Genomic DNA, 57,671 nt, shown 5'->3' on the forward strand with positions numbered 1-57,671 from the left:
CATCAACAATGGCGCTTTGTACTGTCATTGCGTGACTGTAAGCCCCTTTCTTGTCTCGTCACCCGGAGATTCGAGTCGGCCATCTCTGATGCGGATCGTCCTCGAACAGAACCGCTTCACTTCCTCGACGTTGTGAGAGACGAAGATGACAGGGCACCCATAGGAGAGCAGCGTTTTTTTGAGTTCGTCGCCGATGGCATCCTTGAGCTCAGTATCCAGGGCGGAAAACGGTTCATCCAGCAGGATGGCCTCCGGTTGGAAAGCAAAGAGTCGAGCCAAGGCAACCCGCTGCTGCTGGCCTCCCGAGATCTGTCGGGGATATCGAGAAGCTAACTGCTCTATGTGGAGCATCTCCATGTACTTTCTGGAATATCGCTCGGCACGATGCTTCCACTCTCGGTATGATTCTCCCTTTTGCCGTCCAACACCGCTGGCCACATTCTTGATGACGCTCATGTGGGGAAAGAGGGCATAGGATTGGAACAGATAGCCTACCTTCCTTTCCCGGGAAGGAAGATCGATTTCTCGCCCGCTGTCGAACAAGGCCCGGCCGTTCAACCGGACATGTCCCTTGTCGGGGTGGATGATTCCCGCGATGCACCTGAGGCTCATGCTCTTGCCACTGCCTGAAGGGCCGAGCAACCCTAGTATCTCTCCTTGCGCCACGCAAAACGAGACATCAAGTTCGAAAGGCTTGTGGGAATCGGAAGGAGCCACCTTCAGATACAGGGATACGTCCAGGCTCATCCTTTTCTCCTGCTGTCGAAGTGTGTAGTCAGCGCGAGCGATACGCAGGAAATGGCCACGATGATTCCCACCCAGATCCATGCCGTCTGCATGTCGCCTCCCGCAGTCGCAAAGTAGATGGCCATTGGTATAGTCTGCGTCTTGCCCGGAATATTGCCGGCGATCATCAAGGTGGCTCCGAACTCCCCCAGACTACGGGAGAAGCTTAAGGCCAGCCCTGCGATGAGCCCGGGCCAAGCTTCCGGCACCATGACATGTACAAACAGCTTCCATTCGGACATACCCAATGTCCTTCCAGCCCAAAGAAGTTCTTGGTCGATCTGTCTGAAAGCCCCCAGCGCGGAGCGGTACATCAAGGGAAACGAGACCACCGTTGCTGCAATAATGCTGGCTTTCCAGGAAAAGAGGATCCCCCGTTGTCCTATCTTGGCCAGCAGAATGCCGAAAGGACCGTTCTTGCCGAACAGAACCAACAGGAAGAACCCGAGGACCGTCGGAGGAAGAACCAGCGGCAAGGTGAGGATCGTATCCACGATGGTCGCCTTCCTCCCCTGCATGGTATAGCAGAGTCTGGCCACGACCGTACCGAGGACGAAGACGATCGCGCTCGAAAGTGTGGCGGCTCTGAGAGAGATATACAGGGGAGAAAGGTCAAACATAGGCTAGATAACCGAAAACCCGTACTTGGCAAAGATTCTGGCAGCCTCGTCGCAGAACAGGAAGTCCTCGAACGCTTTTGCTTCCTTGGGATGAGCACTATCCTTTACGACGCCGACGGGATAGACGATCTTCTGGTGGCTGTTCTCGGGAGCAATGGCCGAAACGGTCACCTTGTCGCTGATCTGGGCATCAGTGGAATAGACGACGCCTGCATCGACATTGCCGGTTTCAACCCAGAACAGGACCTCCCGAACATCCTTTGCCAGCACCAGCTTGCCTGCAATGGCATCACTGAGCCCCAGGTTCCTGAACACTTGTACTGCATACTGGCCAGCGGGTACCGACTTGGGATCGCCAAGGCCGATCTTCGTCACAGAGGGATTGCGCAGATCGTCAAAGCTGGAGAGCTTGATCCCGTTCTTGGGGACGACGAGGACGACGTAGTTTTCCAGGATGTTCCTGACCGTCGAAGTATCCATCAGCCCCTTGTCGATGAGAGCTTGCATCTGCTTGAGCCCAGCGGAAAAAAACAGGTCTGCAGGAGCTCCCTGCTCGATCTGCTGCTGCAGAGCCCCGGAAGATCCGTAGTTGCAGCGGATTATGATCGACGGATTCTTTGCCATGTAGACGGCCTTCAACTCATTCATGCAATCCATCAGACTGGCCGCGGCGCTGATCAGCAACTCGGTTTTCTGCCTGGAAGAGCCCTGGGCGAATCCCGCGACAACGCTCAACAAGACAAACAGACATACGAAAAACCGTTTCTTCATAATTTCCCCTCTCTTTTCTATATATGTGAATCCACGGCACATTCGCCCTGGGTCCCTTGCAGAATAGCCAGGCCGTGGGGCAGTGATTCCAGAATAGCCTGGAGATTTTCCACCGCGGCCTTGGGACTGCCAGGAAGATTGACGATGAGCGTTTGTTTGCGCGTTGCACAGACCGCGCGGCTGAGTGAAGCCCGTGCCGTGACGGAGAGACTCCGCAACCTCATCAGTTCGGCGAGGCCTGGAACCATCCGCTCCGCGATGTCGATTGTCGCCTCCGGCGTAACATCCCTGAGCGAAAGGCCGGTGCCGCCGGTAGTCAGAAGCAGGTCAGCGGTATAGGAATCGCAGATGCGCGCCATCAGGGCGGAGAGCTGCTCCCGGTCATCGGGCAAGAGCGCGGTACCGACAACCTCATATCCCTCTTCTGTCACTAAATGGTGCAGTGCGGGAGTACTTTCATCCTTCCGCTCTCCCGCATATCCCTTGTCGGAAGCGCAGAGGATGAAAACGCGCTGTGCCGTATAGGCCTCGATCGGCATGCCAGGCCTTAGAATTCCCCCGTGGAGTACCCTGGCGAAGGCCCCTTCGGTGGGCATGATGCACTTTCCCATTCGTTTCTGGATATCGCACCCGCTGTGACAAACCTTGCCGATCTGGGTCATGCGCAGTACCACATCGCCACAGACAAGGGCTGTCCCCACCGGCAGACAGGGGAAATCGAGACCATACGCGAGGAGGTTCTCGCCAAAATCGCCATCGGCGACATTCGCCCCCTGCCGGTTGAAGGCATCGACCGTGTCGGCCGAGAGCAGGCTGATCTGTCGATGCCATGTACCGGCATGGGCATCGCCCTCGATGCCCCAGTTTGCCTTCAGAGTGGCCTCTTTCATCGGCCGTTTTGGCGTTCCCTTTTCACTGCTGGCACAGATCGCCTTAATCATTCCCCTTTGCACGTCCTTAACCTCCGACAGAAGAGAGCGGCCACTCGACCGGTCCCGTCTGAAACGCATGACGAAGCTGCTTCCTTAGCACGAATGCCTCGATGCGGCGGCAAATTTCCTCAGGTGGGCTGCCGCGCTCGAGTAACTGCCTGATATCCAGACGATCCGGGTGATAGAGACAGGTCTTCAGCTGTCCTTCATTGGTGAGACGGAGCCGCTGGCACTGCGAACAGAAGCAGCTGGTCAATGCTCCGATGAACCCGACGTCGACGCCGCCGAAGCGCCGATATTCCGCGGGACCGGATCCCCAGGGCTCCGAGCCCTTAGGCCCGCGGGGGGACGCCTCTTCCCCGTACTCCTCGCCAAGAAAGGCGACGAGAGTCGCCGTGGAAACCCCTTCCCATCGAGCTCCGTCTCCGAAGGGCATCAGCTCGATAAAGCGGAGGGGAATGCCGAGCTTCCGTGCAAAGGCCATCAACTGACGGACCTGATTCCTGTAGGTGTCGGCGAGGAGCACGCAATTGAGCTTGACCGCAAGGCCTTCGGACAGGGCCGCAGCGATACCCTCCAGCACGGGCCGGACCGGGAAGCCTCCCGTCAGGGAAGCATACAAGTCCGCATCGACGGCATCGAGACTGACGTTCACCGATTGGATGCCTGCCTCTTTTAAGGCACGGGCGTCCCGAACGAGGCTTGTGCCATTGGTGGTCAACGCAAGCCGTTCGAATCCAAGCGAAGAGAGTCGGGCAATCAGCGGGATGAGCCCAGGGCGAACAGTCGGTTCCCCACCGGTAATGCGCAGGGCTCGTATGCCCATGGATCGGAACAGGGAACAAAGGAAGACCAACTGGTCATCGGATAGACCCCGGTGAACGACTCCCGGCCCGCAGTAACGACAGCGATAGTTGCAAGCCTCCGTCACCGAGAGCCTGAGATAGGTGTGGATCCGACCGAAGGAGTCCCGGAGCCCGGCATCACCGTCGGTCATAGCACCCGCTCTTTCCTCCATCCTTGAACTGGAGATGGACATCCTCCACATGCATTGAACGGTCGATTGCCTTGCAGAAGTCATAGATGGTCAACAGAGAGATGGTCGCTCCCGTGAGAGCTTCCATCTCAACTCCCGTCTTCCCCGTAGAGGCAACTGTACAGACTGCCTCTATGGCACACTCCTCGGACAGAAGTCGAAAATCGAGCTGGGCGGAAGTCAACAGCAGGTTATGACAGAGGGGAATGAGGGACGATGTCTGCTTGGTAGCCATGATACCGGCAATGCGGGCTGCGGCGAGCACATCCCCCTTCGGGACGGTCCCACCGGCGATGGCATCGAAGGCCTGCCTGCTCATAAAGATCCTGCCGGACGCGATGGCCGTGCGTTTCGTATCCACCTTAGCAGAGACATCGACCATGATGGCCTTGCCGTCCTCATCGACATGGGTCATTGCACCATTCATCTAAATGCCTCCGTTGCCGAACCCACAGTTGGGAAAGGTGCAGGTACGACACTTCAGACAGAGCCCGCCATTGCCGAGGGAGGCGATATCGTGAGCTGTGACGGGAATCCGCGCCACGAAACGGGGCAGCAGAATGTCGAAAATCGTCCTGTCCTCATACATGACGCATCCCGGAAGGCCGAGGACCGGCACGTCGCCGATGTAGGAGACAAGGAACATCGCACCGGGTAGTACAGGAGCCCCGTAACTTACGATCCTCGCCCCGCTGTTCCTAATGGCCTTCGGGGTCCGGTCGTCGGGGTCGACGCTCATGCCTCCCGTGCAGAGCACCATCTCTTCCCCATCAGCGACGGCCTGCTTGATGCAGGAGCTAATATAGACCTCGTCGTCTCCGGTCAGAATCTTCCTGGAGACCGACACGCCTACTTCGGCGAGCTTTTTCTCGACGACTCGGGAGAAGGTATCCTCGATGATGCCCTTCTTGACCTCGTTGCCGGTTACCAGGACTGTACAGCGCCTGATCACATACGGCTTTATGGAGAGCACAGGGTTGGAAACACCAGCGATAGCCGCTACCTGATCCATCTTTGCCGCATCGATCACCAGGGGAATGACCCGCATGCCGGCCAGCTTGTCGCCCTTTTTCACCCGGGCATAATTGTGGCGCGTGGCGATTATGACATCCCCAAGGCTGTTGATGCGGAGCAACCGCTCCAGATCGATCTGCAGCACACCTTCGCACGTGGCTTTCAACTCGATCTTCCCCTCCTTGACCTCGCTCCTCTCCATGTGGTCGTTTTTTGTGGCATTGCAGAGGATCTCGGCAGCCTCGTTTTCGTGGAGCATGCCCTCCTGCTTCTCCCACACATAGAGGTTCTCCTTCCCCATAGAAAGAAGGACAGGAATATCCTCTTCCCTGACAACATGCCCCTTGCGAAAACGGGCATCCTTGGTCACCCCCACGATAATCTGCGTCATGTCATGACAGAGGATATGACCCACTGCGTCCTGCGTACGGATAAGTTTCACTGTTGTGCCTCGGGGAAATAGCGTTGAAAACAGGCCTCAACTGCCTTGTACGAATCGGCTACGAAGGCATCGTACCGCTCCATGAAGGAGCGGCCTTTTTCGGTAAGGGATGAGCCTCCGCCTGCCGCCCCGCCGATGCTCTTCACTGTCAGCGGATAGCCCAGTTTCTTTTCTGCAACGTGGATGATCTTCCACGCTTTGGAATAGGACATCCCCATCATATTTGCGGCTGCGGAGAGCGACTTGGCGGTATCGATATTATGGAGCAACTCATTGACACCGGGACCGAAAAACGATCCATCCGAAGTAAAAGGTATACGGATGTAAAAAGAAAAAGCCATGGGCAATCACCGTTATTTTTTCAAAAATATAAGGAACTACAGAAGGAGTATAAGGCTATGCCGTGATGCTTGTCAACAAATGCATAATGTCACGAACATTGTATATAAAACGCCTTAAGGAATGGCAAACACCGGGAAAAGAAAAAGCGGAGTATGTTCCTCAACTTAATTCAGAAAACCTTTGCTAAAAATGAGCATTAAGGACAGAGCAGCAATCTGGGCTGCTGACTGAACCATGAAAGCAAGCGATATTTTCCCCATGATTGGCCCTTTTGTCTCATGTGAATAGCCAATACGATGCATCCGGTTCAGAATAAAAACCACGCCGATACCGCCCAGCATTGCGCACCACGCTGAATACAGAGGAAGAATCCCGGAAAAGCCGAAAATCATAAGCAAGAGCAGCGCAGAACCCATTTCAACATAAATAAGCAAAGGAGCGAGAGCCTTCCCAAGGACGACGGCCAAGGTCCACCGTCCCGCGGCGGAATCGCCCTCTATATCGCAGGCATTATTCGCGGACAGAATCGCGGCAATTGCAAGAGTCTGGGGAAGCGATACAAGCAGAAACCGGCCGGAGATAGTGCCTGTAAGTACATAAAGACATATGCAGAAATAGACAGATCCCAGAAACCCACCTGCAAAAAGCTCACCAAAAGGAGTGCTTGATATCGGTTTTGGGCCTGCGCTGTAAAAGAAACCTACGAGCATCGAGCAGAGCCCCAGCACCATAAGCGGCAGTCCGACCATCCAGGTGAGCGCAAACCCGATAGCGCCCGCGAGCCCGAAACATATGAGGCTTATTCCTAAAGCCGAGCCGGGGGAAACTCCTTCGTGAATCAGGACCTTCGCCTCTTCCCTGTTGAACCGGGGATCGTCCACATTGCGGTACCAGTCAAAATACGTATTGAAACCAGTAGTCCCCATATCCACCAGTAAGCCCGCGACGCCCAGCAGTAGCGCTTTGAGCGGATCGACGGAGCCTTTCACGGCAAGCGCATACAAAAGGCCAATGCTGTAGGTCGACGCACTTACGATCTTGGTCCGGAGTTCCACTATACCGGAAAATTGTCTGAAGGTCACAGCCCTTTATACACTCTGAAAACAGGCAAAAGCAATATCGGCATCTTGTGCGCTTCGACTGTCAGCACGGGGCGCAGGCGGGCTGGCGGACGCAGACGGGCGCTCAATCCCTCTTCTGGTAGTTCGGCGCTTCCTTAGTGATCACGATGCTGTGCGGGTGACTCTCGGCGTAGGCGGCGGCGGTTATGCGCACCATGCGGGCTTTGCGGAGTTCAGTGAAAGTGCGGGCGCCGGCGTAGCCCATGCCCGAGCGGAGGCCGCCCAACATCTGTACCATGTAATCCGAAAGCTTGCCGCGGTAGGGAACCATGCCCTCCACGCCTTCGGGAACAAGCTTGCCATTGCTCTGGCCGGAGCCATAGCGGTCGCGGCCATAGCCCTGGAGGGCGCCAACCGAGCCCATTCCGCGATAGCTCTTGAACTGGCGGCCCTCGTACAGCACAAGCTCGCCCGGCGCTTCTTCGAGCCCGGCGAGGAGGCTGCCGAGCATCACAGTTTCGGCACCTGCAGCGATGGCTTTGACAATATCGCCAGAATAGCGGATACCGCCATCGGCGATGACAGGGATCCCATAGGCACGGGCGGCCTTGGCACACTCATAGATTGCGGACAGTTGGGGCATGCCGGCTCCCGAAATGATGCGCGTTGTGCAGATCGAGCCGGCACCGACACCAACCTTGACTGCCGATGCGCCAGCTTCGATGAGCGCGCGCGTACCCTCTGCGGTCACCACATTGCCCGCGATGACAGGAATATGCGGAGCAGCCGACCTGATGCGCCTGATAGCATCGATGACCTTTTTCGAGTGGCCATGGGCTGTATCTACTACGAGCACATCGACGCCGCGAGATGCAAGGAGGGCGACGCGTTCCTCGAGGTCGGCTCCTACACCGACTGCAGCACCCGCAAGAAGCCTTCCGCGGCTGTCTGTAGCGGCATCGGGATATTCATCTCTCTTGAAAATGTCTTTGATGGTGATGAGGCCTTTGAGGCGCCCCTCGCTGTCCACGAGGGGAAGTTTTTCGATTTTGTGCTGGCGAAGAATAGCTTTCGCTTCTTCAATCGAAGTGCCCGCAGGCGCGGTGACGAGATTCTGCTTTGTCATGAATTCGGAAATCGGCTTCTGCATGTCCTCCGGGCCGCAGAAACGTCTGTCGCGGTTGGTGATGATGCCGACGAGCCGCTCCGTTTGCGGATCGACCACAGGAATGCCAGAGATGCGATAGGTTTCCATGAGATGCTCAGCCTCGGCAAGCGTCGCGGTTTCGGGGAGCCAGACGGGATCGGAAATCATGCCTGACTCGGAGCGCTTGACTTTGTAGACCTCTGCAGCCTGTGCCTCGGGTGACATGTTACGGTGGATGATACCGATACCCCCAATGCGCGCAATCGCAATTGCAAGACGCGAATCGGTCACGGTATCCATAGCAGCGGAGAGTACAGGGGCCTTGAGCCGGATGCCTGGCACCAATTCTGCTGAAATATCGACTTCGGAAGGTAAAACTTCGCTGTAGCCGGGGACGATGAGGACATCGTCGAAGGTGAGCCCTTCTGCTCCGCCTGAAAATGATTCAAAACCCATATAGGTATCCTCCTTGTAGTGTTCCGAACCTTGTGTAAAACGCAGACCGGGCGGCCGCTTCTTCTTGCACTAGCCTCACAGCCTATTAGGCCGCCCGTTTGATGGCTCGCTCAATGCCTGAAGTGCCGCACTCCAGTATGCACCACTGCCAAGCCAAGCCTGTCGGCCGCGGCGAGCACCTCCACATCCCGCACCGACCCACCCGGATGCACCACCGCGGTCACCCCCGCCTCCGCCGCTGCCTCTATGCCGTCCGCAAACGGGAAGAACGCATCCGAAGCCATAACCGCACCCTTCGCCCGCGCCCCTGCCCGCTCACACGCCTGTCGCACTGCATCGACACGATTCGTCTGTCCGCCGCCTATGCCAACCGACGCATGCCCTTTGGCAAGCACTATCGCATTCGATTTAACGTGCTGTACAAGTTTCCATGCGAAGCGCAGACTTTCCATTTCTGCTTCTGTTGGCTGGCGTGCGCTTACGACGCGCCACGTTGTATCGATGGGGTCGCCGCGATCCGGCTCTTGTACCAAAAGTCCGCCTGCTGCCGACCTCAGTTCTTTACACAAGGTTGAGAACACTAAGGGATCGGCCTCAACCAGGCGCAAATTCTTCTTTGCCTTGAGCACATCCCTTGCATCCTCCTCGAAGCTGGGCGCAGCGACACATTCTAGAAAAAGCTCTCTCAAGGCTTCCGCAGTGCTGACATCGAGCGGGCGATTCAGCGCTACAATCCCGCCGAATGCTGAAACAGGGTCGCAGGCAAGCGCGGCCTCATAGGCATCCTTAAGGTTCTCCGCCTCTGCTGCGCCGCAGGGCGAAAGGTGCTTGACAATGACTGCGGCAGGCTGCTCGAAAGAGAGGACTGCGCGCCAGGCGGCATCGAGATCAAGCAAGTTATTGTATGATAATTCTTTACCACCGAGAACTTGCCCACCGAGCGGGCCGCGCACTTTAGGTTGAATGGAGTCAGAACGCCCACCGAGCGGGCCGCGCACTATAGGTTGAATGGACTCAGAACTCCCACCAATGGACCCGCGTACTTGCGGCTGCCCAGGGCTTGGGCCACCACTTTCCACGATTGGTGAAACAGCGCTGCCGCCCTCGCTTGCAAAAGAACCTTCTTTCCGCATGCTTACAAAACTGCCGCCCCAATCCCCCACAGGAATTACAAAAAAGGCCTTCTGGTGAGGGTTTTCCCCATAGCGAAGGGTCCTCTCCACTATGCCTCTGAATTCAAAGCTGGCAGGCAGGATGCCGCTTGCTAGCGCCGCGCCGGTCGCGGCTTCACGCTCTGCAGCGCCGCCGGCTTTCTGAGCAAACCACTCCGCTATCGCTCTGTCATAAGCCGCAGTGTGCGCAAAGGCTTTTGCAGCAAGCTCGCGCCGCGTTTCAGCACCTATCCCGCCGCTCTCCGCTTCCAAAGCAATGCGCTCGTAATCCTCAGGATCGCAGATAACGCACACACGCGCAAAATTCTTTGCAGCTGCGCGGATGAGCGCGACGCCGCCGATATCGATCTGTTCAATAATTTCAGCTTCGGAAGCATTCGCTTGAGCCGCAGTCTTCTCGAAGGGGTATAAATTCACAACTACTAGATCAATAGGCTTGTAGCCATGAGCTCGCAGCTCCTCGAGATCGGCAGGCTCAGGACGAGCAAGGATGCCTGCATGGATTGCAGGATGCAATGTCTTCACTCTGCCGGAGAGCAGCTCGGACGAACCGGTATACTCAGCAATATCGACAGGCTCTATGCCAGCGCCGCGCAGTGCCGCTGAGGTACCGCCGGAAGCGAGGAATGTCCAGCCGAGCAGGGCTAATCTTTGGGCGAATTGTTCAAGGCCCTTCTTGTCATAGACCGAAATCAGCGCGAGAGGCATTGGCTATCTCCTTTTCATAAAAATAATTGATGCTTTTGCTGCGCGCGAGATCCTCCACCATTGCGACGACTTCGCGGTGTTCCACGCTGTGTATGCGCGCGGTGAGAATCTCGAGGGTATCTTCTTTATAAATGGGCACTTCTGCAAATCTCAGAACGGGGCCAGCGTCTACGCCTTCGTCAGGCACTAGGTGCAGCATGACGCCGGTTTTTTCAATGCTTCCTGCGAGGAACGCTTCGAATGCCCGCTCGATGGCATGTGTTCCCGGAAATGTTCCCGGCAAGGCTGGATGAAGATTGATTACTCTCTCCGGAAAATGCTGCAAAAAAGCCTGGCTCAGAAGGCGCATCCAGCCGAGAAGTAGTACATAATCAGGCCTCCATGATCGCACAATGACAGCAAGCCGCTCATCGTAGGCGAGCCGCTCGGGGGAGCCCCGTTTTGCTCTCGCCGGCCCGGGTAGAATGAATGAAGGTATGCCATGCTGCACGGCTCGCTGCACGCAGCCAGCTCCGGGGACATCACAGACGAGCCCTTCGATGCGCGCGCCACGAATGCTGCCTGATTCTATAGCATCGAGCAAGGCTTGAAAATTCGATCCTTCGCCAGAGGCCAGAACCACAAGCCGCAACACGTTGCTCATACGAATAGCACCTTTCCGCTGCCTGGAACAAGTTTGCCAATCACAAAGGCTGGCTCAGGGAGCAACGCCCGCATTCGATCCGTTTCATTCGCCCCAACAATCACAACCATGCCAATCCCCAGATTGAAGACGCGGCGCATCTCTTCATCCGAAACCGAGCCCCAGGCTTGCAGAAGCATGAAAAGCGGCGGCCAGGTCCAGCTGTCTGCGCGGATGCGCGCATCAAGATGCGGCGGCAAAATTCGGGGTAGATTCTCTACCATACCACCGCCAGTGATGTGTGCAAGCGCCTTGACAGGGCTGGGCTGAGCTTCGAGCGCGCGCTCTAGCAAAGGAAGATATGATCGATGCGGGCGCAAAAGCGCATCAGCAAGGCTTTCGCCCAATTCTGGCTGGACTTCTTCGAGATCCATGCCTGCAATAACCGCGCGCGCCAGCGAGTACCCATTCGTATGAAGCCCGGAAGAAGCGAGCCCCAAAAGAATGTCGTCTTCAGAAAGATCCGCGCGAGGCAAAAGCTTTTCCGCTTCCGCTGCGCCCACAATCGTCCCCGCGATATCCATCTCTCCAGCTTGATAGGTGCCCGGCATTTCCGCAGTCTCCCCGCCCAGGAGCGCACATCCAGCCTCCCGGCATGCTTGAGCCATGCCGCTCACCACCTCCGCGACATGCTCAGGATCGAGCTTGCCCGCCGCAATGTAATCCATAAAGAAAAGTGGCCTGGCGCCCTGCACAAGAATATCGTTGATTGAATGATTGACAATATCCATGCCGAGCCCCTCAAGGCGGCCGAGCGCGAGTCCAAGACTCGTCTTTGTCCCGACGCCGTCGGTGGACGCAACCAGCACTGGCTTTACAAACCCCTTGAGCACCGAGGCATCGAACTGGCCGCCAAATGCCCCGATACCAGCCACAACCTCGGGCCCATAGGTCGAGCGTACCGCTTCTTTCATGAGCTCGACTGCCCGATTGCCCGCATCGATATTGACACCAGCTTTTGCATAGGCGCTTTCGGCGCCTTCCGAGTCGTGCGATTCAACCCGTCCGAGCGCAGCGCAAATAGCTTTGGCAACTCGGTCTGCTCGATTTCCGATGTCGCTTCGGTACTGCATTCCATCAAAATGAATCTGCGTTACAGTCTCATAGGCAACAGCGCGCGCCTCCTCAAGCGAAGCGCCCAAGCCGACAACCGAGAGCACTCTGCCCCCGGCGCTGACCAGTTCGTCGCCGGGCTTTTTCGTGCCAGGCTTCTTCGTGCCCGCGTGCAGGCAAAAAGCGCGCTCAGGGAGCACTCCGATACGAATTGGTTTTTCCGTCACAGGCCGTTCAGGATACCCTTTGGAAGCTAGAACGATGCATACCGCAGCACTAGACACTCTCAGATCCAGGGGTGTTACGCGAATTGCTCCGCGCGCACACGTTTCAAGAAGCACGAGCAAATCGGACCTGATGAGCGGCAGAATGGCCTGGGTCTCCGGATCCCCGAAGCGAGCATTATACTCGAGCACTTTTGGGCCTTCTTCGGTGAGCATGAGCCCTGCATAGAGAGCTCCCACAAAGGGAGTCCCCTCTTCCGCAAGCCCTCTCATCGCCGGTTCGATGACAATACGAGCCAGCTGTTCAGCTTCTTCAATGGTACAGGCTGGAGCGAATGCTCCCATGCCGCCTGTATTCGGCCCTTTATCGCCATCCTCGAGGCGCTTATGATCGCAGGCTGCCGGCAGGACTTTGTATGATGTTCCATCGCACAGGGCGATCAGCGAAAGTTCCTCGCCTTCGAGTTTTTCCTCGATCACAATGTCTCCGCCAAGCTCGAGCAGAGTATCGATGGCCGCCTCTGTCTCCTCGAGGGATGATGGAACAATGACCCCTTTCCCAGCAGCAAGCCCCGATGCCTTCACGACAACAGGCCTGACAAAGTTCCGAGCCCAGCGCTTGGCTTGCTCAGCATCAGAAAAACTTTTTCCTTCGGCTGTCGGTATGCCGTGCCGCCTCATAAATGCCTTTGCAAAGGCTTTCGAGCTTTCGATCCGCGCCGCAGCTGCCGAAGGGCCGAAACACAGAATTCCCTGCTCCCGCACCCGATCGGCCAATCCTGCTGCAAGCGGCGCCTCAGGCCCTATCACAACCAGGTCAGCCTGCATTGCCACAGCGAGCGAAACAAGCCCTTCAATATCGCCCAGCGCAACCGCAGCAAGTTCGCCAACATCCGCCATGCCAGGATTCCCCGGCGCAATAACGAGCTTTTCGCACAAAGGAGACGCGGCAATTGCCATGGCGAGGGCATGTTCCCGCGCACCCGATCCGACAAGCAGCACGTTCATACCTGCCCCCTTCCGATTGTCTCCGGATGTCCGGAAGCCTCGGCACTCCTCTCAGTCTCGAAGCTCTCCTTGGTAAATCCTTCGTCCACTGGAATCGGGTACTGCCCGTCGAAGCATGCCCTGCAGAGCCCTTTCACACCAATCGCTTCCGAAAGCCCTTCGATGCTGAGATACGCAAGGGAATCCGCCCCTAGCAAGCGAGCAATCTCGTCCTCTCCCTTGCCCACTGCGATGAGCTCGTTAGGCGTTCCCATATCGACCCCCATATAGCAAGGATGCAGTATGCGCGGCGAAGCGATCCGCAGATGCACTTCGCGTGCTCCCGCCTGTCTGCAGAGCTTTACGAGCGGCGCGGTTGTCGTACCTCTGACAATGGAATCATCGACGAGTACAATGCGAGCTCCTTCGAGGGTCTCTCTCAAGGGGCTGAACTTGAGCGCGACGCCCTGGCGCCGCAATGCCTTTGTCGGCTCGATGAAGGTGCGCCCGATATAGCGGTTTTTTACAAGCCCTTCGCCGAATGGAATGCCGGATTGCCGCGCATATCCGATCGCGGCCGCAATCGAAGAATCCGGCACCGGAATAACAATATCAGCCGCGGCCGGCGCTTCCTCCGCGAGAATCTCACCCAGCCGACGCCTGACCGCATGGATATTCTTTCCATTCCAGACTGAATCCGGCCTCGAAAAATACACATACTCGAAACTGCATGCTGCATGTGAAACATCTATATCAGCACGAGCCCGCTGAACGAGTCCTTTCGTATCAAAGTGCAGGATTTCGCCGGGTGAAATTTCTTCATAGAATGAACAGCCCATCACCCTCAGCGCTGACGTCTCCGAAGCAACCGCAAACCCGCCCGCATCGATGCGCCCCCACGCAAGAGGCCTGAAGCCCCACGGATCGCGCACCGCATAAACACCCTCAGCAGTAAGAATCACAAGTGAATAGGCGCCAACCCATTCTTTCATTGCCGCTTCAATTCGTTCGATCCAGTCCGAGCCCTGCGTGCCCGCAAGCATCATGGCTAGAAGCTCGCTGTCTGAGCCTGTCATAAGCCCGAGCCCGCGCGACAGCAACGTTTTCCGCAGGGCGGGAGCATTTGCGATATTGCCATTGTGACCAAGGGCGAGTGGCCCATACTGGGTATCGATGACAAATGGCTGGGCGTTTCGTGCGCTCGATTTTCCTGTGGTCGAGTAGCGCGTATGCCCGATCGCGATGCTGCCGGCAAGCGCGGAGAGGTTCTGATCCCTGAACACTTGCGACACAAGTCCCACATCTTTGTGCATGTGAATCGAACCCTTATCCAGCGTCGCAATCCCTGCCGATTCCTGCCCACGATGCTGAAGCGCAAAGAGTCCGAAAAACGCGACACGCGCTGCTTCGTCAGCAATGACTGCAACGATGCCGCAGGACTCTCGCGGCTGCGAGTCATCCGGATAAGGCTCGCCCGGACGCGGTTTGCCCGAACGCCACCCATTGGCGCTCCCCCCGCAATGGCGCGGCTCATGTGAAAACCGCTCACAATCCAGGTTCATTCAGCCCGCCCCGCTTTCAATACCTTCTCATCTTCTTCGATGAGCCTGTCTGCATTCTGTTTTTGAAAGCTCGCTATTCGCCCGCGAAGCTCTGTATTTTCAAGCGCGAAAAGCTTTGCCACAAAGAGTGCCGCGTTGGCCGGATCGAGTATAAGCGCAGGAGCCACTCCCGAAGGCATGCGCAAGCTCGACCAGATGTCGACCATTGCCCATTGCTCCGAAGGTGGCGGGCAAGCGATCACCGGATACGGCGTCGCCGCATCGACAAGGCCAGAGAGCGCATTCGAACGCCCCGCCACGGTGATGTACACTGTAGGAATCTCTTCGGCTTCGTAACGGCCGATCATGTCGAGAAGTCGGCAAGGCGTCTTGTGCGCTGACGCGATACGTACCAACGACATAATCCCGAAGCTGCCTAACGCACGCTGGATCGCATCCACATGCGCCATATCAGCAGGCGAACCTGCCAATATCACAACTCGTCCTTGTACCATTTCAGCCTCCATTTTGGCTTGCGCTTCCTGGCGCTTTACCCCCGCCGCGATTTGCCCGCGCCTGCTTCAACGCCTCTTCTCACCGCCCGCTCCCTGGCAAGCGCCTCGAGCACGCGCCCCTCCACCGGATACGCTGAGGGCACAAAATCCATGCCCGTCAGGCGCTCGTACAATTCTTGATAGACTAGGCTTGCCTGCACCCAGAGGGCATCAGGCATCAGAGGCGGTTCCCCATCGCCTCGGTAACCCTTTTCCGCATAGGCAAGCCGCACAAATTCCTTGTCGCGGCTTTCCGGCTCCTGCCCTGCCTCGAAGCGCTCAGCATAGCTCGAAGCCAGCCAGAATCGCGAAGAATCCGGTGTATGCACCTCGTCTATCAGCATGAGCGTCCCATCCGAGTTAAGGCCAAACTCGTATTTGGTGTCAACGAGGATGAGCCCAGCGCGCACAGCAACCTCTGTCCCTCGTTCGAATAACGCAATGGCCGCATCCTGCACTGCGCTCCAGGTGCGGGCATCGAGGTAGCCTTTTTCGACCACTTCGCGCGGTTCGAGGCGCTCGTCGTGCCCTGTCGGGCCTCCCTTGGTGGTGGGCGTAATAATAGGCTGAGGAAGCTTCTGGTTCTTGCGCATGCCTTCGGGAAAGCGCTGGCCGTAGATAACCCGCTCGCCGAGCTCGTATCGGCGCCACAGGGCAGTCGAGGTGACCCCGGTGATATAGCCACGAACCACGACTTCGACCGGAAGCGGCCTTGCCTCGCGAACCACTGAGCAATGCGGATCAGGTACCGAAATCAGATGGTTATCGATGATATCCGCAGTCTGCCTGAACCAGAATGCCGACAGCTCGTTCAGCACCTGTCCCTTGAAAGGCACTCGCGCAAGCACCCGATCGAAGGCCGAAAGCCTGTCCGTAGTCGCAATGAAGCGCGTGCCGCCTTCAAGCCCCCACCATTCGCGGACCTTGCCCTCGCCTTCTGCGCGCCCTGTGCTGTTAAACGCTTTTGGCAAAAGCATTTGGATCAAATTTTCAGACACCATCGCAGCCCCCTACGATCTTGCATATTCAATTCCATTTCTAAACAGCCTGAGCGCTCCATCCTCCGCCCACCCCGGCATCGATGCAGACTGCCATGGAAAGACAGCATTTTCGGGGTGTGGCATGAGGCCGAGCACATTCCCGTCCGAATTGCAGATACCCGCAATATCGCCAATCGAGCCATTCGGATTGTCCGGATAGGATCCTTGTGCGGGCTCTCCCCTTTCATTTGCATATTCGAGCGCTATACAGCCTGCAACCCGCAAGCTCTCCACCACATTGGGCAAGCTCGAAGCAAAGCGCCCCTCTCCGTGCGCTACAGGACACGAAAACCCCTCAATTCCCCGAGTCCAGATCGAATTCGAGGTGCTTGCGCGAAGGCGAACCCAGCGGCACTCGAAATTTCCTCGCGCATTCTGCGCAAGAGTGAATGTGTGGCGCTCGAACGGCGCGCCCGGAAGGATGCCGGTTTTGATCAACGCCTGAAAGCCATTGCAGATACCGAGCACGGGCCGCTTCTCTTCTACAAAGCGCATAACCGCCTCTGCAAAAAAGCATTCGAAGTCCAGCGCCAGCAGCTTGCCCGCCCCAAGTGCATCGCCGTATGAAAAGCCGCCGGGAATTACGAGCATTCCATAGTCGAGGAGCAGCGCCGGCCTTTCTCTGAGCTCCGAGAGAGGCAACAGGACTGTTGTGCCACCCGCATACTCTATTGCCTCGGCGACATCATAATCGCGGTTGGTGCCGGGAGCCTTGAGCACAAGCGCTTTCATGGCAGCACCTCCCCCGCTGAATCCTTCCATGCTTTCAGCATGTCGGAAATCGAAACAGAGAGAATTTCGCTGTCCCCATCGTGAATTCTCATTACCGGCATCTGCGAAACCGCGCCAATCCGGAACGCCTGCTCCTCTCCAAAATGCCGCCCGAAGGCTTCATCTTGGCCTGCGCGAACCTCCACAAGAAGACATCCGGCGCTCTCCCCAAAGAGCAGAAGATCACGCACCATCCCATGGAGCCCAAGTGGGCTTGCTGCACACTCTTTCATCGCTCTGCCTGCTGGCTCTTGGGACGGAGGCAGCACAATGTCAGCGCCCTTTCTTCCGCCCATGCACATCTCCGCAAGCGCCAGTGTGAGCCCACCCTCCGACAGATCGTGCGCCGCGGCAACCTCGCCGGCTTGCATCGCTTCGAACAGCGCCTTGTACACCACCTGCGCGCCAGGATCGACTCCCGGCACCGCCCCTAGGTCAGCTTCAGCCCCCGCTGCGTCCTTATCCAGGAACGAAGGCTCAAAGCGCCCCACCAGCCATATCGAATCACCAGGCGATTTCAAAAACGAAGTCACAGCTTTCGAGACATCAGGCACAAAACCGAGCGCTGATACCAGAAGCGAAGGCGGTACCGCATGCCTTCTGCCGTCCGGCCCTAAATATTCATTGTAGAAAGAATCCTTCCCCGAGATGATGGGCGTGCCGAAGGCAAGCGCCGCGTCCCGCAAGCCCCTCGCCGACTCGAGCAGCGCCCACATCACTGCTGGATCATTCGGGTCGCCCATGCAGAAATTGTCCAAAATCGCGATCCGCTCGGGATCTGAGCCAACCGCTACCGCATTCCGAACCGCCTCGTCGACGACTGCCCATGCCGCCCGGTACGGATCGATTTCCGCATAATCCGGCCGCAGAGCATTCGAAAGGGCAATGCCCCAGGCTCCGCCCGTGCCCTGCGGCTTCAGCACCGCCGCATCCTGCGGCGCATCGCCCTCAGGGCCCGCAAATGGCTTGACGACAGTTCCGCCCTGCACCTCATAGTCGTAGCGCCGCACAATGCGCTCGCACGACACATTTTTAAAAAAGGGGGTCAGACCCCTTTTTTTAACTTTTTGCGGCGCGCCTTTAGGTAAAGAAGTGGTCTGACCCCTATTTTTAACTGGCGCCTCCGCCACGAGCCGTTTTTGCGGAATTCCCTTGTGGACAAATTCCATCGGCAGGTCGAGCACAACTTCGCCGCGCATCCTGATGACAAGCCTGCCATCGCCCCGGAACGAGCCGATATCCCAGAACTCCGAGCCAAAGCGCGAGCAAAGCTCCGCGAACGCCCCCACGCTCACTTCCGGAACCGCCAGCACCATCCGCTCCTGCGCCTCCGAAAGCCATATCTCCCACGGCGCAAGCCCCGGATACTTTGTCCCGATTTTTTCAAGCTCGATGTCCGCCCCGAGTTCTGACGCCATCTCTCCCACCGCCGACGAGAGCCCACCAGCCCCGCAATCCGTCACCGCATCGTAGAGCCCCGCGTCGCGCGCCGCCAACAGCACATCGAGCGTACGCTTCTGGACAATTGGGTCTCCAATCTGCACCGAAGCACCCGCGACATCGCCTGTCGAACCGTCCATGCGCATCGAAGAAAAAGTCGCCCCCCGAATACCGTCGCGCCCCGTGCGCCCGCCAAGCACGATCACCCTGTCCCCAGCCTTTGGCTCATGGTGGTGCACGCCTGCCGGCGCCAATCCCACACAACCGCAATAGACAAGCGGATTGGCCGCATATCCCGGATGAAAATGAATCGCCCCGTTCACCGTAGGGATGCCCATTTTATTGCCGTAATCTTCGACGCCCGCGACCACCCCGCGTGCAATCATTCGCGGATGCAGGCTCCCCTGCGGCAGCTCTTCTTCCGGCATATCCGGCGGCCCAAAACAGAGAATGTCCATCACCGCAATCGGCCGCGCAGAAACCCCCATGATATCGCGAATGACCCCGCCCACTCCGGTGTTCGCCCCTCCAAACGGCTCGATCGCCGATGGATGGTTGTGCGTCTCCACCTTGAATGAGATATCCCACTGCCCGTCGAAGCTCACGATGCCCGCATTATCCACGAACGCTGATCGCACCCAGGGCGCAGCGATTTCTTCGGTTGTCTTCTTTATATATGTGGAAAATATTCCGTGGACGACGGGGGGGTATGGCGAATGCGGCTGCGCGGCATTTTCAAGCTTTCCCGCTGCGCCCGCCGCCGCGTCTTTCTGCCAAAGCTCGCCCCGCACCTCGACATCTGCCTTGAATGTCTTGTGCACGCAGTGTTCACTCCAGGTCTGTGCGATCATCTCGAGCTCGACATCGGTCGCCGCTCTCCCTGCGCCCGCGAACCATGTCCGAATCGCGCACATTTCCTCGAGGTCGAGCGCGAGCCTGCGTTCGGCGGAGAGCGCGATGAGGGCCGCATCATCCATTGCAGCAATATCGTACGTTTCCACCGGTACGGGCCTCGCGCTTTCCTGCGGGAAAACCGGCCTTATCTCCCCGAATTCCCATCGCTCGATCACCGGATTGGCCAGAAGCATTTTTGTTATGCGCGCAACACTCTGCTCATCGAGCCAGTCGGCCTCGAGCTCCCAGCGTACCCCGGTCGCTGCCCGCTTGAGGCCTTTCACACCGAGTTCCTGTGCCGCCCGCACGATTTCGATTGCAACAGGATCGGTCACTCCCGGCTTGCGGCAGATTTCGACGACGCGCGGGCTGCTCGCCCCTGCGCCTGCAATCTCCGCAGGCGCCAGGCTTACAATTTCTGCAGCCGCCGCACCTCCAAAATCTCCCGTGCGCGCGCCCCCAGCATCTATTGCCTCGCTCCGTCCTTGCCCAACCACTTCCCACCGGAACTCCTGCTCCACAGGGTCCGAAAAAAGAAAAAGCCCGAGGAGATTCATCTCCTCGGGCGCTATTTCGCCTTCAACAAAATACAGCGCAATCTGGCGCGCACTGCGCAATGTCCCCATGCTAAGCGCGCGCACATCAGCCTGCAAGGCTTCGATGCGCGGTCCTCCCGAACCCTTGTTTCGCACCTCGATGCGATACAGAAAATTTCTGGTCGCCATATCCATATGTAGCAGGTCGCGCCGCTCTGTGTCAAGATAGCCTCCTCAGGGCCGCGCCGCTCTCAACATGAACCGTGCTTCGCCGCCCCCCGTGCGTACCGCGCCCTATCCCTTCGAACCGTCTAGCGCCACACAAACCACACAAAAAGCCCCGCAGCCACTGTCGTCAGCACCGTAAAAGACCCAGCAATTTTCAGCCACGACCAAACATTCACCTTAGCGCCATTCTTTTCCGAAAGGCTCACCGCTACAATATTCGCCGAAGCCCCGAACGGCGTCAGATTGCCCCCAATACATGAACCAATGAGAAGCCCGAACATAAACAGCTCTGGCCTGCCCCCCATTGTCGCTGCAAACTTCGCAGCGACCGGCAGCATCGCCGCAATATACGGAACATTGTCGACAAATCCCGACACAAGCACAGAAAATGCGATGATGAGCGAAAAACCGAGCGCCGCGCTGCCGCCCGTCCACTTCGCGAGCGCGATACCAAGGCCATCCAGCAACCCCGACTCACTCACCGTCCCCACAACTACAAAAATTCCCACAAGAAAAGCTAGCGTCCCCCAATCCAGATGGCGTACCATATTCCTGGCCTCAGCGCGCTCCTTTCGCACCCAGCCAAGCCAACCTAATCCAACCCCCGCAAGACTGACCACAAAAATCCCACTCGCAGAGTGAATCCCGCCGCCCGCTGACAGCGCAGAAAGCCCCGCCAGCCCTGCAATCATGAGCCCGAGCAGCCCTGCAGGCACCCACGATACAATCCGCTCTGCCGGCAACGACCGCCCATCGCCCTCCATCGAACGAAAATAAAAAAAGAAGTACAGCGCTCCCACAATCGAAGCAAGCTGAATCGCAAAGAAAATCGACGGCCTTCCCGCCCTGAAAAAGAAATCATTGAACGAATAATGAGCAAAATCGGCAAAAATCATCGATGGCGGATCCCCGATCAGCGTCGCTGTTCCTTGCAGATTCGCCATCACCGCAAGGCCGATCATAAGCTGCGCAAGATTCTTCTTTGTCCTGCGAGCAAGCTCAATCATAACCGGCGCGACCAGCAGTACCGTCGCGACATTTTCGACAAAAGCCGACACAAGCCCGGTGAGCAGAAGAATAATCGCAACCGCTACCCCAACAGATGGCGAGCGCTCCACTATCCGCTCAGCCAGAAACGCCGGCACCCGCGAATAGATAAACAGCTCCGCCAGCACAAGGCTCCCGAGATAAATGAGCAGAATATTCCAGTTGATGAGCGAGCTGATCGCATGGCTCGCGCTCGTAGCCCCGCCGATAACAAGCACCAGCCCAGCCCCAAGCGAGACCCATGCCTTTTTGTCCTGCATTGCGATAATGCCCGCATACATGAGCACAAGCACTACAAGAATAAACACATTCACAGCACGAACCCCCATATTTGCAATACGGAATTCCGCCGTGCACAAAAAAAGACCGCACGGCCACTCCCGTACGGTCTCGCTAGTCCCAGTGAACGGTTCGCAAAGGCCGGAAGCATACGCTCCGTCCTGACGGCCCATGCGTCTGCGCTCGCGCGCAGAAAGCTACTCCCCGTAGGAGTTAAAATAGAGCAAATCGCTTTGCATTGTCAAGAATCACAAAATGATTGCATAGTGTCACGAACCCTGCATATGAATTTGAAGTGAAGGCCTCTTTCCTTGCGTCTACAAGGAGAGGAGGTCTTCATGCATCATTTTCATTTCTGCCCAAACCCGGCCTGTGCGTATCACCAGCACGCCCCTAAAGAACGCTGGTTCGTCGCCGCAGGGTTCTATGTGACCAAAACCTTCGGCAAAGTCCAGCGCTTTCGCTGCAGCTTCTGCGGCAAGTACTTCTCTACCCAGACCTTCAGCCTTGATTACTTCGCCAAGCGCAAAATCGCCTATCCCCAGATCGAAACCCTGCTCAGCTCTTCCATGAGCATTCGCGCACTCTCACGATTCTTCTCTGCTTCGTGCGGCACCATCCAGAACCGTATCGACCGACTCGCCCGTCAGGCCATCGCCCTCCAGAGCATGCTCCGTCCCCATGCCAATCCCCATGAATCCGTCTGCATCGATGGCTTCGTCTCCTTCGATGTCTCTCAGTACTTCCCCAACAACATCACCCTCGCCGTCACCGCCGATTCTCAATTCTTCCTTGCCGCTACCCATGCCACCCTGCGCCGTTCCGGCAACACCACCGAGGCTCAAAAGCAAAGAATGTCCCTGCTCTATCGTTCGTGTACCTTTGAGCCTCGGAGCATCGAACGCTCATTCCGGGAGCTGCTCGATCGTCTTGCCCAGGAACGCATGCCCCAGCTTTGGCAGCCTCTCATCCTCATCACCGACGAAAAGCAGGAATATCGCAGAGCGCTGTATAGCCATCCGCTCTTTCGCTTGCAGAATGCAGACCATCGACTGGTGCATCTGACCGTGCACTCCACCGAACCGCGCACCTGGTACAATCCCCTCTTCGGCGCCAACTACATGGATCGCGAGCTCAGAAAGGATCAGGCTGCCCATAGACGTGAAACCGCCTGCTTTTCCCGCAATGTCGCCAATATGCTCAATCGCTTCTGCGTCTACATGGCGTGGCACAACTACGCAAAGCCCTTCCGGATCAAAGCGAACCGAAAGGCGCGTATGACCCATGGAGAAGCGGCAGGCATACCTCGCGAGCTCGTGGCCATGGGGCGCGCATGGATGTTCCGTGAACGGGCATTCCTAAGTAGGCTCTCCCTCGATCTGCTGGATCAGAAGCTCTGGAAGCGCGCATTCTCGACCCCTCTCAAAACCTCTGCGGAGTATCTGCCTCGCTATGCGCTTGCGTGAGTTTTCTCCTACCTGCCTTCTGCAAGGTTCGTAACACTATGCACAAAACCCCATTTCCGGGCTATAACTGCTGGTATGAATATTCTCTCGCTCAAGAACATATCCCTTTCGCTTAAATCGGGCCCCCTTTTCGAATCCGTCAGAATGGATATCGACGAGCGCGATCATATCGGCCTCATCGGAAAAAACGGGGCAGGAAAAACAAGCCTACTCAGACTCATCGCGGGTCTCGTGGAGCCCGACAGGGGAACTATTTCCAGAACGAAAAATTTCACCTTTTCATATCTTGCCCAGAATACCGAATTCGACCCCTCCCTTTCGCTGCGCGAATTTCTCTATCAGGGCGAGTCGACGGAAATCCGCATGCTCGTCCAGGGTCCAACTCTCCATGGCCGCGATAGCAAGCGCGATCACGAAGCCCAGCCTCCAATATCAGTCGAAAACCGGTATTTTGCCCTTCTGCGCGAACTCGGATTTTCCGATTTCGATGCGCCCATGCAGCATCTCTCCGGCGGCGAGCTCAAGAAAGCCGCGCTCGCCCGAGCCCTGGCTCCCTATTCGAACTTCCTCATCCTCGACGAACCGACCAACCATCTCGATGTCGAAACAATCGAATGGCTCGAAAGCCGCCTGCGATCCGCCGCCCAGGCTTTCATTCTCGTGACCCACGACCGCTGGTTTCTCGACGCCACCGTCAACCGGATCGCCGAAATCGAACGCCACACACTCACCCTATACCCCGGCTCCTACGCAAAATATCTCGAAAAGAAATCAGTCGAACTCGCCAGCCTCTCCAGGTCCGAGAACAAACGGCTTGCGAACCTCAAGATCGAACTCGAATGGCTCAATCGGGGAGCTCGCGCCCGTGCGACCAAAAGCGAACGCAGAAAAAAAGAAATCGAAGCCATGAGAGCCTCCCTCATCGAGAAGCCCGCCGCAGCGTATACCTTCATGTCGCAGGAAGTGCGCCTCGGAAAGAAAGTGTGCGTTCTCAAAGACGTGAGCCTGGCGTATGGCGACAGGGCTCTCTTCAGAGGATTCAGCCATGAATTCCTGCCCGGCTCGAAAACCGCCATCATCGGCCCCAATGGCTCAGGCAAAACAAGCCTCCTTTCGCTCATAGCCGGCCTCAGAAAGCCGACAGCAGGCTCCATCACGCTGGGCGAAACGGTTCGCCTGTCCTTTTTCCGCCAGACAAACGAAGCGGTGAATCCCGAAATGTCCATTCTCGACTACATCCAGGAACACGCCGATCATTTCAGACTGCCCGATGGCTCATCGCTGGATGCGGTATTGCTGCTTGAGCGATTTGGATTCGAGCGGACATTCCAAATGCAGAAATTGAGGACCCTGTCGGGAGGCGAAATCCGCAGGCTCATGCTTGTCCGGCTATTGGCCGAATCGCCCAATTTCCTGCTGCTCGACGAGCCCACCAACGACCTCGATATCGAGACTATCGAGCGGCTTGAAGAATACCTGTCCGATTTTTCCGGTTCTCTGATCGTCGTTTCGCATGACCGGCTTCTGGTCGACAGGCTGGCACAGGACATGCTCATCATCACCGGCAAAGGCACTATCGAGCGATTTACCGGCACCTATTTCGAATGGAATATCAGAAAGCAGCAGGAAGCCGAGACGCAGTTTGAATCCAAGCAGAAAGAATCAGCCTTGCAGAAACAGAAGCAGCCCTCGCCTAAAAGCCAGGGGCAACAGTTCACGCTTCAAAGCCGGAAGCCGCAGTCCACGCCAGCCAGAACAAAACTCAATTACAAAGAACAGAAAGAACTCGAGCATCTCACCGAACACATCGAGCAGATGGAGCAAAGAAAAAAGGCACTGGAAGAAGCATTCCAGGGCCCGCCCAAACCAGGCTCCAGCCTCGCCCACGCCAAAAAGGAATACGACGAACTCTGCCGTCTCATCGAGTCGGACCTTCTGCGCTGGGAAGAGTTGGCGGACAGGTTATAGTGGACAGGTCCTAGCGGACAAGTCCAAGGCTGCATTCAGGTCCCGGACTTCCTGCCCTGCGCTCGCCAGCCCGCGCCTGCTGCCCCACGCTTACCCCATCCGCGCCTGCCCCGCCCACTGCATAACCATGCACAAAATTCGCATAACCCCTTGCCTTGCATGCGCGAGAAGAGTAAACTCGCCGGAAATACTTTGGGAGGCTGTACATGACCACAGACAAAGAGAACAAAGGATCGCGTTTTGAATCGATGTGCGTCCCCGGTTCCCTCGAGCCTGCTGATTTAGCATCGCTGGACTGGAGCAAGCTCGGTTTTTCGGTAACGGTAACTCCATACATGGGAGGCAGTGTCGCCGGGCCCGATGGTGTTTTTGAACCATGCGCGGTAGTGAAAACAGGAGTATTGCGTGTACCACCCCAAGCATGCGCGCTCAACTACGGACAGTCCATATTTGAAGGCATGAAAGCCCGCCGGGGGGTCGATGGCAAAATTCGCCTCTTCAGGCCCGAAGCGAATGCCGCACGATTCGCCAGGAGCGCCGAGCGCTTCATGATGCCTGCCGTGCCCCAGGACCTCTTCATCGAAACCGTGACAAAAGTCGTCAAGGCTAACCGCGACTACATCCCGCCGGCCGAAAAAGGCTCGCTCTATATCCGCCCGGTGCTGTTCGGAATCGGAAAAACACTGCAGCCCGCCCCTGCCGACACAACCATGTTTGTCGTCTATGTCCAGCCGGTCGGAGTCTATTTTAAAGGCATGGCGACTATCTCCATAAAAGCTGACGACACCTTCCAGCGCGCCGCGGCTCGCGGTACCGGCTGGGTCAAAGCAGCCGGCAACTATGCACCCTGCTTCCTGCCCGCCTACGAAGCCAAGCACGAAGGCTTTTCCGACGTCCTCTACCTCGACCACGACGGCGTCAACGTCGAGGAAGTCGGCAGCGCCAACTTCGCGATGGTCAAGGGCGGCAAGCTCTACGTCGCCGACTCCCCCTCGATCCTCAAGGGCATAACTCGCGACTCCGTCATGCGAATCGCCATGGAAATGCTCGGAATCGAAGTGGTTTTCGCGCCGCTCGAACTCGAGCGCGTGCTCGGCCTCGGCAAGTACGCCTCCGAAGGCCCCGCCGATGAAGCCTTCTGTACCGGCACCGCCGCCGCCATCTCCCCTATCGGCTCCATGAAGTGGAAAGGCCAGAGCTACACCTTCGGCGGCGGAGCCATCGGGCCCATCACCCAGAAGCTCTTCGACGCCATCGACGGCATCCAGACCGGGCGCCGGCCCGACCCCTATGGATGGACTGTGGTGGTGGAGTGAGGAAAACGAGATCGCGGGCGGTAGGCGCTGCCGGCTGAATGAGTAGGCGGTAGAAGCCGGGCCCTGGCGCAGATGGCGGAAACTGAATGAGTGGACGCCCACCTGGCCGGCCGCACCCTGGCCGGCCAAGGCCCCACCGCTTGATGCGCCGCCCCTGAATTTGCTATATTTGCATTCGGCTGCCGCAGCGGCAGCCGCAACGGGGAATTAGCTCAGTTGGTAGAGCGATAGGTTCGCAATCTATAGGTCAGGGGTTCGAATCCCCTATTCTCCATAAGGAATTACAGAACATTTGATGCTTGAAAAACGGCAATATAACGGAAAAATGTAACGGAAACCGGTACAAACACAAAGGGGGTTTGCCATGCCCCGATCAGCAAAAGCAATTCGCTGGGAGATTTACTCTCGCCCGAACGCGAAGCAGGGCAAGCCGGTTTACTATGTGCGCGCTGTTGACATCCAAACAAAGAAAGCCCTGCTCACCCGTTCCACTGGTAGCGATTCACGGAAGGCCGCCCGCGAGCTGATCGCGGAGCTCTCCGCGAAAATGGACTTTACGCGCCTTGCCGCGGCGAAAACTGGCAACGTTGACGCGGCCTCTGCTTCGCAGATGGAAAACATGCCGCTATCGGAATACTTTGTACTGTTCTGGAACAAAGAAAAATCATTCTACCTGCTGGCCCGCGCTGATTCCGGCAAGCCGTTATCTTCTGCTTATGTCGCCGCGCAGTATGCAAATGTAAAAACGCATGCGGAACCCTTTGAGGGATTCAAAACAACGGCCCTGCGCGATGCAAACTTATTCCTGATCGAGACCTATATCCGCCACTTGCGCGCAAAGGGCGTATCGGGAAATGTAGTAGGCGACTGCCTGAACGCGATCCGCACGCCGCTCTCATGGGCAATGAAACGCGGCCTTGTGCTGGAACCATTCTCATTCTCCGGCATTATTCGCCCGAAGGAAACCTATAGGACGCGCGGCATGATCACTCGCGAAGAGCTCGCAAGAATTATCGCCCTTGATGTAGCCGATACGATACAGCCACGGCCCCGATTAAAGAAAGGCGAAACGCACGAAACACCTGGCCCCGTTGATCTGCGAATCAAAGTAGGTGTTCTGCTGGCCCACCTGGGGGCGATGAGGGCGGGCGAGATTCGCGCCCTTCGTTGGGCAGCGATTGATTTTGAGCAGAACAGAATCCACATTGAGCAGAACTTTGTTGAGGGCGATGGCCTAAAAGCTCCAAAACGTGAATCATACGGCATCGTGCCGCTTGCTGAACCCTTGCGCGAACCTTTGCAAGCTCTCCGAACCCTTGCGTTCAAGCTGGGGCGCTATAATATAAACGAGTATGTGCTGTTCTCGCTCACAACACCGAACAAGCCCATATCAATAAAAGGGCTTGAACATGGCTACTCTCGTCTTCTGGAATGGATCGGTATTCCACCTGAAGCGCAAAAAGCTCGCCGCCTTACCCTGCACGGGGGGTGGCACTTCGCCGCTTCCTTGCTGGCTGACGAGATCGGCCCCGCTCTCGCCCGCAAAATCACCCGCCACCGAAGCCTGCAAGCCTTCAAAGGTTACGATCACGAAAGCGCCGAGGCACTGGATGCTGCGCGAAAAGCCTTGCAATTCGAACCGAAGAACGAAAAAGCAGCAGAATGAATAGCACTTTTAAAGCATTTATAGGATTTTGATGCTATTTGATAGAATCTTACTATTCAGGCGTATAGCTGTACGTAGGGGTTCCTGAAGAACCCCCTTTTGACTGTATCAAGCCGCAATAAGCAGCCTGTATTGTCTTCCAAATGCTCTCTGACTATCTTGAAAAGGCCATCCAAAAGAGACACAAAAAAGGCTTTCGCCTTTTTCCGGTACAGCACCATCAGGTTCATCACCAGGTAGACCAGCATGATTGCACTCTCACTCGTCTTTCGGAATTTCGTCCCGATCCGATCCAAGGAGTATCGCCGCTTCCCTTCCCCAAACTTCCCTTCGACCGCAATCCTCGTGCTTTCATCTTCCCGCTCGATCCTTCGTTGCTCGCGAAGGATTGCTCGATTCTTTTCACTCTCGGCAAACGGCCGCCCCAGCTTCGGCCCTGAAAGCCGTATCCCATATTCCTGGCAGTACTGAAGATTTTCTCGTGTCCGGTATATTTTGTCTGCGCATACAACTTCGGGATAGTGTCCATACCGCCGTTTGTACTGCTCGATTTGTCCCTTCAAATCCTGACTCTCGTTATACGCTTCCCACGAAAGCCGATGCACTTCCACAAGTCCATTCACCAAGCTCACCGACAGCTTCGCCCCAAACTTATACATCCCGCGTGCTTTGCCTCTCGCAATCGGCCGCACATGCGGCCTTGAGATGCTCAGTATCCTTCCTTCAATCGAATGGCTCTTCTTCGTGTACAGGTGTCGCTGCTGCCACACCAGCTCATGGATCACCACAAGATCGCTATACTGCTTTCTGGAAAGCCCGCCCAATCCCACCAGACCCTTGTAATCATTGATGATTCTCAGATTCCGCTCAATGTACTGCAGTTGCTTTTTCAGTGCTTTCCGTATCGTCTGCTCCCGTGGCTTGCGATTCCGTATGAACCGCAAGAATTCTTTTCTCGCAATCTTCCGATACGTCCGCGGCTTTTCATACCCTGTCGGAGCCTGTTCATGCAGCGTATCGATGATCTGCTCGGTTTTTCTCCTCGCCTCATCCAGCAGTGTCACATCATGCGGAAAGCGTATGTCTATCGGCGCGCAGGTTGCATCAACAATCAGTGTTCCTTTGTTCCCTCCTTCCGGAGGTTCTTGATCATCATGAGATTTCTCAGCTTCCTCTTTCTGGCGTTCGATGATCATTGCGTTGATCTCTTTCAGAATATTTCCCGATAGTCTTTTTCTGAAATGCACCATCATGCTGGGATCAAAGGGCAGTTCATCTTTATACCCTTCGAATCCCAGAAAGTATTGGAGGTATGGACTTTCCCGAATATATTCAACCAGTTCTTCATCAGCCAGCTTTGATTTTTCTTTGATAATGAGAGCGCCTAACGCGACTCGAACCGGCAGCGCAGGTCTGCCATTATTCGACACAAAAAGCGCAGCATATTTTTCTTCAACCCTGTCCCACGGGATCAAATTAGCCAGAATAACCCACCGATTCTGCCGATTCAGTTTCCCTCCAAAGACCATGTCGAACTTCTCAAATTCGGGTACTTTTTCTTTCGTTCGGTACATTCTTTCCCTTTCAAGTGCACGGGTTTTGAGGCAATTTCTGCAATTTTCATGCACTTTCCAAGGTTATTTTATCATGTATTCTTTTATCTTACAAGGTATTATGAATTTTTCAAGAGTCTCTAACTGCATGATGGTGGTTATGGTGATTCTCTAGGCTGATGGCTGTAATATTGCGACAATAATTCTTTGGCTCGCGGCTGCTACAACCCAAAAACCATGCCTTCGGTAAACCATTGAAACTAAAACTCAAGCTTATCTTGCTCACTATTTGTGCTCTCTTCAATTTCGAAATCAGTGTTGAATTGCCTGAGAGATAACAAATAGAGTTGGTCCGAAAAGGCGTTTTCTCACCTGCTGATCATGGTTCTGATTTTGCGTTCCAGCATCAGATCGAAATCGCTGCCAGGGCATCCAGGATATTCCCGATTGGGAACATTGCGCGGAGGTGGTCAACCGTTTCGAGAAGCTTGAGAAACTCAGGAAGGGGTGGTGAGGGACAACCAATCTACAACAATGGGAATCACTGAAATACCCAGACAGAGCCACCATGATTCCGGGTTGGAAATCTATTTATTGTCCGAAGTCATGACCTGACCCACAGGAATGCCGGAAGAGCCGAAAATGAAGACGCGGCTCCATAACAAAATGCTATCAGACTTTCATTCCCTGTTTATGGTTTAAGATTTCATACCTCTCTAAATTTAATCCATGCACGGAGGTATGTATGGCGATTATCCGACTTGAAAAGGTAAAAAAAACGTACCCACTTGGAAAAACAGTGGTTCCGGCGGTAAAAGGCGTCGACTTTGAAATTCAAAAGAGTGACTTTATCTCATTGGCTGGTCCTTCAGGATCTGGGAAAACGACTATTTTGAACATGATTGGCTGTATCGATACGCCCACAGAAGGGGTCGTAGAAATAGATGGTGTAAAGACCTCGGATTTAAATGATAAGGAGATTACCAGACTCCGGCATCGCACTATCGGCTTCATTTTTCAGTCCTTTAATCTCATTCCCGTTCTGAATGTGTACGAAAACATTGAATTCCCTCTTCTGATTGGAGATACGGGAATCTCACAGAAGGAACAGAAAAAATGGATACAATTCTTAATTGAAGAAGTAGGATTGGGACAGTGGCAAAAACATCGGCCCAACGAGCTTTCTGGTGGACAGCGGCAACGGGTCGCCATTGCACGGGCGCTGGTCACAAAACCTAAGATTGTGCTGGCCGATGAGCCGACGGCAAACCTGGATTCCGCCACCGGTGAGACCATCATCAACTTGATGAAGAAAATGAACAAGGAATTGGGCACCACTTTCCTCTTCAGCACCCATGATCAAAAAATTGTGGATCTGGCGGACCATGTGATCCGGCTCAAGGACGGCCTCGTTTCAGAAAATTATCGGCCAAAGGCGGTGTAACATGGTCATCCTGAAAATTGCCTTCAGAAATCTTCTGGAACACAAGGTAAAAACGGCCATTGTGGGTACCCTTATTGCGTTGGCGGTCATGTTCATGGTTACGGGCAATTCAATTTTGGATACGATCCGGACCGGTATGAAGCAGAGCTATTCCGCCAATTATACCGGGGACCTCATTGTGCACGGGACATCGAAAGACAGCTTTTCCCTCCTCGCTTCAGGTCCTGGCGCCGCCTCCGGTTCGGATATTCCGCAAATACCGGAGTTCCAGACAGTCCGCAGCAGTATTGAACAGATGCCTCAGGTGCAGTCTGTTCTGCCTCTGCTCTCCGGGTCTGCAAGCATCAGTTTAAATGAAGAAACTGCGGGATTCACCATGTTATGGGGAGCCAATTTTGATGAATACGCACTGATGTTTCCTGATTCTCTTGAATTTACCCAGGGCGGATTTCCGGAAGAGCCAGGCCCCTATATTCTGTTGTCAGAAAGTGTCCGGGAAGCTGCGGAAAAAGAAACTGGGAAACCCCTTCATATCGGAGATTCAATCACCCTGGCAGGTTTTGGCGCCAGCGGGAGCCGTCTGCGGGAGGCGACGATTGCCGGGTTCTTCCGGTTTAAGCGGGGTAATGAACAGCTTAATCTGGTATCTCTTATAGATGCAAACATCCTCCGCAGTTTAAAGGGTATGACCAGGAACCCAATGGGGGTGGATATCGCCAGCAGTTCCTTGGGCGCTAATGGAACTACAGAAGCTGCGACTACAGATGATGAACTCTTCGGTAATGGGGGAAGTCTGGTTCAAACGATCCAGCCAGTCCAGTCGGGTGCCTTGGTGAATTATGATGCTATTCTAGGGGATACCTCGATCCGGAATAGATACACCGAGCTTGATCCCAATGCATGGAATTTTTTGCTTATCCGTCTTAAGGATTCAGCCTCTATACCGGCAACACAAGAATCGATTCAGACCATGCTGACTACCGGCAGCATCGATGCACAAGTCTCTGATTGGAGCTGGGGGGCCGGCACGGTGGCAACCCTGGCAATGGCCCTGCAGTTTATTTTCAACATCATCATCGCCATTATTCTTGTGGTGGCCATCATCATCATCATCATGAACACCCTGGTCATCTCCGTAACCGAACGGATTCCCGAAATCGGGACCATCCGGGCCATCGGAGCGGGAAAAGGTTTTGTCCGTCGCATGATCCTCTGGGAAACCCTGACCCTGTCGGTGGTGGCCGGCCTTGTGGGCCTCCTCATCGGTTCGGTGCTTCTCCTTGTGGTGAATAGGGTTGGTATTGCTTCCAGCAATATGTTTTTTGCAATCCTCTTTGGCGGGTCTACCCTGCGGCCTGTGCTGTCCATGGGATCTCTTGTCTGGAGTCTACTTGCGGCAGTTGCAATTGGTCTAGTTTCAAGCCTGTATCCTGCGTCGATTGCCTTGAAAATCGCACCAGTCAAGGCGATGCAAAAAATTTAGGAAGGTAACCATGTTACAAATGATACGAATTGCCCTGAGAAACATATCGCGGCAAAAAAAACGAAGTATCCTGTTGGGAAGCGCGATTGCATTCGGGTTTTTGGTGATTACCCTGGTTAATGGATTTACCGGAGGACTTCTGAAAACTACCAAGGAAAACCTTTCCCATCTTTTTGGGGGTCATATTTATATAAGCGGCTCCATCGTGAGCCCCCTGGGTTCGGAACTGCCCATGATCCAGGATAGTTTCGCCGCAGAAGAGGCTATCAAGGCCATCTCGGATCGAGTCGCTTCGGTGCAGTACCGTTCAAAGACGACGGGTACCCTCTATTTCGGGAACAAAGAACAAACCCAGAAACTGGAAGGGGTCGATTTCGCTGCGGAGCAGTCCTTCCGGACCAATATTGATATAAGCAAGGGTAGCCTTGCGGATATTGATAAGCCGGGCTCTCTGATACTTCCGGAGGCTACGGCGAAAAAACTGGGCGTCGAGATTGGAGAGACCCTGCTCTACCGAGCGAGTACGGTAACGGGCCAGCAGAACATTGGCGAATTTACTCTCATTGCCACAACAACCAGCAGCAGCGTTATGGTGATGGACACTGGATATACTTCCAAGGCCTACCTGAATACCCTCATCGGCCTGGATGAGGGGGACTATCAATCCATCAATATATTTCTTAAGGACGTAGCGGAAGTACAAACGGTGGCCGATAGGCTCTATAGCAACCTTGCCAGCAATGCTCCGGTTAGTCCCCGTATTTCCGCGGATTCTACCAGCAGTCCCCGCAATATGTCCGCCATGCGGAGCAGCCTCATGGGGATGAATCAGATTGTTCAGGTTGCCAAGGAGGAGCAATGGAAGGGCACCAAATTTTCCGTGACTACCATAGAGGACCTCATGTCGCCCATTTTGTCGCTGCTCTCCATTATTCAGGCAGTGGCCTTCTTGGTCTTTATCATCCTGCTGGTGATCATCATGGTAGGAATTATGAATTCCTATCGGATGGTTATGATTGAGCGAACCGAAGAAATCGGCACCATGCGAGCCCTGGGAGTCCAGAAGTCGGGGATACGAACTATCTTTTTCACCGAAGCCCTGTCGGAGGCTGTGCTGGGAACCGCAAGCGGCTTTGTACTGGCCCTGCTGATTGGAGGTATCTTGAGCCTCATCAATTTTGGCAGTGGCAGTTTCCTGTCCCTCTTTCTGGCCAGGGGGCACTTTGTGCTTCAGTTCTCCATTCCGGAGGCGCTCAAGAACATGCTGATAATCTGTGTCATGAGCATCATGGCGGTCTATCTCCCCGCCCGGAGTGCGGCAAATCTGGAACCCGCCCAGGCCTTGCGGGCAACCTATTAAGGGCAATGTGTCCCTGGGTCCGAGGGCCGGGCTGAGACATCGAGCCAACGGGCTTCGGGGGTCCACATTTTTATTATAGTCAGGAGTTTTGTATGAGAAAGAGATATGCGTTAGTAAGTCTGGTTATAGTGCTTCTGCTGGTGCCGATGTCCGGAATTTTCGCACAGGCCGCTTCCGCGGTCCCGGATTTCAAGGCTATGCTTAAGACCATCGATGAACGGAGCAATTTTACCGGTAGGGACTTTTCCGCAAAAATAAAAATGGTCAGCGAAGATCCCGAAAAAGGAACCACGACCCGGGTGGCCAAGACCTTCCGTCGTGACCGGGATGACAGTTTTTTGATACTCTTTATGGAACCGGCGGATCAGCTCGGTCAGGGGTATCTGAAGCTGGGGGACAATATGTGGTTTTATGACCCTCAGAGCAGAAAATTTACCCACAGTTCTCTTAAGGAGAATGTGCAGGGCACGGATGCTAAAAATTCCGATTTTAGGCAATCCACCTATTCTGTCGATTATACCGTCACTTCCTGGACCGAAGGGAAACTGGGAGCCTACGATGTGTGGATTCTGGAATTGCAGGGGGCAACCAACGAAGTAACCTATCCCTATAAAAAGATCTATGTGACCAAAAAGGACCAGCTGCTGCTGAAAAGCGAAGATTACTCCCTTTCCAAGCGCTTGTTGCGTACTTCATATTTCACAAGCTATGCAAAAATAGGTACTTCCTATATCGCCAATTCGGTCATGTATGTGGATGCCCTGGTCCAGGGAAAACGGACAAGCATAACCTTTACGGATATTTCGCTGGATAATCTGCCAGACTCGGTCTTTACCAAGGCTTATTTGGAACGGGTTAACCGCTAGGGAGGCTGCCATGAATATGCGAACATTGTTCTATAGTATTGTTTCAGCAGGTCTATTGATGGCCGGCCTCTTCCCCCTGCAGGCCCAGACTGATGATGAGCTTTTCGGGTCCTCCGAAAGCCTTGTCACAGAGGCTCCACTGGTAAAACCTGTGGAATCATCTGCCTCTGATATTTCAACAGGATTACTGAAGACCGAGACCGTAAAAATAGGCGGCGCTTTTACCTTCAGCCTTGCCGGAACTGCTGCGGGAGATTCAACGATCTTTTCTGATTATCCGACTCCTTCCGTTGTATCTTATGCAGACCTCTATGCCGATGCCCGGCCCGCGGATAATTTCCGATTTTTCATCAAGGGCCGTTTTAGTTATCCCTATACCTCCGACTCTTCGGGAAATAATCCCTTCAGTTTACGGGAAGCCTATGCGGATATAGAGCCCCTTTCCGGAATCAATGCCCGTTTGGGAAAACAGACCGCAAACTGGGGTGTAGGGTACTTTTTCAGCCCAGGGAATTTGCTGGACTTCGGGACCATCGATCCGGAAAATCCGACGGAAGAACGAACCGGTCCCCTGGCGGTAAAATTCCAGCGGTCCCAGCGCACCAGCAACTATTACCTCTACCTCCTGCTCGACTCTGCCTATTCGGGCGGTCCCATTGGCCTTGCCCCCAAGGCGGAATGGGTGTTGGGTTCCTCGGAACTAAGTCTGGGTGCCTACTGGCAGAATGATAAACCCTGGGCCGTGACAGGCAGTATAACCTTTCCCATGGGGCCTCTGGACATGTTTGTCGAAGGAGCCGTGAAGGGCAATATAGACAAGAATTTCCTGGTGCTAAATGGTCCGGCCCTGACAGCAGAGACTCGGCAGGATAAAATCTTTGGCCAGGGAACAATCGGCTTTTCATGGTCCATGGATGACAGTGAGGGGCGGTATTCCCTGTCTCTGCGGGGACAATACTATTACAACGGCCTTGGATACGAAAATTCGGATCTGTTCATTGCATATCCCATGCAGGTTGCATCGCTTTTGCAACAGAAAACTATTACCGTCCAGGATCTTAAGGAACGGGGTCAGCACTATGGGGCAGGTAGCCTTGGAATCAGTAAAATACTGTCTTCCGATTTTGGTCTGTCCTTTTTCTGGCTGGGAAATTTAAGCGACAGTTCAGGGAAAACAAGTGCAACTCTGTCCTGGAGCGGTCTGGATAAGTTGAACTGCAGCATTGCATATTCTTATGCCTATGGTCAGGAAGGCACAGAATTCCGCCCCGTTGGAAGCGTTGCTTCATCCATTACCTTGAAGGTTTCCCTTTCCATGGCTACATTCTAAGGGAGGAGTTGACCGATGAAAGCGCGGGTATTGGTAATAGAGGACGACCAGGCTCTCGCAGATCTGATGGTGTTGTACCTGGAAAGGGAAGGGCTGGAATGCCATATTGCCCCATCGGCAGAAGCAGCCCTGCCCATTATGGAGCAGAACGAAATAGATCTGATTCTGTTGGATATCAACTTGCCTGGAATGGATGGGTTCGAGTTTCTTCAGGAATTGCGCACCCATTGCACAGTACCCATTATTATTGTGTCAGCTCGGGAAACGGAAGAAGATATTATTACAGGCCTTTCCATGGGGGCAGATGAATATATAACCAAACCGGTAGCCCCTCGAGTGCTGGTAGCCCGGGTGCGGGCTTTGCTTCGCCGTATGCATATGCAGAATAATGATGAAGCTGGACGCCGCGAAACTCAGTTCGGCCCATACACAATCGACTTTGATGCCTGCATGCTGATGAAGGGCTCTGAGCGGGTTCCTCTTTCTGCCAGGGAGTTTGATGTGCTGGCCTTTCTGGTTGAAAATGCAGGCAAGACCTATGCACCTGAAGAAATCTACACCCAAGTGTGGGGTCAGCAATACGGCGATATAACTACTATCGGAGTGTATATACAGCGGCTCAGAAAAAAAATCGAAGCAAATCCTGCAGAGCCAAGATACTTGATTACCGTGAAAGGGAAGGGGTACCTGTTCAGCTATGACAATTAAAACCAAATTGCTGGTTATCGTTTTGGTCATTGTATTGTTGCCGCTTATTTCGGGGGGACTCCTGATTGCCTATCAGCGGTTCACCGCAGGAACTTCCTATTCTTTTTTATTGATGGAATCGGTGCAGAATGTATCCCGACGGGTACAGCTGTTTCTTGATTCTGGAAATTATGATGCATTTTCAAAGCTTCCAGATGGTACTGAAATCGTAATAAAAAGTGATGATGGCCGCATCCTGTTCCAGAACCCCACAACCCTGGATATTTCTGCATTTGGGAAAGATACCAAGCAGGATTACCACATGTTTCGCTTTAGTTCAAAATCTGGCTCCGGCACCGTGTATCTTTCCTATCCTTCCAGTGATGTAAAAACCAGAGACCTTTATGGGCTTCCGTTTAAAATCGTATTTGCTATTATCATTCTGTTTATAATCGGAACTGCTCTGGGCATTTTGAAGGGCCTGGATGTGTCCATTAGAAAACTGGAGAATGCCACCAAAAAAATTGCATCGGGCGATCTGGATTTTCCCGCCGATGAATTTATAACTTCGGACCTGGCATCTTTGGGGCAGGCGTTGGATCAGATGCGAATCCAGCTTAAGGAAGACCGGGAACGTCGTGATCGCTTTATTATGGGAGTTTCTCATGACCTTAAAACACCCCTGGCGGGAATTCAAGGATACACTGCGGCACTTCGGGATGGGATGGCAGATACACCTGAAAAACAACAAGCCTATTACAAGATTATTGCTGATAAGGCCTCCATCTTGGAAGGTCGGCTTGGTCACCTCATCAATCTGGCAAAAGTGACCACCAATGAATGGTATCAAACTCTGGAAGAGCAGGATCTGAACAGTTTTCTGGAAGAAACCGGCAGGTCGCTCGCGGAATATGCTTCCTTTCATGGGTTTTTCCTGGAAATTAAAAATGAACTACCAAAACCATGCCCGCTTTTGTTTGACAAGGATATGATTCGTCGGGTTTTTGAAAACCTTGTTTCCAATGCCTTGGCCTATGGGGATAAAACTATACCTGTTCTAATACACGGTCGGAGGGTTTCAGATTCGGAAACTCTAGAAATTATAGTAGAAAACGGCGGCACGCCCATTCCACCTGAACATAGGGATAAACTATTTGAACCCTTTTTCCGGGGCGATCGAAGCAGAAACAGTTCTGGCTTCGGCCTGGGCCTTGCCTCGGTAAAATCCATCATAGAGTCCCATGGCTGGACTATCAACCTGGATACCCAAGCCATGAACCGTACCCGGTTTGTTATACAAATTCCATAGAACTACTTTCCCATTCGAGGGGCATTGATGCATTTCCGCTGTGTAGGTCGAGAAGGCCAAACGCGAGCTTGATCCCCCACCACCCCGCAATCCTTTTGACCAGCGCTGCCAGCGCATCCAGGAGGTTCCCGATTGGGAACATTGCGCGGAGGTGGTCAACCGGCTCGAGAAACTGGAGAAGCTCAGGAAGGGCTGGTGAGGGAAAAGCCATGCTATTTCATAATGACGCCCCGGCCGGACCGTGCAATCTCTTGTTCGATCCTGCTTTTATCATTCACCCTTGATAATAGGTACTCCCAGCAGGCTGGATACGAGCGCGTGCACTGCAGCAATGGGCAGGAACACGACAATGCTGATCATCATGCTGATTTCATACAACAGGTTGCTTTTTTCGACTGGCTTTCCTTTTATACGATTTCGGAACGCGCTCAAAACAATGCCATAGGCGTTTCCGAACATGATTGCGCGTATCGCGCCCAAAATCCCGAGCGCTTTTGTTGTTCCATATGTATCGACTATCTGCTGCCAGGAGGCAGCAGATGGGTGACCTCTCGTGTCGGCGTAGTGCTGGGCGAAAAACACAGCCTTTACTTCATCATCGGGAATGCCGTCAGTGACACCAGCCAAAAGCTTTTGAATTTCTTCATTGCTCATACCCTGCTCGAGTGCCATTTTGGTATGCCCATAGGTGCATACCTCGCAACCATTGACCTCGGTTACCGCCAGCATGATCCTTTCGATAAATTCAGGACTGATTTCCTTGCGTTTTTTGCCTTTGACCATATACTTCATGGTTCTTAATGCTTGATAAAGGATGATATATCCTTCCGGAAGCGAATACATTTTTTTATAAAACTGCTGCGCCATAGTTATAACTCCTTTGAGTAATAGAGGAATTTTCAGCTGTATTTTGCACGCTCACTCATTTGAACTTGAAGCCTTCATAGAAGATTCTTGCATTCTTGAAATGCCTTTTGAAATACCGGCTGTGTTGTTTGATCATTTTCTCTGGTCCGCATATATAGACATCCGTACCGGCTTCCAGCTCATATCCATCAAAATGTAGACGGTCTGATTTGGCAGTGTCGACAAAATGAACTGAAAAACGTGGATTGTCTTTTTGATATTTCTCCAAAAAGTCTTTATAGACAGCTTCTTCTTCTCCCCGAAAGGAATAGAACAAGGTGATGGTTTTATCGGCTGTATGTTTTTTCAGATAGGAAATGAAGGGTGTAATCCCAATCCCTCCCGCAATCCAGAGCTGTTTATCTCTCCCCTTCTCGAAATCAAGGTGTCCATAAGGACCATCCAGAGATATCGCAGTGCCTTCTTTCAATTCGGAATACAGCTGCTTCGTATAATCTCCAAGACCTTTGATGGTAAGATATATGATTGAGCCGTCACCTCCGGATATAGAAAAAGGATGAGGAGCTTTTTCAATACCTTTTTGAAAGATTTTCAAGAATACATACTGACCGCTTTGATAAACCAGAGTTGTTTCAAGTTTAATGGCAATCTCGATGGATGATGCACTTACTCTCTTGATATCGGTTATTTTCCCCTTGTACCTGAACTGTGCTTTTTGATAGAAAAACAGCATGTACAACCCAGCTGACAAACCCATTAAGGAAGTGAGACCAACCCAGATGCTCAAGGGTGAAAATTCGAACAAATTGTACCGGCTCGAAAAGTAAGTATGATAAACACCTAATGCATACGGAATAATCAATAAGCGGTGAAAGATCCGCCAATTTTCATACTTCATTTTTTTACTGAAAAGTGCAATCAGAACTAAAACAATAAACAATATTTGCCCGAAGCTTCCAAACGCGGCGGAAAGAGTTTTTTCTCCCCCATTGGATATTTCTGCTACCGATTCAGAAAGCCTGCCATGAATAAAAATCAAAGCCACGGAAAAAATGGCCAGGTACTTGTGAAACACATACACATTCTGGAGTCCGCCAAACCATGTTTCAATTCTCTTATTTCTGGTTGAAAGAATAAATACAAGAAAGAGACCTGACAACGATAACCCCGCCAGAATATGGCTGAGCCGATCCAATGGAATTATTTCGATGCTTGGCGTTGCCAAAATCCATATGAGCAGGGTCAACCCCAAAATACCGAAAATCAGCAAAATACCTTTAAATGTTTTCACTATTACTTCCCCTTAGGCATTTTTCTAAAATAGCGAAGTAAAATGTTGGGAGCAATTAATTAGAGATGAAAAGTATATAACAACAAAAAAGCCGGAAAAGAGAGACATGAAGAGCCACTCACTCGAGCAGCTCTTCGCAGTCTTTTCAAAATTCAGATAAATGCGCCTATAAAACCCACATGATCACTGATGGGAAATAAGTGATGATGAACAATACAACAATCAATGACAGTAAGAAAGGCCACACTTCTGCAATCGAGTCTTTCAAGCTGGCCCCAAGGACACGCGATGAGGTTAAAAGAGTTAAACCAAAGGGAGGAGTGACCATTCCGATCGCCAGATTTGTGGTAAGAATAATGCCAAAGTGCACTAGATCGATATGGAGTGCTTCGAGAATCGGCAAGAGAAGGGGCACAATAATTACCTGAATGGCTGAGGACTCCAAGAACATGCCTGCAAACAATACAGTGATATTGACAGCGAAGAGTAGCGTGTATTTATTCATGCCAAGTGAAAGGACAGCCTCAAAAGCCTTTTGCGGTATCTGAAGATAGATCATTACCCATGCGAATAGCGAAGCCGCAGCAATAATTATCATTATACCGGCAGAGGAAATTGCCGATTGCATTAAAATGCTTGGCAGATCTTTGAGCTTGATTTCCTTAAATACAAAGACACCAACAATGATAGAATAGATGACGGCAGCAATCGCTGACTCAGTCGGTGTAAAGATACCCAGGAATACGCCACCTACGATAATAACTGGCGTGCCGAGGGCTACAAGCGTGTCGATGACAACTTCTTTGACTGATTTGTTCCCGAGATCTCTAACAGGCCGGGGAATCTTGTGCTTTTTCGCGGTCAAGTATGTTGTAACAAGCAGAGCAATAATAATGAGTATCCCAGAAGGAAAACCAACTTTATATAAGCTACCAACAGATGCCTTGGAGAGTGTTCCATACAAAATGAATGCAATGCTTGGCGGTATAATGATACCAACTGGGCTCGCTGATGCCACGATAGCCGTAGCGTAGGATTTTGGATAAGAGTGATCTTTGAATCCCGCAAGCATGACGCCACCAATAGCTGCTGCAGTGGCTATTCCAGATCCTGATATCGCCGCAAAGAGCATGCATGAGAGGACTGCGGTCATTCCAAGGCCACCCGTGATCCTCCCTACAAACATACCTGCAAAGTTTACGAGCCGCTTCGCAAGTCCTCCCTTGTTCATGAGATCCCCGGCAAGAATAAAAAATGGAATAGCCAGCAGTGCGACTGAATCGATACTGCTAAAAAAGCTTTGAACTGCCTGCACAGGATTTATAGCATTTTCTGGATTGAATAAACCCGAAAGAAGAATCGTAATAAGTCCCGATCCTGCCATCGCAGTAGCTATCGGTGCACCCACAGCGAGAAGCACCAGTACTGATCCGAACAATACAAGAGTCATGCTTGTACCTCACTGGTCATTTTCACATCCTGAATCCCCTGTAGAATTCCGATGAAGGTCTGGAATACGAACACGCTAAATGCAGGAGGGTATATCCAGTAAACCCAACGTTTCGGAAGGCGCATATTCGTAGTCAATTGGCTACCGGCAAGTTTGATCAATCTGAATGATATGATAAACATGATTGTGAATATGACAAGCGAAATCAGTTGCTGTACAATAATAAGCCATTTCTTGTTCCTGCCTTTGAGTATCTCTTCAAGCACACTGATATTGATGTGATTTCTGCGTTTGGCGATCATTGCAAAACCTATCATAACAGCCCAAACGTTTGCATAACGGGTAAGTTCCTCTGTCCATTTAAACCCCGTACCGATGAAATATCGTAGAATCACCTGTAAAGCGAAGCTGATTATCATGATAGAGAAGAGAGACACGATTGCCCAACCACAAATCCTGTCAATTGTGTCGCTTATCTTAAACAATAGTTTCATGAATAACTCCCAAAATAACAGTGAACTATAAAAGAGGCCGATACCTGCGACCAATCGCGGATCGACCTCTTTCCATTCAATGCGAACCTTAAATAATTATCATCGAATGGCGACAATCTCGTCGTAAAGTTTCTTTATCTCTCCCTTGGCATATTTATCGATTACCGGTTTCACCTTTTCGATAAAGGGGGCAGTGTCTACACTGTTGAAAATCATGCCTTTTGAAATCAGATCGGCTTTCGCTTTTGCTTCGTCATTCTTCTGAATGATACCCAACTTTATCGCTGAGTCATTCGCAGCTTTCTGGAAGATAATCTGATCATCTGCAGGGAGTTTTCTGAACCAGTCATACCCAGCCATCAGTGTAGCGAATGCAAAAACGTGCCCAGTTTCAGACATATATTTCTGCACTTCATTGATTTTGTAATCCCTTGTGGTAACAATAGTATTCTCATGAGCATCAACAGTGCCCTGCTGGAGCGCTGTGTAGACTTCTCCCCAAGCCATAGCCTGGGCGTTTGCACCGAGTGCCTTGAATGTGTCGATATAAAGGGAGCTTTCCGCAACACGAATTTTCACACCTTTTAAATCCTCTGGCTTTGTGATCGGTCCGACCTTGGCGCTTGTTGTAACATGTCTATAACCGCGGGGCATATTGCTGAGGAAATGGAGACCATACTGATCTCCAAAGGTCAAAAGCTTTTTATTTACATCAGAGGCAAGGAATTTTTCAACATGATCCCAATTCCGGAACAGAAACGGCAAATCGAGTACATCCAATTCTCTGACGAACTGGTTTATATCTGAAGTAGTAATAACTGCCAACTGGATGTTTCCAGCTTGCAAGCCTTCCATGAGAGCTGTAGATCCTCCAAGCTGTCCACCACCGTAGATAATGATTTTATATTTGTTGTTGGATGCTTCTTCGACTTGCCGCTTGAATTCCTTTGCCCAGTTGTCGTATGCGGTATTGGGAGCTGCAATATGCCCAAGCTTGATCTCTTTCTGCGCGAATGCGCCTCCGACCACAACAAATAGCATTGTAGCCACAATCATCCCACCAATGAGCCTCTTTTTCATCACTGACCTCCTATAAAATCTATATGAATGCTACTATGTAGCATTTCGTTCTAAATTACAGAAACGAAACGCCACCAGGTTCCTCCACGCGGGTTTCAGATGGCTTTTCCTGTGGCTTTGGCAAGGTCGTATGCAACTTGGATAATCCAGTCCTCCTGCCCGCCGACCGCTTTACGTTTGCCTACCTCTATCAACACATTACGAACATCGATGCCAAATCGCTCGGCTGCTTTTCGGGCATGGAGCATGAAACTGGAATATACCCCAGCATATCCCATGATGAGCGAATTCGAATCATGGAGCGGCATCTGCTTTCCCTTTTCGACAACAAGAGGTAGCAACACTTTTTCTGCTGCATCCATAGTCTTGAAAAGATCAGCACCAATTTCGTATCCCGACTTTTTGAGAGCTGCCACGAGCATTTCGGTTCCCGCATTGCCGGCACCAGCCCCCATGCCACCGAGTGAACCATCGAGATAAGTTGCACCAGCTTTAGCTGCTGCAAGAGAATTGGCTATTGCACAGCCTAAATTATCATGTGCGTGGTGACCGACTGGGACACGAAGTGCATTCTTCAATGCCGCTACCCGGGCATAGACATCGTCTGGTAGTAACGCGCCTGCAGAATCGGTTGCATAGATCACATCTGCTCCATAGGATTCCATGATACGTGCCTGCTCCACTAGTTTGTCGATGTCCGCCATGTGCGCCATCATCAGAAAACCAACAACAAACATTCCCATCTGCTTAGCTGCTTTGATGTATTCCTCCGAGACATCGGCTTCGGTAATGTGGGTTGCGACACGAACAACCGAAGCACCGCGCTTGTGAGCTTCTTTTAGAAGTTCGAGGGTTCCGATACCGGGAACAAGCAGCACTGCAATCTTTGCCTTTTTTGCCACTTTCACAGCGGTTGATACCAGATCGAGTTCATTCTCTACAGAATAGCCGTAGGTCAGAGAGGAGCCTCCCAGGCCATCGCCATGAGTAACTTCAATGATATCGATACCTGCATCATCGAGAGCAGCGACAACCTTTTCTACATCTGAGCTTGTATACTGATGTGATACAGAGTGACTGCCATCTCTCAAACTTGTATCGGTAATGGATATTCTGCTCATCGTCTTCCCTCCAGGATTCTTTGAGCGAATTGCTCGCCAATGAACACTGCTGCTGCGTTGATGATGTCGAGGTTGCCTGCATATTTTGGAAGAAAGTCTCCAAGCCCCTCCACTTCAATGACGGTGGTTACGACGTCATCTTGTAAGATTGGTTCTACGAGGAACCGGTAACCAGGAACATAAATTCGTAGTTTTTTGATAATGTCATCGATTGAAGCACGTATCGCAGCTAAATCAGGTTTCCGGACCCTCGTGTGGATTGTATTGCGCATTAAAATAGGTGGTTCGGCTGGATTAAGTACGATAATCGTTTTTGCAGAATCAGCACCACCAATTGTTTGAAGAGCCTTGGTCGTCGTTTCAATAAACTCGTCAAGGTTTTGTCGTGTTCCGGGACCTGCGCTTTTTGAGCTGACTGAAGATACGACCTCTGCATAATAGACTTCAGCAACACGGTTAATTGCATAGACAATAGGTGTCGTTGCTTGCCCTGCGCATGTCACTAAATTAACGTTGTCGAGCGCAAATATGCTCTCGTCGAGGTTCACGGAGGGTACCACATAGGGCCCCACAGCAGCTGGCGTCAGATCTATCGCTATTTTCCCCGCAGCCTTGAGCTTGGGTGCATGCTGAAGATGAGGTATGGCCCCGGTTGCATCGAAGACTATTTTGATCTCGTCAACTGCGAGCATTTCGTCGATTCCTTTGATTGTAGTAGGAATTCCAAATTTTCTCGCAATTTCGATGCCTGGTGATTCTTTTACCCCGACAACATAAGCAACTTCTAATAGAGGGCTTCGCTGTAATTTGAAAAGCAGATCAGTTCCAATGTTGCCAGGTCCAATGATGGCTGACTTTATCTTTTTTGCCATTGAGGTGTGCTCCTTAGTAAAACGTTACTTCGACTTCGCCTAGACTCGAATATGTCGCCTTGAAAGTATCACCTTTTTCAGCTGCGATCGCCGCAGACAGTGCTCCCGAGAGAATCACTTCACCTTTCTTCAGAAGCGTCCCGTAGTTTCGCATCTTATTTGCCAGCCAGGCGACACAGAAGGCGGGATCACCGAGCACATCGGTTCCAGAACCAGAGTTCATCTTCTCACCATTTTTAAACAAATCCATTTTTTCGGCTTTGAGGTCTATTTCGTATATTTTTTTCTTTACATTTCCAAGGATATACATACCTGAAGACGCATTGTCGGCTACCGTATCGACGAGGCTAATCTTCCAATCTTTTATGCGGGTATCCACAATTTCCAGAGCTGCAATAACATATTCCGTAGATTCGAGGACGTCCTCGACGAGTATTTCACCGGGCATATCAAGATCACGAGAGAGGACAAATGCAATCTCAGCTTCCACCTTTGGCTGGATCATCCTTCTACGCTCAATTCGACCATCTTTCACTTCCATATCGGAAAAGAGGTGTCCAAAATCGGGTGTATCCACATTGAGCATGTTCTGCATTGCTTTGGAAGTGAGGCCGATCTTTTTCCCACTGATCTTTTTGCCAGCAGCAAGAGCCCGCTCAACGTTGAGCATCTGTATTTCGTACGCGCTGTCAACATCGAGATTCGGAAAGCGGTCCGACAACCTTGTCACTGGATTAGCGGTTACCCATGCATTATGAAGGTCGTTTGCGGCAGCATCAATTTCGTACTTAGAAAGAGCCATTAGAATTCTCCTGCAAGGAAAGCTTCAACCACAGCCACGAAGCGTAAATTCTGTTCGATTTGCGTCCAGTGTCCACACTTGCCAAACATGTGAAGTTGCGCATTCGGTATAAGTTGAAATAATGTCATTGATGTCTCAATGGGAATGATCTCGTCTTCTCTACCGTGAATAATGAGTGTTTCGTGTCGGATTGCAGCAATATCTGCGTATTTCGAAGCCATCATATCGACCCCCTTCTGACGGGGAGCAGGGAACATTCTGCCGAAAGTCTCTTGATATCCAGGGCGAATACTCGCCTCGTAACGCATTTTCACGAGATCTTCGGTCGCAATTGCTTTATCGTAGACAAAACTATTGATGGCTACCCGCATTGCTTCCAGGGAGGGTTGATATCCCCACACATGATCCAAGCCTTTTGTGATCTTGAACTCCGTACCCATCGAACCCATAAGAACTAGCTTGTGAATCCGATCTGGATGATATATAGCCATCCAGAGGGCAAGCGCACCACCAAAAGAGTTCCCGACCAAGTCCACCTGCTCGAGATTGAGGGCGTCAAGGAAATCAACGAGTTGTTTCCCCCACATATCCATATTGAAATCGATGTTCTCGGGACGCTCTGTGTATCCAAAGCCAACCATATCAGGCGCTATGACCCTCCTGCGGGCAGCCAACTTTGGAATGACAAGGCGCCAGTTTGCCCAGGCGGAGACTCCTGGGCCCGAGCCATGGATGAGGACCACGGGATCACCCGAGCCGACATCATGATAGTTGGTCTTGAAACCGCCTGTGATAATGCTCTCTCCGATCTCGGGGTTGGCCTGATTTTTCTCTTCCATAAAAATACCTCCTTGTCGCATGTATTTATCGAGATTATCACTGTGCTATATTATAGCACAGTGTTCTTATTATAAATTATGTTAAACCTGTTTTCTGAAACTGTCAATAAAAATTACTATTGGTTTTGATAACCAAGAGCTTCGGAAATTGCTTTTGCAGCACCCCGGACTGAAGTTTCAAGAAATGATTCCCTCTCGACATCGAGTCTAATCGTTGGAATGGAAATGCTTACTGCAGCGCACACTGCCCCGCGAGCGTCTATTACTGGTGCGGCAAAACACTTGAGCCCAATCGAGAATTCTTCATCATCATAGGCGATCTTTGATTTACGAATTGTTGCGAGTTCATCCTTGAGTCTTTTGATTTCAGTAATAGTTTTAGGGGTGCGTTTTTCCAAAGGTCGCCTCAGAACACGCTCAATTTCCTCATCGGTTTGAAATGCCAAAAGGCACTTCCCGACTCCCGTGCAATATGCAGGATTCCGTTTGCCGATAAACGAAGCTATGCTTAGCGCATTATCGCACTCCACCTTATCGATATAAACGACTTCGCCTCTATCATAGATCGCGAGATGTACGGTCTCTTTGACCGTGTCGACAAGCTTCCTCAAAATCGGATGTGCAATCTCCGCCGTACTGAAAGCGGATAGTTTATTCTGGCTGAGCTCAATCGTTTTCAGCCCCAGCCTATAAAGGCCATTGTCGGGATTCTGCTCAATATAACCACGGCGTTCCAGTGTGCTTATCAACCCAAATACAGTACTTTTATTGAGATTAAGCAATCTGGCGATCTCCGATACACCAATTTCCGGTTTACGGCTCGAGAAGATTTCGAGTATCGATAATGCTCTGTCCACTGACTGGATATAGCCCGAAGGGCGGGGTGTAAAGGCTCTGTTCGGTTCCTGTGTTACAGTCGGTGTTGCATCTGTAGACTTGTCTTCCTTGTAACTCGCTGTTGATAGCGCTTTGGGTTTTCTTGGCATACCATGATTATACAATGCTGAACAAAGTTCTGAAAGCCGCCGCATTGCCGTATCGAAAATCTAAGCGAAACCATTAGGCAAGAATAGCAGATAAACGCTTGTTATTGGCATGCAACTGTTACATACGCAAGGCAGAAAGACAAGAAGGAGTATAATCGGGCGTTTGTTGAGTAGCGAATGAGGAGGCATAGGGGCCACTTTCGACAACAAATGCAGCAAGCACTTGAAGGTATATTTCAGAGAACTAAAATGAGTTCTTTTGTCTAGCCCCCCTTTGGACTTTCCATGATGCTGACATTATAAGTGTACAGATTTAAGGGAGGAGATCAGATCAAGGCGGGCCAGGCAATGCGCTTCCCGGGAAGCGAGGACAAATTCAGTTATGTTCTCGGCATGCCGTTCGGCACCGAATACATAAAAGCCATCACGTCAACCAAGCCTTTTGCCACCATGGAAGCTGACTTTTCCGACTTGCAGGGTCCGGCTGCAGCGGCGATAACCCGCGGCCTTTCTGTTGTAGCTTCCGATTCCACTCGCGCGGAAGCGCTTGCGGTGTATGCCATCATGCCGTAAGGAGTTGATTTTTTAGGACGGTTATTCAGAATTCAGAAAAGGATGAACAAGATTTTTGACATGATGACGGGATGAGGAGGAATGGCAGAGGTGCAACACGAGACTTTTCCCAAGGGCTGCACAGCGTTTTGCGATTTTTTCAATTTCGCGCCGTAATGCCTCATCGAGCCAGTAACGTATTTTGTGTAAACGGCTTGATTCTTTTAAGAGTAATTTTATTGATGGTTCCTTTTTCTATGACCAATTTCAAACTAGAGTCATTGTATTTAAATAATCCAAGGCAACGGAATGCCAGGTAATCCTAAGCGAGTCATGCCATCGAGTACCTGCTGACGCAGAATTGGCCATAGTGTTTTCATTATTTGCTTCTCGTGGAAAATCTTTCGTGCTTCATCATTTTCCCATGCTTTTTCGAATGCCGATTGATCTATTACTGAGAAAGCAATAATTATAGTTGCTTCATGGGAATATAGCTCCTTCTCACCCATGAACATCGCAACTGTATATTTAGGTCTCAAAAGCAAAGTACTAGGATTTTGCAAAATTTGATCATCTGAAGCAAATATCTGATTCCAGTTGATTTTTATCTCTGAGCCTGGCTGTATTTGCTCATCTGTGCGTTGAAAACTAATTCTTAATGACGGCACGCTATCGAAAACTCCTCCTGGGTGTACCGCCAGCCTTTCTCCTTGGGCTCGAAGGTCCTGTCAAACTCTTCCGCGGCCGCTGGGTCGATGCCGAATACGACGCTCTCGTGATATTTCCACGCATGGCCGGCGAATACGCCTTCCTTCAGCTCGAGCACGAGGAGGCTGAAGGGGTACCTGCCCTCCGCGTTGCCGATGTTGAAGTCCCTGCCGCTTTTGAACCCATGCTTGCAGTAGTTGTATGGGCTCCCGTAGATGATGATTGCCGCGTGCCCGGATTCCCTCGCCTTCTGGATGGTGTGCCGGATCAATGCTGACCCTATGCCTTTCCGCTGGTACTCGGGAAGGACGCTCACCGGCCCGAAGGTGATTGTTTCCAGCCTCCCGCCCTGCTCGTTCTCGACGAAGGACCTCGTGTACATGATGTTCCCGACAAGCCTGCCGTCCGCAAGAGCGACGAAATCCAGCTCCCTCATGAAATCCTCGTGGCTTCTCATGACGTGGGCCAGGTAATGCTCGACGCATCCCGGGACGTAGAGGTTCCAGAACGCCTCGCGGGTGATCTCTTCCACCCTCCTGAAGTCTTCCGGGGTTTCATTGCGGATTGTGATGTTCATTTCAGCGTGCCTCTCATCTGTCCGATTCTATCCCGGAAATCGCCAGGATGAAAGAAGTTAGCTGACTGGCCTGGCCCATAGCGGCGAGATTATCCACCGGAAAGGATATTTGCACAATTTCCAATTTCTACTTGAATTTTGTACCAATGTGCGCTATTTTATTTCAATAGAACGAATTAAATTGGTACGCGTCTCATGGCTTCTCTATATCCAGGTCGATGTCGACGAGCATCCGGATGAGAGAGGGCGCTACATCATTACAGGAAGCCACCAGCTGCATATCAGGGCGAAAGTGAGCCAATCGCTAGCAGGCAGGACAGCCCTGCTCGAGCTGCTGCCGCTTTCAATCGAGGAGTTGAACAATGCCGGTATTGCCATGGATCGCGACGAATATCTTTACACAGGCTTTCTGCCCCGAATCTACCAGGAGGGCCTTGATCCGAGCATGCTCTATAGAAATTACTACCAGACGTATGTCGAGCGCGATGTGCGTCAGATCGCGTCGATCCGCAATCTTTTAGCTTTTGAAACCTTCCTCAAACTGCTTGCGGGCAGGGTTGGCCAGATACTCAACCTGAGCGATCTTGCCAACTCAACCGGTGTCAGCTCGACGACGCTGTCCGAATGGTTGAGTATTCTGGAAGCATCGTTCATCGTGTACCGGCTGAAGCCGTATTTCCGCAATTTCGGGAAACGGCTTATCAAGGCGCCAAAGCTGTATTTTCTGGAACCAGGGCTCGTGAATTACTTGCTCGGCATTCGGGATGTTCAGCAGATTCCAACGCATCCGCTTCTTGGAGGCATGTTCGAGAATCTGGTCGTTTCGGAAGCAATCAAGGCGTGCCTCAATGCAAGAATGAATCCCAATCTCTATTTCTTGCGAGACAGCAAGGGACTCGAGTGCGATCTCCTGGTTGAGCGTGAGAATAGGCTCATGCCGATCGAAATCAAGGCATCGCGGACATTTTCCGCGGATTTCTGCAAGAAGTTCTCCGCTATCCGAAAGCTCGATCCCGCATTCGAGACCGGAGTCATCGTGTATGGCGGCGACAGGTCTTTTGAATATGCTGCCTGCAAGGTCATCGGATTTGCCGACACCGCGCAATTGTTTGGGGGAAAAACACCTGCTGACCAACAAGTCATAATGAAGTGACCGCACCGAGCTTATATGCGTAGTAGCGCTGCTGCAGTGGATTTTGGCTTGCTCGGCCTTGTCGACATTGTATATATGTAAACCGCGCGCCAGTTGCCCGCCTCGCAGCCAAGCGCTCGTTATGCAGGCATTTTCGGATCGTCAAGGGTCATCTTATTCAGCTTCATAAGGAAGAGACTGAATCCTGACTCTGCAGGGAAGCCTGAAAGAAGACGGCATCGAGGTGAATATTCACACTGCAGGCAGTTCAACCTCTATACAAGTAAAGGAAATGTATATATTCTACCAGAGAATTTTCTCCATTCTCACACTGCACCAGATGGATTAACGAGATGCGATTCCCGCAATTAAACTACGCACCTAAAAAGATACAGGGCTTTTATATTTTTTTGTTTATGCTTGTTCTGTTCACCTCGCTCTATGGCTTTTACAGACTAAAATCACACGATTTTTCAATGTATATCGAGTCTATACAACATTCTTCGCAGATTATTGTTGAGCAAACAGCAAACATCGTTTCGTACGGGTTTTTCCAATGGGACCAAATGAGACATGCTATTGCGACAGATAATATTCAGTTCTATCAAGAGCAATTTGATAAGATCAAAGAGCTTGAGCCTAAATATATTGAAACTGTGACGATCCAGAAAGAAGCACTTAATGTCGAACAGATGTACCAGATAGCAAAGCAAGGCAACGCATTGGCAATCCGATTCAGAATTTTCGACGATCTAGGTCAGAATCCCCTCGAGGGAGTATATGTCCTCGCAGAATTCAATTACAAAAAGCTTTTAAGCCAGCTCGATAGCAGACATGTTTTGAAAATAGCGGACCAAGGTTATCCATTGCCTTTTGGTTTTAACGCGGCGGCTTCGAAAAGCCTCTTAGGCATTGGCCATTATTTAAGTGCTATATCGGTCGCTCTGCTTGTAGTGCTCTTAATGACTACATTTGAGCAACAAAGTATCCGGAACCACTATCACGAAGATGGATTATATCGAATTATCAGTCTGTTCGAACGCAAAGACAGCTATACGGCAAACCATTCGCGCAAAGTCGCGCTTATTAGCGAATTTATTGGCAAAAAAGCAGGCTTGCGGGGAGCTGCCCTCCGAAACTTGACTATTGCGGCACTTTTGCATGATATCGGCAAAATTGGCGTTCCGGAACACATCATCGATAAACAAGACAAGCTTACAGACGAAGAATTCAAAATCATGAAAAAACATGCCAATTTAGGAGCTGAAATTTTCAGGCTGTATCCAGAAATTTCGCATTTGTCGGATATAGTTTTGCATCACCATGAGCGGATAGATGGATCCGGCTATCCGGAAGGGCTCAAAGGAGACGAAATCCCCTTTGCTGCACGAATTATTGCAATTGCCGATGTCTACGAAGCGCTCACCGCTGACCGCCCTTATCACAAAGCCACGTCCCCTGAGCAAGCGGTCCGCACCATGGCCTCGATGCCCCTCGATCCAATGCTCTTGGAAATTGTCAAGAACGATTTTCAGGAGCTCGAAGCGATGCTAAGAAAAAAGCAAGAAGAGGCTTGAGTGCTATTGATTTGGTTTTGTATTTCGAGGCGGCTATTTCATCCATCCCTCAGCAGGCCAAAGATCTTCGTCAAAAAGGTATCGAAATTAAGACTATTGGAAGCTGGTTTTGCCTATGCAAAGTCACATCAAAATAGGACCCGGAACAGAAACGATCTCGCAAAAATATATTGCTTTGCGGCACAAGCAATAAAGAAAGTCGAATCCACAATCAGCGCAGGGTCTGCAGCCTTGACAATTGAATGCATGTTGATTAGAAGAGAAATACTGCAGCCAAGAGAGGCCTGCAGATCGCACGGTTACTATTCTCAACGAGGACCGCGATGAAAATTACGCTCGAATATATTGGCTTTCTGAAAATAGAAGGCATAAAATCCGGCACTGTGGTGGAAGCTCCAAACGGGAGTACCGCCGCGTCTATTCTCGACATGTGCAAGCTCACCGGTTCGTACCGAAAATACATTGTGCCCATTATCAACGGCGAGCGCTCGAGCCATGACCGGGTGCTCAAGGACGGCGACCGGATGTTCATCTACCTGCCGGTAGGCGGGGGCTGAGCATGGTCGCGGCGAACATGCATGGGCCGAAAACGGCGAAGCCGGGAGGGCAGGCAAAAGGGGCCGACTTCCTGGCCCGCAATCCTCCTGCCCTCGAGCATATTGCCGGCAAGAGAGTCGGCATCATCGGCCTGGGCGGACTCGGCTCGAACATAGCGATGATGCTCGCGAGGGCGGGAATCACATCATTCAGGCTGGCCGACTTCGACACTGTCTCGCTGGAAAATCTGAACCGCCAGCACTATTTCTCGGCGCATGTCGGCCAGGCAAAGACCGAGGCGCTTGCCTCCCAGATGGAAGCACTGAACCCGAGAATTGAGCTCGAGCTGTGGCCCACCCGGATCGAAGAAGAGGACCTTGATGCGTTCGCTCAGGACTGCGACGTCCTTGTCGAGGCTGTAGACGATGCCGCTACTAAAGCGATGATTTACGCATGGTTCAGGCAGGAAAAGCGGGCTTTGTGGCTCGTGACGGCGTCGGGGCTGGGCGGGCTCGAGCCTGCAAATACCATCCGCACGATGCACCTCGCCGGGAAACTCATAGCCTGTGGTGACTTCGAAACCTCATCGGAGAACGGCAACGGCGTCTGCGCCCCGCGCGTCATGCTCGTCGCGGCGCATCAGGCACTCGCCGTGCTCAGGATTCTGGCGGAGGTTGAAGCTGAAGCATAAGCCTAAGATTTCAGCCGGCACCCCACACTCTCATGCTCTGTTATACAAAAGGGGCTGCCCGACTTTCGGGCAGCCCCTTTTTCGGTTCATGAACATGGATCAGTGCGCGCCTGATTATGAAACGAAAACCTCTCTGCTCTGATGGCGCATTGCATTGAAAATAGCGCTGATGAGGGTGCCCGCGGGGCTTGCGTCAGAAGCGGCAATTGGTGTCGACAACTTGGCCTTCAAGGCTTCGATCTGCTCGGCCTTCATGCCGCCCTGAAGCAAATAGCTCTTCGCGCCCGCGGCGAGGTCCGCCTTGTCCAGGTCGTTCGTACCCGCAATGACTTTCAGCATGCCAAGAACATCCTGCGAAATCAAAGTGTACTGGTCGGTGCCTTTCTTGACGCCGTAATAGTCGATGTAGCTCTGCATATAGTCTTCGACGATCTCGTCTTTGGAGGCGCCCATGAGGGCTTCAACGAGGGCGGCAAAGAATCCCGTGCGGTCCTTTCCTTCCGTGCAGTGGACAAGGTACGGTCCGTCATGCTCGGCCATAAACACAAGGCCTTTGATGACATTTGCCCTGAATTCGTCGCTTGCAAAGGCCAGGTTCATGTTGAGGAAAATGACCTGGTTGCTGCCGGCGAGAGCTGCATAGTACGGCGAGGCGAAATCTTTTGCCGCAAGGTAATTCTTCATATTATCAGCAGAATCCGAGAGATTAACGATAGTACGAACGCCGGCTTCTTTTATAAGCCTGTCCGCAAAGGCTGCGCGGCCGAGCTGGTTGTCGATTGGACTCGAACTGCGGTACAGCACACCTTTCGCAATGCCGCCGAGCGCAATGTTCCGGAAATTCGCGAATACCTCATCCGAAGTATAGTCTTCGCGCTTGTTGGAGCGCACAAGCCTTCGGATCTCGTATTGTGTCAGATATGCGCCGGGCCTTGAAAGCATGATCGTGAACTTGCTGCCCACATCAACCTGCGCGACCACATTGAGCTTTCCGTAGTTGATGCACACCGCGATATTGGTCTGCCCGGGATACGCGCGGACAAGCGGGTCGCCATTATTCACATAGTAGCCATCCAGGTACGGTGCCTCGAGCACAAAGCCATTGTTGAACACGACCGTTACCATATCTCCGAACTTGAAGCCGAGCGCGTTGAAATCGGCGATTGTGATATCACTGAGGGCATGACCGTATTTTTCGATCTGGGTCACGGTGCCGGTGACATTCGGGGCTTTGAGCACTGCGCTAGCCGAAAGCTTTACTTTGAGCGCCGCGATTTCATCCGAGGACAAACCGATGCTCTGCAAATACCACTGGGCAAATTTGGCCAGAGGCATACCAGAGATGTCGGTGCCCTTCGGAAGCCCACTCATCGCGGTAGTCAGCGAGGTCACAATATTACTGTTAGCGATTGCGGTATACTGGTCGGTACCTTTTTTAACGCCATAATAATTTTCGTAGCTCATCATATAGTCTGCAACTACTTCCTGAAGTCTGGCACCCATCAGCGATTCCAGCACTGCGCTGACAAATCCCGCACGATCCTTGCCTTCAGTACAGTGGAGCAGGTACGGCCCATCGTTCTGGATGAGGAAGCGAAGGCCTTCTGCCAATTTCGCGCCAAATTCCGGAGCGGTCAGATCGACGCCCATGTTCAGCGCTTTTACCTTGCCAGCCTCATAGAGCGACTTGTAATAGTTCGATTTGAAGCCGGGCGCTGCGAGATACTTTTGAATGTCTGCTTCGGAATCAGACAGATTGAGGACCGTCTTGATGCCGACAGCCTGCGCAAGGGCGTCTGCGTAGGCGGCGCGGCCAATTTCGTTGTTGATCGGATTGCTGCTCCGATATACAAGACCAGGCTTGATGCCCGTCGTAGCGATGCTCCGGAAGTTGGCAAAAATCGAATCGGCTGCATAATCTGAGCGAACATTTGTGCGTTTGAGCTGGCGGATCAGGTACTCCGACAGGTAGCCGGCTTTTTCGGCCAGCCCGAAGGTCAGGGTGTCGCCGACTTTGGCGTTGTACTTGGTCGAGAAATTACCCATGTTTATGGCGACAACGAGCAAATTATTCTTCTGGTCATCCCGCACCACAAGACTTCCGGTGTCGACATCGCTGTAGGATGTACAGAACGGAATCTTGAGCACGTTACCGCCAATAGTCACGTTCAGGACATCGCCAAGCGCAAAGCCGGCGTCGTAGAGCGCCTTGGGTTTGATATCCACGGTGAGGTTGCCGTATTTCTGTACCTCGACGACGGTCCCGGTAATGGTGAGGGCATTGTCGCCCGCAATCGCCGCCAACGGCAGGACAAACGCGATGAACGCGACAGCCAAAAGCGACAAAGTAAATCTGCTTATTTTCTGCATAGTTTCCTCCGCAGAAAAGTATAGCCACTCGACCTGGAGTCTACAAGACTGACGCAAATATCTCGATTTCTATTTCCGGTTGCTGTAGCGGCCAGTCATCCCTTGTAACTTGCCTCATACTCCTCAACAAGCTCGTCCATGAGATCCTGAACCGGGACTATTTTTTCAATTCGCCATGCATTGGCCCCTGCAAACGCAAATCCATTCTCCAGGTTGCCTTTCTGTGCGTTGAGCAAGGCCAGCGAAATGCAATACGGCGCTTTTTCTACATCGCAGGTGATGATGCAATGATAGGGGCAGGTGAATGGTTTTTTCTTTCCTTGCTCTACATCATCAAGAAATTTGTTGTCAATTGCCCGGCCGGGCATGCCGACAGGGCTTTTTATTATTCTCAAGTCTTCTTTGCTGGCTTCAATATACGCATTCTTGAATTTGATCGAGGCATCGCACTCGTTCGTCGCTACGAACCGGGTCGCTATCTGGACTCCCGAAGCGCCCATCTCAATGAATTTTCTAATATCAGCGCCCGTGTAGATGCCGCCGCCCGCAATGACAGGAATTTTCCTTCCCGTTTTTTCTTCAAAAGGACGGACAGCCTGAATCACTTCAGGAACAATATTTTCAAGCGCAAATGCAGGGTCTTCAAGTTGCTCTGCCTTGAAGCCCAGGTGCCCTCCGGCCATTGGCCCTTCAACAACAAACGCATCGGGCAGGTAGTTGTATCGCTCCAGCCATCGCCGTGCGAGCAAGGTAGCAGCTCTTCCCGAAGAAACAATGGGCACCAATTTTGTCGTGCTGCCATGCAAATACTCAGGGAGGTTCATCGGGAGCCCGGCTCCTGAAAAGATGATATCGATTTTTTCCTCTATCGCTGTTCTGACCATGTCGGCAAAATTGCTTAAGGCAACCATAATGTTGACGCCGAGAACACCTTTGGTAAGAGACCTTGCTTTTCGTATTTCCCGCCTGAGGGCGCGAATATTCGCTCCGAGAAAGTCCTTGAATCCATCGGGCTCGAGAAGGCCGATCCCCGCTGCCGCAATAACCCCGATCCCGCCCGCATTCGCAACGGCCGCAGCCAACCCCGACAGCGATATTCCCACGCCCATTCCACCCTGAATTATAGGGATTCGAGCTGATAGATCGCCTATTACCAATGCTTTTAGTTCTCTGCTGATCAAAGTTATCTCCTTCACGGCCACATGGAGCAATTTAGAATTGATAGCCCTCATCTGCGTGCCATATTTTGCACTATAACACTTTTTGAAATTTTGTCAAAGCATGGGCAGAATGAGTACTTTTACACAAGCTTAGCAAAGAATATTTATACATTTTGTCACTTGTCAGGCTTTACTTCCCTGTCTATTTCTGATACATTCGCAAAAATATTCCGTTAGAGGAGGCAGGCAATGAATACGACATTCAAATCCAGAGTGTTTGCGGTCGAAAAAGTGCAATTTGGCCCGAACGAAGAATACGTGGTGCGAGGTGGTCGCCATCTGTTTCCCCTATTG

Annotated in this window: 51 protein-coding genes, 1 tRNA gene and 1 pseudogene (1 of these 53 only partly in view); 18 read left to right on the plus strand and 35 right to left on the minus strand. The window is 52.4% G+C overall.

The features are described 5' to 3' along the window. Positions 1-24: 24 nt before the first annotated feature. The 19 genes from GAP13_RS00505 to GAP13_RS00595 form a co-directional block, all read right to left on the minus strand. On the minus strand, positions 25-747 hold the full coding sequence (locus GAP13_RS00505) for a sulfate/molybdate ABC transporter ATP-binding protein (RefSeq protein ID WP_158905107.1): 723 nt from the start codon (positions 745-747) through the stop codon (positions 25-27). After that, positions 744-1,406 (minus strand): molybdate ABC transporter permease subunit, encoded by a 663-nt coding sequence (modB, locus tag GAP13_RS00510; protein ID WP_158905109.1) that lies wholly within the window; start codon positions 1,404-1,406, stop codon positions 744-746. The genes GAP13_RS00505 and modB overlap by 4 nt, the downstream gene beginning before the upstream one ends. 3 nt (positions 1,407-1,409) lie before the next feature. Further along, positions 1,410-2,177 (minus strand): molybdate ABC transporter substrate-binding protein, encoded by a 768-nt coding sequence (gene modA, locus GAP13_RS00515; protein ID WP_158905111.1) that lies wholly within the window; start codon positions 2,175-2,177, stop codon positions 1,410-1,412. Between the two features lie 17 nt (positions 2,178-2,194). Then, complete coding sequence (locus GAP13_RS00520; protein ID WP_241864247.1) at positions 2,195-3,118, minus strand: MOSC domain-containing protein; 924 nt, start codon at positions 3,116-3,118, stop codon at positions 2,195-2,197. 16 nt (positions 3,119-3,134) lie between these two features. Then, positions 3,135-4,106, minus strand: coding sequence for a GTP 3',8-cyclase MoaA (locus GAP13_RS00525; protein WP_158905115.1), 972 nt, complete (start codon positions 4,104-4,106; stop codon positions 3,135-3,137). Further along, entirely contained in the window at positions 4,093-4,572 is a 480-nt protein-coding gene (moaC, locus tag GAP13_RS00530; protein WP_158905117.1) for a cyclic pyranopterin monophosphate synthase MoaC, read from the minus strand. Before moaC ends, GAP13_RS00525 begins: the two co-directional genes overlap by 14 nt. Further along, a complete protein-coding gene (locus GAP13_RS00535) occupies positions 4,573-5,601 on the minus strand; it encodes a molybdopterin-binding protein (RefSeq protein ID WP_186338801.1) in 1,029 nt (342 codons plus the stop codon). It lies immediately after the preceding gene. Then, a complete protein-coding gene (locus GAP13_RS00540; RefSeq protein WP_158905120.1) occupies positions 5,598-5,942 on the minus strand; it encodes a winged helix-turn-helix domain-containing protein in 345 nt (114 codons plus the stop codon). Before GAP13_RS00540 ends, GAP13_RS00535 begins: the two co-directional genes overlap by 4 nt. Before the next feature lie 165 nt (positions 5,943-6,107). Beyond that, positions 6,108-6,998, minus strand: coding sequence for a prenyltransferase (locus tag GAP13_RS00545; protein ID WP_158905135.1), 891 nt, complete (start codon positions 6,996-6,998; stop codon positions 6,108-6,110). Between the two features lie 130 nt (positions 6,999-7,128). Continuing rightward, positions 7,129-8,607 (minus strand): IMP dehydrogenase, encoded by a 1,479-nt coding sequence (guaB, locus tag GAP13_RS00550; RefSeq protein WP_158905143.1) that lies wholly within the window; start codon positions 8,605-8,607, stop codon positions 7,129-7,131. Between the two features lie 110 nt (positions 8,608-8,717). Continuing rightward, positions 8,718-10,487 (minus strand): bifunctional phosphoribosylaminoimidazolecarboxamide formyltransferase/inosine monophosphate cyclohydrolase, encoded by a 1,770-nt coding sequence (locus GAP13_RS00555; protein ID WP_158905146.1) that lies wholly within the window; start codon positions 10,485-10,487, stop codon positions 8,718-8,720. Further along, complete coding sequence (gene purN / locus GAP13_RS00560; protein ID WP_158905148.1) at positions 10,459-11,130, minus strand: phosphoribosylglycinamide formyltransferase; 672 nt, start codon at positions 11,128-11,130, stop codon at positions 10,459-10,461. Before purN ends, GAP13_RS00555 begins: the two co-directional genes overlap by 29 nt. Continuing rightward, positions 11,127-13,454, minus strand: coding sequence for a phosphoribosylamine--glycine ligase (purD, locus tag GAP13_RS13045; RefSeq protein ID WP_222126101.1), 2,328 nt, complete (start codon positions 13,452-13,454; stop codon positions 11,127-11,129). Before purD ends, purN begins: the two co-directional genes overlap by 4 nt. Then, positions 13,451-14,995, minus strand: coding sequence for an amidophosphoribosyltransferase (purF, locus tag GAP13_RS00570; RefSeq protein WP_158905150.1), 1,545 nt, complete (start codon positions 14,993-14,995; stop codon positions 13,451-13,453). The genes purD and purF overlap by 4 nt, the downstream gene beginning before the upstream one ends. Then, entirely contained in the window at positions 14,992-15,489 is a 498-nt protein-coding gene (locus tag GAP13_RS00575) for an AIR carboxylase family protein (RefSeq protein WP_158905152.1), read from the minus strand. Before GAP13_RS00575 ends, purF begins: the two co-directional genes overlap by 4 nt. 35 nt (positions 15,490-15,524) lie before the next feature. Continuing rightward, positions 15,525-16,529, minus strand: coding sequence for a phosphoribosylaminoimidazolesuccinocarboxamide synthase (locus GAP13_RS00580; RefSeq protein ID WP_158905154.1), 1,005 nt, complete (start codon positions 16,527-16,529; stop codon positions 15,525-15,527). A gap of 9 nt (positions 16,530-16,538) precedes the next feature. After that, the gene (gene purQ, locus GAP13_RS00585) at positions 16,539-17,300 is read right to left on the minus strand and encodes a phosphoribosylformylglycinamidine synthase I (RefSeq protein ID WP_158905156.1); all 762 of its coding nucleotides are present in this window, start codon (positions 17,298-17,300) and stop codon (positions 16,539-16,541) included. After that, positions 17,297-20,398 (minus strand): phosphoribosylformylglycinamidine synthase subunit PurL, encoded by a 3,102-nt coding sequence (purL, locus tag GAP13_RS00590; RefSeq protein ID WP_158905158.1) that lies wholly within the window; start codon positions 20,396-20,398, stop codon positions 17,297-17,299. The genes purQ and purL overlap by 4 nt, the downstream gene beginning before the upstream one ends. Before the next feature lie 122 nt (positions 20,399-20,520). Then, positions 20,521-21,813, minus strand: a complete 1,293-nt coding sequence (locus tag GAP13_RS00595) for an ArsB/NhaD family transporter (protein ID WP_158905160.1) — start codon at positions 21,811-21,813, stop codon at positions 20,521-20,523. Between the two features lie 288 nt (positions 21,814-22,101). Between GAP13_RS00595 and GAP13_RS00600 the strand changes: the two genes are divergently transcribed. The 5 genes from GAP13_RS00600 to GAP13_RS00620 all read left to right on the plus strand — a co-directional run bounded on the left by GAP13_RS00600 (position 22,102) and on the right by GAP13_RS00620 (position 28,179). Beyond that, positions 22,102-23,229 carry a hypothetical protein gene (locus GAP13_RS00600; protein WP_158905162.1) on the plus strand — a complete coding sequence of 376 codons (1,128 nt, stop codon included), beginning with the start codon at positions 22,102-22,104 and terminating at the stop codon, positions 23,227-23,229. A 75-nt stretch (positions 23,230-23,304) separates the two neighbouring features. Further along, positions 23,305-25,197 carry an ABC-F family ATP-binding cassette domain-containing protein gene (locus GAP13_RS00605; RefSeq protein WP_158905164.1) on the plus strand — a complete coding sequence of 631 codons (1,893 nt, stop codon included), beginning with the start codon at positions 23,305-23,307 and terminating at the stop codon, positions 25,195-25,197. Positions 25,198-25,403: 206 nt separating this feature from the next. Beyond that, the gene (locus GAP13_RS00610) at positions 25,404-26,513 is read left to right on the plus strand and encodes a branched-chain amino acid aminotransferase (RefSeq protein ID WP_158905166.1); all 1,110 of its coding nucleotides are present in this window, start codon (positions 25,404-25,406) and stop codon (positions 26,511-26,513) included. Between the two features lie 201 nt (positions 26,514-26,714). Continuing rightward, a tRNA-Ala gene (locus GAP13_RS00615) sits at positions 26,715-26,787 on the plus strand. A 90-nt stretch (positions 26,788-26,877) separates the two neighbouring features. Continuing rightward, positions 26,878-28,179 carry a tyrosine-type recombinase/integrase gene (locus GAP13_RS00620; protein WP_037384552.1) on the plus strand — a complete coding sequence of 434 codons (1,302 nt, stop codon included), beginning with the start codon at positions 26,878-26,880 and terminating at the stop codon, positions 28,177-28,179. A gap of 173 nt (positions 28,180-28,352) precedes the next feature. On the opposite strand, the pseudogene GAP13_RS00625 reads toward GAP13_RS00620, so the two are convergent. Continuing rightward, a pseudogene (locus GAP13_RS00625) lies at positions 28,353-29,753 on the minus strand (IS5 family transposase); the annotation flags it as partial. A 724-nt stretch (positions 29,754-30,477) separates the two neighbouring features. Here GAP13_RS00625 and GAP13_RS00630 point away from each other — a divergent pair. From GAP13_RS00630 to GAP13_RS00660, 7 genes are all read left to right on the plus strand, one after another. Further along, positions 30,478-31,176, plus strand: a complete 699-nt coding sequence (locus GAP13_RS00630) for an ABC transporter ATP-binding protein (protein WP_037384549.1) — start codon at positions 30,478-30,480, stop codon at positions 31,174-31,176. 1 nt (position 31,177) lies between these two features. Further along, on the plus strand, positions 31,178-32,659 hold the full coding sequence (locus GAP13_RS00635) for an ABC transporter permease (RefSeq protein ID WP_222126102.1): 1,482 nt from the start codon (positions 31,178-31,180) through the stop codon (positions 32,657-32,659). 10 nt (positions 32,660-32,669) lie between these two features. Beyond that, the gene (locus GAP13_RS00640) at positions 32,670-34,019 is read left to right on the plus strand and encodes an ABC transporter permease (protein ID WP_037384543.1); all 1,350 of its coding nucleotides are present in this window, start codon (positions 32,670-32,672) and stop codon (positions 34,017-34,019) included. 92 nt (positions 34,020-34,111) lie between these two features. Continuing rightward, complete coding sequence (locus GAP13_RS00645; protein ID WP_052076072.1) at positions 34,112-34,885, plus strand: outer membrane lipoprotein-sorting protein; 774 nt, start codon at positions 34,112-34,114, stop codon at positions 34,883-34,885. Between the two features lie 10 nt (positions 34,886-34,895). Then, positions 34,896-36,215, plus strand: a complete 1,320-nt coding sequence (locus GAP13_RS00650) for a hypothetical protein (protein WP_037384540.1) — start codon at positions 34,896-34,898, stop codon at positions 36,213-36,215. 15 nt (positions 36,216-36,230) lie between these two features. Next, complete coding sequence (locus GAP13_RS00655) at positions 36,231-36,923, plus strand: response regulator transcription factor (RefSeq protein ID WP_037384537.1); 693 nt, start codon at positions 36,231-36,233, stop codon at positions 36,921-36,923. Beyond that, positions 36,913-38,211 carry a HAMP domain-containing sensor histidine kinase gene (locus GAP13_RS00660; RefSeq protein WP_037384534.1) on the plus strand — a complete coding sequence of 433 codons (1,299 nt, stop codon included), beginning with the start codon at positions 36,913-36,915 and terminating at the stop codon, positions 38,209-38,211. Before GAP13_RS00655 ends, GAP13_RS00660 begins: the two co-directional genes overlap by 11 nt. Here GAP13_RS00660 and GAP13_RS00665 read toward each other — a convergent pair. The 11 genes from GAP13_RS00665 to GAP13_RS00715 all read right to left on the minus strand — a co-directional run bounded on the left by GAP13_RS00665 (position 38,195) and on the right by GAP13_RS00715 (position 48,013). Continuing rightward, on the minus strand, positions 38,195-38,422 hold the full coding sequence (locus GAP13_RS00665) for a hypothetical protein (protein WP_037384531.1): 228 nt from the start codon (positions 38,420-38,422) through the stop codon (positions 38,195-38,197). The genes GAP13_RS00660 and GAP13_RS00665 overlap by 17 nt on opposite strands. Positions 38,423-38,481: 59 nt before the next feature. Beyond that, positions 38,482-39,078: a carboxymuconolactone decarboxylase family protein gene (locus tag GAP13_RS00670; RefSeq protein WP_037384528.1), complete on the minus strand. Its 597-nt coding sequence runs from the start codon at positions 39,076-39,078 to the stop codon at positions 38,482-38,484. A gap of 55 nt (positions 39,079-39,133) precedes the next feature. Beyond that, complete coding sequence (locus tag GAP13_RS00675) at positions 39,134-40,369, minus strand: ferredoxin reductase family protein (protein WP_037384525.1); 1,236 nt, start codon at positions 40,367-40,369, stop codon at positions 39,134-39,136. Positions 40,370-40,535: 166 nt separating this feature from the next. After that, positions 40,536-41,819 carry a TRAP transporter large permease gene (locus GAP13_RS00680; RefSeq protein WP_037384523.1) on the minus strand — a complete coding sequence of 428 codons (1,284 nt, stop codon included), beginning with the start codon at positions 41,817-41,819 and terminating at the stop codon, positions 40,536-40,538. After that, positions 41,816-42,313 carry a TRAP transporter small permease gene (locus GAP13_RS00685; protein WP_037384521.1) on the minus strand — a complete coding sequence of 166 codons (498 nt, stop codon included), beginning with the start codon at positions 42,311-42,313 and terminating at the stop codon, positions 41,816-41,818. Before GAP13_RS00685 ends, GAP13_RS00680 begins: the two co-directional genes overlap by 4 nt. A 99-nt stretch (positions 42,314-42,412) precedes the next feature. Beyond that, complete coding sequence (locus tag GAP13_RS00690; RefSeq protein WP_052076071.1) at positions 42,413-43,393, minus strand: TRAP transporter substrate-binding protein; 981 nt, start codon at positions 43,391-43,393, stop codon at positions 42,413-42,415. A gap of 95 nt (positions 43,394-43,488) precedes the next feature. Then, entirely contained in the window at positions 43,489-44,514 is a 1,026-nt protein-coding gene (gene dmpG, locus GAP13_RS00695) for a 4-hydroxy-2-oxovalerate aldolase (protein WP_037384520.1), read from the minus strand. After that, positions 44,511-45,386, minus strand: a complete 876-nt coding sequence (locus GAP13_RS00700) for an acetaldehyde dehydrogenase (acetylating) (RefSeq protein WP_037384518.1) — start codon at positions 45,384-45,386, stop codon at positions 44,511-44,513. Before GAP13_RS00700 ends, dmpG begins: the two co-directional genes overlap by 4 nt. 13 nt (positions 45,387-45,399) lie before the next feature. Next, positions 45,400-46,188, minus strand: coding sequence for a 2-keto-4-pentenoate hydratase (locus GAP13_RS00705; protein ID WP_037384516.1), 789 nt, complete (start codon positions 46,186-46,188; stop codon positions 45,400-45,402). Next, positions 46,188-47,027 carry an alpha/beta fold hydrolase gene (locus GAP13_RS00710; RefSeq protein WP_037384513.1) on the minus strand — a complete coding sequence of 280 codons (840 nt, stop codon included), beginning with the start codon at positions 47,025-47,027 and terminating at the stop codon, positions 46,188-46,190. Before GAP13_RS00710 ends, GAP13_RS00705 begins: the two co-directional genes overlap by 1 nt. A gap of 116 nt (positions 47,028-47,143) precedes the next feature. Then, a complete protein-coding gene (locus GAP13_RS00715; RefSeq protein ID WP_158905171.1) occupies positions 47,144-48,013 on the minus strand; it encodes an IclR family transcriptional regulator in 870 nt (289 codons plus the stop codon). Between the two features lie 303 nt (positions 48,014-48,316). Between GAP13_RS00715 and GAP13_RS00720 the strand changes: the two genes are divergently transcribed. Further along, positions 48,317-48,586 (plus strand): DUF4384 domain-containing protein, encoded by a 270-nt coding sequence (locus GAP13_RS00720; protein WP_158905173.1) that lies wholly within the window; start codon positions 48,317-48,319, stop codon positions 48,584-48,586. Between the two features lie 266 nt (positions 48,587-48,852). Here GAP13_RS00720 and GAP13_RS00725 read toward each other — a convergent pair whose 3' ends face one another. Next, on the minus strand, positions 48,853-49,233 hold the full coding sequence (locus GAP13_RS00725) for a hypothetical protein (RefSeq protein ID WP_037384507.1): 381 nt from the start codon (positions 49,231-49,233) through the stop codon (positions 48,853-48,855). Then, the gene (locus tag GAP13_RS00730) at positions 49,221-49,850 is read right to left on the minus strand and encodes a GNAT family N-acetyltransferase (protein WP_158905175.1); all 630 of its coding nucleotides are present in this window, start codon (positions 49,848-49,850) and stop codon (positions 49,221-49,223) included. The genes GAP13_RS00725 and GAP13_RS00730 overlap by 13 nt, the downstream gene beginning before the upstream one ends. A 148-nt stretch (positions 49,851-49,998) precedes the next feature. On the opposite strand from GAP13_RS00730, the gene GAP13_RS00735 reads away from it, so the two are divergent. The 4 genes from GAP13_RS00735 to thiF all read left to right on the plus strand — a co-directional run bounded on the left by GAP13_RS00735 (position 49,999) and on the right by thiF (position 53,787). Further along, entirely contained in the window at positions 49,999-51,003 is a 1,005-nt protein-coding gene (locus GAP13_RS00735) for an ATP-binding protein (RefSeq protein WP_241864248.1), read from the plus strand. A 635-nt stretch (positions 51,004-51,638) separates the two neighbouring features. Then, the gene (locus GAP13_RS00740; protein ID WP_158905177.1) at positions 51,639-52,559 is read left to right on the plus strand and encodes an HD-GYP domain-containing protein; all 921 of its coding nucleotides are present in this window, start codon (positions 51,639-51,641) and stop codon (positions 52,557-52,559) included. A gap of 323 nt (positions 52,560-52,882) precedes the next feature. Further along, a complete protein-coding gene (locus GAP13_RS00745) occupies positions 52,883-53,116 on the plus strand; it encodes a MoaD/ThiS family protein (protein ID WP_158905179.1) in 234 nt (77 codons plus the stop codon). Between the two features lie 2 nt (positions 53,117-53,118). Beyond that, on the plus strand, positions 53,119-53,787 hold the full coding sequence (thiF, locus tag GAP13_RS00750) for a sulfur carrier protein ThiS adenylyltransferase ThiF (protein ID WP_158905181.1): 669 nt from the start codon (positions 53,119-53,121) through the stop codon (positions 53,785-53,787). Between the two features lie 114 nt (positions 53,788-53,901). Here thiF and GAP13_RS00755 read toward each other — a convergent pair whose 3' ends face one another. After that, a complete protein-coding gene (locus tag GAP13_RS00755; RefSeq protein ID WP_158905183.1) occupies positions 53,902-56,157 on the minus strand; it encodes a tyrosine-protein phosphatase in 2,256 nt (751 codons plus the stop codon). A 95-nt stretch (positions 56,158-56,252) separates the two neighbouring features. Continuing rightward, entirely contained in the window at positions 56,253-57,389 is a 1,137-nt protein-coding gene (locus GAP13_RS00760; RefSeq protein WP_158905185.1) for an NAD(P)H-dependent flavin oxidoreductase, read from the minus strand. 177 nt (positions 57,390-57,566) lie between these two features. Here GAP13_RS00760 and GAP13_RS00765 point away from each other — a divergent pair, with 177 nt between their 5' ends. Further along, positions 57,567-57,671 carry the beginning of a ketol-acid reductoisomerase gene (locus tag GAP13_RS00765; RefSeq protein ID WP_158905187.1) on the plus strand. Its footprint extends 1,368 nt past the window's final position, so only the first 105 of its 1,473 coding nucleotides appear in the window; its start codon is at positions 57,567-57,569; its stop codon lies off the right edge, out of view.

The organism is Rectinema subterraneum, from assembly GCA_009768935.1.
Lineage (GTDB): Bacteria > Spirochaetota > Spirochaetia > Treponematales > Rectinemataceae > Rectinema > Rectinema subterraneum.

What these genes read in the sequence shown, in the direction of transcription:
- GAP13_RS00505 (WP_158905107.1), bottom strand. Translation starts at nt 747, where the DNA reads ATGAGCCTGGACGTATCCCTGTATCTGAAGGTGGCTCCTTCCGATTCC.
- modB (WP_158905109.1), bottom strand. Translation starts at nt 1,406, where the DNA reads ATGTTTGACCTTTCTCCCCTGTATATCTCTCTCAGAGCCGCCACACTT.
- modA (WP_158905111.1), bottom strand. Translation starts at nt 2,177, where the DNA reads ATGAAGAAACGGTTTTTCGTATGTCTGTTTGTCTTGTTGAGCGTTGTC.
- GAP13_RS00520 (WP_241864247.1), bottom strand. Translation starts at nt 3,118, where the DNA reads ATGATTAAGGCGATCTGTGCCAGCAGTGAAAAGGGAACGCCAAAACGG.
- GAP13_RS00525 (WP_158905115.1), bottom strand. Translation starts at nt 4,106, where the DNA reads ATGACCGACGGTGATGCCGGGCTCCGGGACTCCTTCGGTCGGATCCAC.
- moaC (WP_158905117.1), bottom strand. Translation starts at nt 4,572, where the DNA reads ATGAATGGTGCAATGACCCATGTCGATGAGGACGGCAAGGCCATCATG.
- GAP13_RS00540 (WP_158905120.1), bottom strand. Translation starts at nt 5,942, where the DNA reads ATGGCTTTTTCTTTTTACATCCGTATACCTTTTACTTCGGATGGATCG.
- guaB (WP_158905143.1), bottom strand. Translation starts at nt 8,607, where the DNA reads ATGGGTTTTGAATCATTTTCAGGCGGAGCAGAAGGGCTCACCTTCGAC.
- GAP13_RS00555 (WP_158905146.1), bottom strand. Translation starts at nt 10,487, where the DNA reads ATGCCTCTCGCGCTGATTTCGGTCTATGACAAGAAGGGCCTTGAACAA.
- purN (WP_158905148.1), bottom strand. Translation starts at nt 11,130, where the DNA reads ATGAGCAACGTGTTGCGGCTTGTGGTTCTGGCCTCTGGCGAAGGATCG.
- purD (WP_222126101.1), bottom strand. Translation starts at nt 13,454, where the DNA reads ATGAACGTGCTGCTTGTCGGATCGGGTGCGCGGGAACATGCCCTCGCC.
- purF (WP_158905150.1), bottom strand. Translation starts at nt 14,995, where the DNA reads ATGAACCTGGATTGTGAGCGGTTTTCACATGAGCCGCGCCATTGCGGG.
- GAP13_RS00575 (WP_158905152.1), bottom strand. Translation starts at nt 15,489, where the DNA reads ATGGTACAAGGACGAGTTGTGATATTGGCAGGTTCGCCTGCTGATATG.
- GAP13_RS00580 (WP_158905154.1), bottom strand. Translation starts at nt 16,529, where the DNA reads ATGGTGTCTGAAAATTTGATCCAAATGCTTTTGCCAAAAGCGTTTAAC.
- purQ (WP_158905156.1), bottom strand. Translation starts at nt 17,300, where the DNA reads ATGAAAGCGCTTGTGCTCAAGGCTCCCGGCACCAACCGCGATTATGAT.
- purL (WP_158905158.1), bottom strand. Translation starts at nt 20,398, where the DNA reads ATGGCGACCAGAAATTTTCTGTATCGCATCGAGGTGCGAAACAAGGGT.
- GAP13_RS00595 (WP_158905160.1), bottom strand. Translation starts at nt 21,813, where the DNA reads ATGGGGGTTCGTGCTGTGAATGTGTTTATTCTTGTAGTGCTTGTGCTC.
- GAP13_RS00600 (WP_158905162.1), top strand. Translation starts at nt 22,102, where the DNA reads ATGCATCATTTTCATTTCTGCCCAAACCCGGCCTGTGCGTATCACCAG.
- GAP13_RS00605 (WP_158905164.1), top strand. Translation starts at nt 23,305, where the DNA reads ATGAATATTCTCTCGCTCAAGAACATATCCCTTTCGCTTAAATCGGGC.
- GAP13_RS00610 (WP_158905166.1), top strand. Translation starts at nt 25,404, where the DNA reads ATGACCACAGACAAAGAGAACAAAGGATCGCGTTTTGAATCGATGTGC.
- GAP13_RS00620 (WP_037384552.1), top strand. Translation starts at nt 26,878, where the DNA reads ATGCCCCGATCAGCAAAAGCAATTCGCTGGGAGATTTACTCTCGCCCG.
- GAP13_RS00630 (WP_037384549.1), top strand. Translation starts at nt 30,478, where the DNA reads ATGGCGATTATCCGACTTGAAAAGGTAAAAAAAACGTACCCACTTGGA.
- GAP13_RS00635 (WP_222126102.1), top strand. Translation starts at nt 31,178, where the DNA reads ATGGTCATCCTGAAAATTGCCTTCAGAAATCTTCTGGAACACAAGGTA.
- GAP13_RS00640 (WP_037384543.1), top strand. Translation starts at nt 32,670, where the DNA reads ATGTTACAAATGATACGAATTGCCCTGAGAAACATATCGCGGCAAAAA.
- GAP13_RS00645 (WP_052076072.1), top strand. Translation starts at nt 34,112, where the DNA reads ATGAGAAAGAGATATGCGTTAGTAAGTCTGGTTATAGTGCTTCTGCTG.
- GAP13_RS00650 (WP_037384540.1), top strand. Translation starts at nt 34,896, where the DNA reads ATGAATATGCGAACATTGTTCTATAGTATTGTTTCAGCAGGTCTATTG.
- GAP13_RS00655 (WP_037384537.1), top strand. Translation starts at nt 36,231, where the DNA reads ATGAAAGCGCGGGTATTGGTAATAGAGGACGACCAGGCTCTCGCAGAT.
- GAP13_RS00660 (WP_037384534.1), top strand. Translation starts at nt 36,913, where the DNA reads ATGACAATTAAAACCAAATTGCTGGTTATCGTTTTGGTCATTGTATTG.
- GAP13_RS00665 (WP_037384531.1), bottom strand. Translation starts at nt 38,422, where the DNA reads ATGGCTTTTCCCTCACCAGCCCTTCCTGAGCTTCTCCAGTTTCTCGAG.
- GAP13_RS00670 (WP_037384528.1), bottom strand. Translation starts at nt 39,078, where the DNA reads ATGGCGCAGCAGTTTTATAAAAAAATGTATTCGCTTCCGGAAGGATAT.
- GAP13_RS00680 (WP_037384523.1), bottom strand. Translation starts at nt 41,819, where the DNA reads ATGACTCTTGTATTGTTCGGATCAGTACTGGTGCTTCTCGCTGTGGGT.
- GAP13_RS00685 (WP_037384521.1), bottom strand. Translation starts at nt 42,313, where the DNA reads ATGAAACTATTGTTTAAGATAAGCGACACAATTGACAGGATTTGTGGT.
- GAP13_RS00690 (WP_052076071.1), bottom strand. Translation starts at nt 43,393, where the DNA reads ATGAAAAAGAGGCTCATTGGTGGGATGATTGTGGCTACAATGCTATTT.
- dmpG (WP_037384520.1), bottom strand. Translation starts at nt 44,514, where the DNA reads ATGAGCAGAATATCCATTACCGATACAAGTTTGAGAGATGGCAGTCAC.
- GAP13_RS00700 (WP_037384518.1), bottom strand. Translation starts at nt 45,386, where the DNA reads ATGGCAAAAAAGATAAAGTCAGCCATCATTGGACCTGGCAACATTGGA.
- GAP13_RS00705 (WP_037384516.1), bottom strand. Translation starts at nt 46,188, where the DNA reads ATGGCTCTTTCTAAGTACGAAATTGATGCTGCCGCAAACGACCTTCAT.
- GAP13_RS00710 (WP_037384513.1), bottom strand. Translation starts at nt 47,027, where the DNA reads ATGGAAGAGAAAAATCAGGCCAACCCCGAGATCGGAGAGAGCATTATC.
- GAP13_RS00715 (WP_158905171.1), bottom strand. Translation starts at nt 48,013, where the DNA reads ATGCCAAGAAAACCCAAAGCGCTATCAACAGCGAGTTACAAGGAAGAC.
- GAP13_RS00730 (WP_158905175.1), bottom strand. Translation starts at nt 49,850, where the DNA reads ATGAACATCACAATCCGCAATGAAACCCCGGAAGACTTCAGGAGGGTG.
- GAP13_RS00745 (WP_158905179.1), top strand. Translation starts at nt 52,883, where the DNA reads ATGAAAATTACGCTCGAATATATTGGCTTTCTGAAAATAGAAGGCATA.
- thiF (WP_158905181.1), top strand. Translation starts at nt 53,119, where the DNA reads ATGGTCGCGGCGAACATGCATGGGCCGAAAACGGCGAAGCCGGGAGGG.
- GAP13_RS00755 (WP_158905183.1), bottom strand. Translation starts at nt 56,157, where the DNA reads ATGCAGAAAATAAGCAGATTTACTTTGTCGCTTTTGGCTGTCGCGTTC.
- GAP13_RS00760 (WP_158905185.1), bottom strand. Translation starts at nt 57,389, where the DNA reads ATGAGGGCTATCAATTCTAAATTGCTCCATGTGGCCGTGAAGGAGATA.